The sequence below is a fragment of the Kitasatospora sp. NPDC059973 genome, assembly GCF_042737525.1.
GTDB lineage: Bacteria > Actinomycetota > Actinomycetes > Streptomycetales > Streptomycetaceae > Kitasatospora.
The window spans coordinates 1-51,488 of sequence record NZ_JBHWUI010000046.1 but is presented as its reverse complement, the minus strand read 5'-3'; the positions used below and the strand labels follow the sequence as shown (position 1 = coordinate 51,488).

The 51,488-nt window shown below is 73.8% G+C and carries 46 protein-coding genes; 36 read left to right on the top strand and 10 right to left on the bottom strand.

The annotated features are described in order from the left end of the window. Window positions 1-157: 157 nt before the first annotated feature. The 22 genes from prcB to ACFWA9_RS15380 all read left to right on the top strand — a co-directional run bounded on the left by prcB (window position 158) and on the right by ACFWA9_RS15380 (window position 21,371). Entirely contained in the window at window positions 158-1,000 is an 843-nt protein-coding gene (gene prcB / locus ACFWA9_RS15485; RefSeq protein WP_329486931.1) for a proteasome subunit beta, read from the top strand. 30 nt (window positions 1,001-1,030) lie between these two features. Continuing rightward, entirely contained in the window at window positions 1,031-1,879 is an 849-nt protein-coding gene (gene prcA / locus ACFWA9_RS15480) for a proteasome subunit alpha (protein WP_380387391.1), read from the top strand. 274 nt (window positions 1,880-2,153) lie between these two features. Next, window positions 2,154-3,515, top strand: a complete 1,362-nt coding sequence (gene pafA / locus ACFWA9_RS15475; RefSeq protein ID WP_329486929.1) for a Pup--protein ligase — start codon at window positions 2,154-2,156, stop codon at window positions 3,513-3,515. A gap of 126 nt (window positions 3,516-3,641) precedes the next feature. Then, window positions 3,642-4,628: an FKBP-type peptidyl-prolyl cis-trans isomerase gene (locus tag ACFWA9_RS15470; protein ID WP_329486928.1), complete on the top strand. Its 987-nt coding sequence runs from the start codon at window positions 3,642-3,644 to the stop codon at window positions 4,626-4,628. Between the two features lie 241 nt (window positions 4,629-4,869). Then, window positions 4,870-6,189, top strand: a complete 1,320-nt coding sequence (locus tag ACFWA9_RS15465; protein ID WP_380387388.1) for an FKBP-type peptidyl-prolyl cis-trans isomerase — start codon at window positions 4,870-4,872, stop codon at window positions 6,187-6,189. Between the two features lie 161 nt (window positions 6,190-6,350). After that, window positions 6,351-6,725, top strand: a complete 375-nt coding sequence (locus ACFWA9_RS15460) for an FKBP-type peptidyl-prolyl cis-trans isomerase (protein WP_329486926.1) — start codon at window positions 6,351-6,353, stop codon at window positions 6,723-6,725. Window positions 6,726-6,894: 169 nt separating this feature from the next. Further along, the gene (locus tag ACFWA9_RS15455; protein ID WP_329486925.1) at window positions 6,895-7,911 is read left to right on the top strand and encodes a WYL domain-containing protein; all 1,017 of its coding nucleotides are present in this window, start codon (window positions 6,895-6,897) and stop codon (window positions 7,909-7,911) included. Next, on the top strand, window positions 7,908-8,864 hold the full coding sequence (locus ACFWA9_RS15450) for a WYL domain-containing protein (protein ID WP_329486924.1): 957 nt from the start codon (window positions 7,908-7,910) through the stop codon (window positions 8,862-8,864). Before ACFWA9_RS15455 ends, ACFWA9_RS15450 begins: the two co-directional genes overlap by 4 nt. Window positions 8,865-8,867: 3 nt before the next feature. Then, window positions 8,868-9,158: a hypothetical protein gene (locus ACFWA9_RS15445; RefSeq protein ID WP_380387384.1), complete on the top strand. Its 291-nt coding sequence runs from the start codon at window positions 8,868-8,870 to the stop codon at window positions 9,156-9,158. Window positions 9,159-9,168: 10 nt separating this feature from the next. Next, window positions 9,169-9,345, top strand: coding sequence for a hypothetical protein (locus tag ACFWA9_RS15440; RefSeq protein ID WP_380387381.1), 177 nt, complete (start codon window positions 9,169-9,171; stop codon window positions 9,343-9,345). 233 nt (window positions 9,346-9,578) lie between these two features. Further along, window positions 9,579-9,878 carry a Sec-independent protein translocase subunit TatA gene (tatA, locus tag ACFWA9_RS15435; RefSeq protein ID WP_380387378.1) on the top strand — a complete coding sequence of 100 codons (300 nt, stop codon included), beginning with the start codon at window positions 9,579-9,581 and terminating at the stop codon, window positions 9,876-9,878. 141 nt (window positions 9,879-10,019) lie between these two features. Further along, window positions 10,020-10,910, top strand: coding sequence for a twin-arginine translocase subunit TatC (gene tatC, locus ACFWA9_RS15430; RefSeq protein WP_380387404.1), 891 nt, complete (start codon window positions 10,020-10,022; stop codon window positions 10,908-10,910). Window positions 10,911-11,105: 195 nt separating this feature from the next. Then, window positions 11,106-12,269, top strand: a complete 1,164-nt coding sequence (locus ACFWA9_RS15425) for an NAD(P)/FAD-dependent oxidoreductase (RefSeq protein WP_380387375.1) — start codon at window positions 11,106-11,108, stop codon at window positions 12,267-12,269. 94 nt (window positions 12,270-12,363) lie between these two features. Then, window positions 12,364-12,708 (top strand): (2Fe-2S)-binding protein, encoded by a 345-nt coding sequence (locus ACFWA9_RS15420; RefSeq protein ID WP_329486918.1) that lies wholly within the window; start codon window positions 12,364-12,366, stop codon window positions 12,706-12,708. A gap of 130 nt (window positions 12,709-12,838) precedes the next feature. Beyond that, a complete protein-coding gene (locus ACFWA9_RS15415; RefSeq protein WP_380387372.1) occupies window positions 12,839-14,203 on the top strand; it encodes an NAD(P)/FAD-dependent oxidoreductase in 1,365 nt (454 codons plus the stop codon). 117 nt (window positions 14,204-14,320) lie between these two features. After that, window positions 14,321-15,184 carry a dihydrodipicolinate synthase family protein gene (locus ACFWA9_RS15410; protein ID WP_380387401.1) on the top strand — a complete coding sequence of 288 codons (864 nt, stop codon included), beginning with the start codon at window positions 14,321-14,323 and terminating at the stop codon, window positions 15,182-15,184. Between the two features lie 89 nt (window positions 15,185-15,273). Next, window positions 15,274-16,278: a proline racemase family protein gene (locus tag ACFWA9_RS15405; RefSeq protein ID WP_329486915.1), complete on the top strand. Its 1,005-nt coding sequence runs from the start codon at window positions 15,274-15,276 to the stop codon at window positions 16,276-16,278. A 22-nt stretch (window positions 16,279-16,300) separates the two neighbouring features. Further along, window positions 16,301-17,674, top strand: a complete 1,374-nt coding sequence (locus tag ACFWA9_RS15400) for an aldehyde dehydrogenase family protein (protein ID WP_380387398.1) — start codon at window positions 16,301-16,303, stop codon at window positions 17,672-17,674. Then, complete coding sequence (locus ACFWA9_RS15395) at window positions 17,674-18,702, top strand: proline racemase family protein (RefSeq protein WP_329486914.1); 1,029 nt, start codon at window positions 17,674-17,676, stop codon at window positions 18,700-18,702. The genes ACFWA9_RS15400 and ACFWA9_RS15395 overlap by 1 nt, the downstream gene beginning before the upstream one ends. 185 nt (window positions 18,703-18,887) lie before the next feature. Next, the gene (locus tag ACFWA9_RS15390; RefSeq protein WP_380387395.1) at window positions 18,888-19,754 is read left to right on the top strand and encodes an ornithine cyclodeaminase family protein; all 867 of its coding nucleotides are present in this window, start codon (window positions 18,888-18,890) and stop codon (window positions 19,752-19,754) included. A gap of 183 nt (window positions 19,755-19,937) precedes the next feature. Then, window positions 19,938-20,651, top strand: a complete 714-nt coding sequence (locus ACFWA9_RS15385; RefSeq protein ID WP_352290960.1) for a GntR family transcriptional regulator — start codon at window positions 19,938-19,940, stop codon at window positions 20,649-20,651. A 102-nt stretch (window positions 20,652-20,753) separates the two neighbouring features. Further along, window positions 20,754-21,371, top strand: coding sequence for a Uma2 family endonuclease (locus ACFWA9_RS15380; protein WP_380387369.1), 618 nt, complete (start codon window positions 20,754-20,756; stop codon window positions 21,369-21,371). Here the strand turns inward: ACFWA9_RS15380 and ACFWA9_RS15375 are convergent. Then, window positions 21,349-22,029, bottom strand: coding sequence for an ABC transporter ATP-binding protein (locus tag ACFWA9_RS15375; protein ID WP_380387366.1), 681 nt, complete (start codon window positions 22,027-22,029; stop codon window positions 21,349-21,351). The two genes, ACFWA9_RS15380 and ACFWA9_RS15375, sit on opposite strands and share 23 nt — an antisense overlap. Next, a complete protein-coding gene (locus ACFWA9_RS15370; protein WP_380387363.1) occupies window positions 22,026-23,102 on the bottom strand; it encodes an ABC transporter permease in 1,077 nt (358 codons plus the stop codon). The genes ACFWA9_RS15375 and ACFWA9_RS15370 overlap by 4 nt, the downstream gene beginning before the upstream one ends. A gap of 186 nt (window positions 23,103-23,288) precedes the next feature. Here ACFWA9_RS15370 and ACFWA9_RS15365 point away from each other — a divergent pair, with 186 nt between their 5' ends. The 4 genes from ACFWA9_RS15365 to ACFWA9_RS15350 all read left to right on the top strand — a co-directional run bounded on the left by ACFWA9_RS15365 (window position 23,289) and on the right by ACFWA9_RS15350 (window position 26,704). Continuing rightward, the gene (locus ACFWA9_RS15365; RefSeq protein ID WP_352290964.1) at window positions 23,289-24,497 is read left to right on the top strand and encodes a sensor histidine kinase; all 1,209 of its coding nucleotides are present in this window, start codon (window positions 23,289-23,291) and stop codon (window positions 24,495-24,497) included. Beyond that, entirely contained in the window at window positions 24,494-25,141 is a 648-nt protein-coding gene (locus ACFWA9_RS15360) for a response regulator (protein WP_380387360.1), read from the top strand. Before ACFWA9_RS15365 ends, ACFWA9_RS15360 begins: the two co-directional genes overlap by 4 nt. 61 nt (window positions 25,142-25,202) lie before the next feature. Next, a complete protein-coding gene (locus ACFWA9_RS15355; protein ID WP_380387357.1) occupies window positions 25,203-26,231 on the top strand; it encodes a nitronate monooxygenase in 1,029 nt (342 codons plus the stop codon). Window positions 26,232-26,374: 143 nt separating this feature from the next. Then, entirely contained in the window at window positions 26,375-26,704 is a 330-nt protein-coding gene (locus ACFWA9_RS15350) for a helix-turn-helix domain-containing protein (RefSeq protein ID WP_380387354.1), read from the top strand. Window positions 26,705-26,734: 30 nt separating this feature from the next. On the opposite strand, the gene ACFWA9_RS15345 is transcribed toward ACFWA9_RS15350, so the two are convergent. After that, on the bottom strand, window positions 26,735-28,210 hold the full coding sequence (locus ACFWA9_RS15345; RefSeq protein WP_380387351.1) for an aminopeptidase P family protein: 1,476 nt from the start codon (window positions 28,208-28,210) through the stop codon (window positions 26,735-26,737). 215 nt (window positions 28,211-28,425) lie between these two features. On the opposite strand from ACFWA9_RS15345, the gene ACFWA9_RS15340 reads away from it, so the two are divergent. From ACFWA9_RS15340 to ACFWA9_RS15320, 5 genes are read left to right on the top strand one after another with little or no spacing between them, the layout of a single operon-like run. After that, window positions 28,426-30,177, top strand: a complete 1,752-nt coding sequence (locus tag ACFWA9_RS15340; protein WP_380387348.1) for an ABC transporter substrate-binding protein — start codon at window positions 28,426-28,428, stop codon at window positions 30,175-30,177. Between the two features lie 13 nt (window positions 30,178-30,190). Further along, a complete protein-coding gene (locus ACFWA9_RS15335; RefSeq protein ID WP_380387345.1) occupies window positions 30,191-31,150 on the top strand; it encodes an ABC transporter permease in 960 nt (319 codons plus the stop codon). Then, on the top strand, window positions 31,147-32,133 hold the full coding sequence (locus ACFWA9_RS15330; RefSeq protein WP_380387342.1) for an ABC transporter permease: 987 nt from the start codon (window positions 31,147-31,149) through the stop codon (window positions 32,131-32,133). Before ACFWA9_RS15335 ends, ACFWA9_RS15330 begins: the two co-directional genes overlap by 4 nt. Then, window positions 32,133-33,131, top strand: coding sequence for an ABC transporter ATP-binding protein (locus ACFWA9_RS15325; protein WP_329486899.1), 999 nt, complete (start codon window positions 32,133-32,135; stop codon window positions 33,129-33,131). The genes ACFWA9_RS15330 and ACFWA9_RS15325 overlap by 1 nt, the downstream gene beginning before the upstream one ends. Then, window positions 33,128-34,141 (top strand): oligopeptide/dipeptide ABC transporter ATP-binding protein, encoded by a 1,014-nt coding sequence (locus ACFWA9_RS15320; RefSeq protein ID WP_329486897.1) that lies wholly within the window; start codon window positions 33,128-33,130, stop codon window positions 34,139-34,141. The genes ACFWA9_RS15325 and ACFWA9_RS15320 overlap by 4 nt, the downstream gene beginning before the upstream one ends. Window positions 34,142-34,562: 421 nt before the next feature. Here the strand turns inward: ACFWA9_RS15320 and ACFWA9_RS15315 are convergent, their stop codons facing one another. The 4 genes from ACFWA9_RS15315 to ACFWA9_RS15300 all read right to left on the bottom strand — a co-directional run bounded on the left by ACFWA9_RS15315 (window position 34,563) and on the right by ACFWA9_RS15300 (window position 40,073). Next, window positions 34,563-36,935, bottom strand: coding sequence for an immune inhibitor A domain-containing protein (locus ACFWA9_RS15315; RefSeq protein WP_380387338.1), 2,373 nt, complete (start codon window positions 36,933-36,935; stop codon window positions 34,563-34,565). Window positions 36,936-37,156: 221 nt separating this feature from the next. Then, window positions 37,157-39,223, bottom strand: coding sequence for a prolyl oligopeptidase family serine peptidase (locus ACFWA9_RS15310; RefSeq protein ID WP_380387335.1), 2,067 nt, complete (start codon window positions 39,221-39,223; stop codon window positions 37,157-37,159). A gap of 114 nt (window positions 39,224-39,337) precedes the next feature. Next, the gene (locus ACFWA9_RS15305; RefSeq protein WP_352290973.1) at window positions 39,338-39,670 is read right to left on the bottom strand and encodes a metalloregulator ArsR/SmtB family transcription factor; all 333 of its coding nucleotides are present in this window, start codon (window positions 39,668-39,670) and stop codon (window positions 39,338-39,340) included. Window positions 39,671-39,698: 28 nt separating this feature from the next. After that, window positions 39,699-40,073 (bottom strand): hypothetical protein, encoded by a 375-nt coding sequence (locus ACFWA9_RS15300; protein WP_329486893.1) that lies wholly within the window; start codon window positions 40,071-40,073, stop codon window positions 39,699-39,701. A 258-nt stretch (window positions 40,074-40,331) separates the two neighbouring features. On the opposite strand from ACFWA9_RS15300, the gene ACFWA9_RS15295 reads away from it, so the two are divergent. After that, on the top strand, window positions 40,332-43,187 hold the full coding sequence (locus ACFWA9_RS15295; RefSeq protein WP_380387331.1) for a DEAD/DEAH box helicase: 2,856 nt from the start codon (window positions 40,332-40,334) through the stop codon (window positions 43,185-43,187). Between the two features lie 64 nt (window positions 43,188-43,251). On the opposite strand, the gene ACFWA9_RS15290 is transcribed toward ACFWA9_RS15295, so the two are convergent. The 3 genes from ACFWA9_RS15290 to ACFWA9_RS15280 form a co-directional block, all read right to left on the bottom strand. Next, the gene (locus tag ACFWA9_RS15290; RefSeq protein WP_329492052.1) at window positions 43,252-44,154 is read right to left on the bottom strand and encodes a 5'-3' exonuclease; all 903 of its coding nucleotides are present in this window, start codon (window positions 44,152-44,154) and stop codon (window positions 43,252-43,254) included. Window positions 44,155-44,256: 102 nt separating this feature from the next. Then, window positions 44,257-45,351, bottom strand: a complete 1,095-nt coding sequence (locus ACFWA9_RS15285) for a cation diffusion facilitator family transporter (protein WP_380387328.1) — start codon at window positions 45,349-45,351, stop codon at window positions 44,257-44,259. Window positions 45,352-45,634: 283 nt separating this feature from the next. Next, entirely contained in the window at window positions 45,635-46,375 is a 741-nt protein-coding gene (locus ACFWA9_RS15280; protein ID WP_380387325.1) for a gamma-glutamyl-gamma-aminobutyrate hydrolase family protein, read from the bottom strand. A 155-nt stretch (window positions 46,376-46,530) separates the two neighbouring features. On the opposite strand from ACFWA9_RS15280, the gene ACFWA9_RS15275 reads away from it, so the two are divergent. The 4 genes from ACFWA9_RS15275 (at window position 46,531) to ACFWA9_RS15260 (ending at window position 51,439) form a co-directional block, all read left to right on the top strand. Further along, on the top strand, window positions 46,531-47,925 hold the full coding sequence (locus ACFWA9_RS15275) for a glutamine synthetase family protein (RefSeq protein ID WP_380387322.1): 1,395 nt from the start codon (window positions 46,531-46,533) through the stop codon (window positions 47,923-47,925). Window positions 47,926-47,930: 5 nt separating this feature from the next. Then, window positions 47,931-49,298: an aldehyde dehydrogenase family protein gene (locus ACFWA9_RS15270; RefSeq protein ID WP_380387319.1), complete on the top strand. Its 1,368-nt coding sequence runs from the start codon at window positions 47,931-47,933 to the stop codon at window positions 49,296-49,298. A gap of 9 nt (window positions 49,299-49,307) precedes the next feature. Beyond that, window positions 49,308-50,114: a 3-oxoacyl-ACP reductase gene (locus ACFWA9_RS15265; RefSeq protein WP_380387316.1), complete on the top strand. Its 807-nt coding sequence runs from the start codon at window positions 49,308-49,310 to the stop codon at window positions 50,112-50,114. A gap of 143 nt (window positions 50,115-50,257) precedes the next feature. Beyond that, a complete protein-coding gene (locus ACFWA9_RS15260) occupies window positions 50,258-51,439 on the top strand; it encodes a DUF2510 domain-containing protein (RefSeq protein WP_380387313.1) in 1,182 nt (393 codons plus the stop codon). Window positions 51,440-51,488 lie beyond the last annotated feature (49 nt).

Below are 51,488 nucleotides of genomic sequence, written 5' to 3'. Positions count from 1 at the left end.
TTGGGCCATTCGTGTTTTCCCCGGGCCCCCCCCGGGGGGGGGGGGGGGGCCCCCCCGCCCCCCCCCCCCCCCCGGTCCGGCCCACCACGCATGGACGGTGATCGTCGGCGGGTAGGGTGCGGGCAGCGTGCGCTTCAAGCTACCTGGAAGGAATCGTGTGGAAGCCAACACTCGTGGCACCGGGCGTCTACCGGCTGCCTTCCTGACCCCGGGGTCCTCGTCGTTCCTCGACTTCCTGGCCGACCACCAGCCGGAGCTGATCCCCGGGCGCCGCGAGCTGCCCATGGGAGCGGTCGTCGAGGCCCCGCACGGGACGACGATCGTCGCGGCGGTGTTCGACGGCGGTGTGGTCATCGCCGGTGACCGCCGGGCGACCATGGGCAACGTGATCGCCCAGCGTGACATCGAGAAGGTCTTCCCGGCCGACGAGTACAGCGCGGTGGGCATCGCCGGCACCGCCGGCCTCGCCGTCGAGATGGTCCGGCTGTTCCAGCTGGAGCTGGAGCACTACGAGAAGATCGAGGGCACCGTGCTCTCGCTGGAGGGCAAGGCCAACCGCCTCACCACCATGATCCGGGGCAACCTCGGCATGGCGATGCAGGGCCTCGCGGTCGTTCCGCTCTTCGCCGGTTACGACCTCGACCTCGGTCGCGGCCGGATCTTCACCTACGACGTCACCGGCGGCCGCTCCGAGGAGCGCGGGTTCGCCGCCACCGGCTCCGGTTCGGTGTTCGCCCGCGGCTCGATGAAGAAGCTCTACCGCGCGGACCTGACCGCCGAGCAGGCCGCCACCCTGGTCGTCCAGGCGCTCTACGACGCGGCCGACGACGACTCCGCCACCGGCGGTCCGGACCTCGCCCGGAAGATCTTCCCGATCGTCTCGCTGATCACCGAGGACGGCTTCCGCCGGCTCACCGAGGCCGAGGTCTCCGCGATCGCCGTCTCGATCACCGACGAGCGCCTCATCCGCCCCAACGGCCCGCAGGCCCCGCTGCTCTAGCCACACCTACCAAGGAAGGGACGACCGCCGGTGTCGACACCGTTCTACGTCTCGCCCCAGCAGGCCATGGCGGACCGCGCGGAGTACGCCCGCAAGGGCATCGCGCGTGGTCGCAGCGTGGTCGTGCTCACCTACGCCGACGGCATCGTCTTCGTCGCGGAGAACACCTCCCGGGCGCTCCACAAGGTCTCCGAGATCTACGACAAGATCGCCTTCGCGGCGGTCGGCCGCTACAACGAGTTCGAGAACCTGCGGATCGGCGGCGTCCGCTACGCCGACCTGCGCGGCTACTCCTACGACCGGGCCGACGTCACCGCCCGGGGCCTGGCCAACGTCTACGCCCAGACGCTCGGCACCATCTTCTCCTCGGTCGGCGAGAAGCCGTACGAGGTCGAGCTGATCGTGGCCGAGGTCGGCCGCACCCCGGACGAGGACCAGATCTACCGGCTCACCCCGGACGGCTCGGTCGTCGACGAGAAGAACTACGTGGTGGTCGGCGGCAACGCCGACTCGATCGGCAACTACCTGGGCCAGCGGCACCGCAGCGGGCTGTCCCTGACCGACGCGATCAAGGTCGCGGTGGACTCGCTCGCCCGGGACCCCAACGGCGGCTCCCCGCGGACCATGACCCCCGAGCAGCTGGAGGTGGCGGTCCTGGACCGCCAGCGCTTCCAGCAGCGCAAGTTCAAGCGCATCCTGGGCGGCCAGCTCGCCCGGCTGCTCGACGGCGACGAGTCCGCCGAGGCGGACGAGGACGAGAAGCCGGCGGCCAAGCTGCCGGCCGACCGGTCGGACGTGCCGGACGTGCCGGACGTGTCGGACGTGTCGGACGTGCCGGACGTGTCGGACGTGTCGGACGTGCCGGACCAGTCCGACTAGCAGTGCGGAGGAGTCCCGTACGGCGGCCGTCGCCCGCCGCTGTACGGGCCCCCTCCGGTGGCCCACGCAGAGAACGGACGCCTCGTGACTCCTCCCCAGCGGTCGAGACCGTGGGGCTCCACGCCGACCTGACGGCCGGCGCCCCCGGACGAGCCCTGCCCGTTGCCGAAGCAGGGGATCGGCCTACAAGGCCAGCTGCGGCCCGGTGCCGCAGAGTTCAGGATCCCGATCCGCGCACCGGCCGAAACCGGTGATTCCTTCGAGAGAAGGTGCCATGGACCGTCGAATTTTCGGGCTGGAGAACGAGTACGGCGTCACCTGCACGTTCCGGGGTCAGCGACGGCTGTCACCGGACGAGGTGGCGCGCTACCTCTTCCGCCGCGTTGTCTCCTGGGGCCGCAGCAGCAACGTGTTCCTGCGCAACGGCGCCCGCCTCTACCTCGACGTGGGCTCCCACCCCGAGTACGCCACTCCCGAGTGCGACGACGTCGTCGAGCTGGTGACGCACGACAAGGCGGGCGAGCGCATCCTCGAAGGACTGCTGGTGGACGCCGAGCGGCGGCTCCACGAGGAGGGCATCGCGGGGGACGTCTACCTGTTCAAGAACAACACCGACTCGGCCGGAAACTCCTACGGCTGCCACGAGAACTACCTGGTGGCCCGGCACGGCGAGTTCTCCCGGCTGGCCGACGTACTGATCCCGTTCCTGGTGACCCGCCAGCTGATCTGCGGCGCCGGCAAGGTGCTGCAGACCCCGCGCGGCGCGGTGTTCTGCGTCAGCCAGCGCGCCGAGCACATCTGGGAGGGCGTCAGCTCCGCGACCACCCGCTCCCGCCCGATCATCAACACCCGCGACGAGCCGCACGCCGACGCCGAGCGCTACCGCCGGCTGCACGTCATCGTCGGCGACTCCAACATGTCCGAGACCACCACGCTGCTCAAGGTCGGCGCCACCGACCTGGTGCTCCGGCTGATCGAGGCCGGCGTGGTGATGCGCGACCTCACCCTGGAGAACCCGATCCGGGCGATCCGCGAGGTCAGCCACGACCTCACCGGCACCCACCAGGTCCGGCTCGCCAACGGCCGGGAGGCCAGCGCGCTGGACATCCAGGAGGAGTACTACAGCAAGGCGCTGGAGTTCGCCGACCGCAAGGGCATCAACACCGGCACCATCGCCCTGGTGCTGGACCTCTGGGGCCGCACCCTGGAGGCGATCCGCACCGACCGGCTGGACGGGGTGGCCACCGAGATCGACTGGATCATGAAGTACAAGCTCATCGAGCGCTACCGCGAGAAGCACCAGATGAGCATGTCCAACCCGCGGGTGGCCCAGATCGACCTCGCGTACCACGACATCCACCGCCGGCGCGGCCTGTTCTACCTGCTCCAGGGCAAGGGCCAGGCGAAGCGGATGACCACCGACCTCAAGACCTTCGAGGCCAAGTCCGTGCCGCCGCAGACCACCCGGGCCCGGCTGCGCGGCGACTTCATCCGCCGGGCGCAGGAGCAGCGCCGGGACTTCACGGTCGACTGGGTGCACCTGAAGCTGAACGACCAGGCCCAGCGGACGGTGCTCTGCAAGGACCCGTTCCGTTCGGTGGACGAGCGAGTGGAGAAGCTGATCGCGGGCATGTGAGGGCCCGTCCCGATGTGATCTTTGCGGTGTCCGGCCCCGGTGGTGCCTACCGGGGCCGGACGACGTCGGGGAATACGCTGTCCGTCGAGTCCGGAGAACCGACTTTGACCGACAGTTAGGAACGCCGTGCGCCGCACCGCCGGTTTGCTTCTCACCCTGCCCCTGCTGTTGGCGGTCGCCTGCAGCAGCTCCACCAAGGCGACCAGCCCGGCGACGCCCACGGCGTCCAGCGCGGCCCCCACGGTGCCCGCGCCCGTGAACGAGGCCTCGCCGATGCCGACCCTGTCGGGCGGCGGGTTCGGGAGCAAGGCCACCATCACCATCCCGGACGGCGCGCCGAGCGGTCAGTTCGTGGTGAACACCGTCAGTGAGGGCGACCGCTCCACGGTCAACAAGGGCGACTGGGTGACGGTGAACTACTCGGCGAAGGACTGGACGACGGGCAAGGACCTGCCCAGCTCCTACGACGAGGGCGGCAAGCCGCAGCTGTACCAGGCGGGCAGCGGGCAGCTGGTGCCCGCCTTCGACCAGAGCGTGATCGGCAAGAAGGTCGGCAGCCGGCTGCTGGTGGTGGCCCCGCCGGCCGCGGCGTTCGGCACCCAGGGCAACAACCAGCTCGGGGTGGCGCCGGGCGACACCGTGGTGTTCGTGCTGGACATCATGGAGAGCCTGCCGCAGGACTCCACGCTCTCCGGCACGATGACCCAGCCGCCGGCGAACCTCCCGCAGGTGAAGGACAACGGCAAGGCCGCTGTGACGATCACCATCCCGCCCGGCCAGGCCGCGCCCACCGACCTCCAGCAGGCCGTGCTGATCAAGGGCGAGGGCAAGCCGGTGAAGTCCGGCCAGACCCTGGTCGTGCAGTACACCGGGGTGCTCTGGAGCAACGGCCAGCAGTTCGACTCGTCCTGGAGCCACGGCGGCGCGCAGGCGCTGCAGATCGGCACCGGCAGCGTGATCGAGGGCTGGGACAAGGGGCTGGTCGGCCAGACCGTCGGCAGCCGGGTGGAGCTGGTGGTGCCGCCGGCCCTCGGGTACAAGGACCAGGCGCAGGGCTCCGTCCCGCCGAACTCGACGCTGGTCTTCGTGATCGACATCCTTGAGGCGGTCTGACCGGGCGCCCCGGCCGGCCCTGGGTGCCGGCAGACCCTAGGAAGTGACGGGTGGGGTCCGTACGCTTGGGCGGGCGCTCGCACACGGAAGCGTCCGCCCTCATCCTGACCTGTCATACTGCCCTCGCACTGTGGTAGGCGCCGTCGGCGTCCGGGTTCCGGGCGGCAGTGCGACAGCACTCCGGCGCTCACCACGCCGGCCGAAGACCTCGAAGACCTCGTGGCGAGATGGATGGGGAGTCATGTCTGAGAAAGCGTCGAGCCCGGGCGGGGCCGGCACCGCGAACGGAAACTCCGCCGGTGACCCGGCCGACTCGCGGCCCGGTGGCCCGTTGCCCGGCGACGGTGAGTCGATCGTCGTCCCGCCGTCGATCCTGAAGCACTCGCCCGGCTGGGTGCGGCCGGACGAGGCCCAGGCGAAGCGGGCCGCGGGCGGGACGAAGACCGACGAGGCCCCGCAGATCTTCGCCTCGAACGTGCGCCGCCAGGACACCTCGGAGGCCGGGTACGACGAGAACCCGCCCGGGGTCGGCAGGCTGGGCGTGGTGCTCGGCACCGTGCTGGCCCTGCTGCTGGTCGGCAGCGGCATCACGCTGTACGTGGTGAACCGCGACGGCGGGTCCAAGTCGGGCACCACCACGCAGGCCGACGCGGCCAAGTCCGCGCCGCCGACGCCGTCCGCCGAGCCGGTGCCGCCGATCAAGGACACCGCCAAGGTGCTGCCGACCATCACCGGCGAGTTCGGCAAGAAGGCCGGCATCGAGGTGCCCGGCGACCAGGCCGACGGCAGCTTCGTGGTCAAGGTCCTCTCCGAGGGCACCGGCCCCAAGGTCGAGAAGAACTCCTGGACCTCGGTCGACTACACCGCCAAGGACTGGACGACGGGCAAGGACATCCCGAGCTCGTACGACGACGCGGGCAAGCCGCAGATCTTCCAGGCCGGCACCGACGCGCTGATCCCGGCGCTGGACCAGGCCGTGGTCGGCAAGAAGGCCGGCAGCCGGGTGCTCGTCGTGGCCCCGCCGGCCGCCGCGTTCGGCGCGCAGGGCAACCCGAACATGTCGATCGGGGCCAAGGACAACCTGGTCTTCGTCATCGACATCCGCAACAGCAACGCGCCCGACGCGGTGCTCAGCGGCACCGTGACCCCGCCGCCCGCGGACTTCCCGCAGGTGAAGGACAACGGCAAGAAGCCGGCCGACATCACCCCGGTCCCCGGCGCCGCCGACCCGACCGAGCTGAAGTCGCACGTCCTGATCAAGGGCACCGGCCCGAAGGTGGAGAAGGGCGAGAAGGTCGTCGTCCAGTACACCGGCGCGCTGTTCAAGGACGGCAAGGTCTTCGACTCCTCGCTGAGCAAGGGCCAGGCGTTCTCGTTCCCGGTCGGTGGCGGCCAGGTCATCGCGGGCTGGGACCAGGGTCTGGAGGGCCAGACCGTGGGCAGCCGCGTCGAGCTGGTCATCCCCGCCTCGCTGGGTTACAAGGACCAGGCGCAGGGCGACATCCCGGCCAACTCCACCCTGGTGTTCGTCGTCGACATTCTCGATGCGGGTCAGGGCTGATCCACTTTCGGGTGACAATGGTGGGTGTGTGACCTTCGGGGCCGGCCGCGTGGCCGAGCCCGCACGGGCGGCGGGCGCCCGTACCGTGGTCCGGGTAACGGACCGGGTACGGGTGCCCGCCGCCTGGTCATGAACCGAACCAACCGCGAGAAGAGGCAGATGTGAGCAACAAGACGAAGCCGGAGATCGACTTCCCGGGCGGCGACGCGCCCACCGAGCTGCAGATCCGCGACATCGAGGTCGGCACCGGCGAGGAGGCCAAGCCGGGCCAGGTCGTCGAGGTGCACTACGTCGGCGTCACGTTCGAGTCCGGTGAGGAGTTCGACGCCAGCTGGAACCGCGGCAGCAGCTTCAAGTTCCCGCTCGGCGCCGGCCGCGTCATCAAGGGCTGGGACCAGGGCGTCGTCGGCATGAAGGTCGGCGGCCGCCGCGAGCTGGTCATCCCGGCGCACCTGGCGTACGGCAACCAGTCGCCGTCCCCGCTGATCCCGGCGGGCTCGACCCTGATCTTCGTCGTCGACCTGCTGGGCGTCTGAGCCGGTCGTGACCGAGGGCCGCACCCCCACCCCGGGGGTGCGGCCCTCGCGCGTTCGCGGACTCGGCTTTTGCAGTGCGTACCGCTACCGGTACGGTCGGTCCCGCCGGGTCGACCACCGCCCGGCGGGCGCACCCCGCGCGCGGCGCGGCACACCGGAAGGGTCAGCGATGGCGATCGCCAAGGCAGAGCGGCTGATGAATCTCGCCCTGTGCCTGATGAACACCAGACGTCCGCTCTCCAAGAAGGAGCTGCGGGAATCCATCGAGGCGTACCGCGAGGCCTGGCAGAACAGCAGCGAGGACGCCTTCAACCGGATGTTCGAGCGGGACAAGGACGACCTGCGCGAACTCGGTCTGGTCATCGACGTCGACGAGAACGCCCTGGACGGCGAGCTCGGCTACCTCGCCCGCGCCGACCGCAACCGGCTGCCGGAGATCGCCCTCGACGCCGAGGAGGCCGCCGCGCTCACCCTCGCCGCCCGGGTCTGGCAGCAGGCCAAGATGTCCGGCGCGGCCAGCGGCGCCCTGCAGAAGCTGCGCGCCGCCGGCGTCCCGTTCACCGAGACCGAGAGCCGCAGCGCCCTCGAACCGCGCATCCCCGCCCGGGAGGCCGCGTTCGAACCGCTGCTCACCGCCGCCCGCGACCGCCGCCCGGTCACCTTCGAGTACCGCAAGGCCGGCGCCGCCGCCGCCGAGCAGCGCACCGTGGAGCCCTGGGCGCTGGAGTGCTGGCGCGGCCACTGGTACCTGGCGGGCTGGGACCGCGACCGCTCCGACGCCCGGGTCTTCCGGCTCAGCCGGATCACCGGCAAGGTCCGCACCCGCTCCGGGGCGTTCCTCGGCACCGTCCCCGAGCACGTCGACGTCCGCGCCACGGTCGCCAAGTTCGCCGGTGAGGGCGCCACCGCGACGGCGGTCGTCAGGGTCCGCCGCGGTGCCGGCTTCCCGCTGCGCACCAAGGCGCTGAGCACCCGGCCGCAGTCCGCGGCCGACGAGGGCTGGGACGAGCTGGAGATCCCGTACGGCAACGGGCTCGGCGCCGACCTCGCCGAGTTCGGGCCGGACGTGCTGGTGATCGGCCCCGAGGAACTGCGCGCCGACGTGATCGAGCGGCTGCGCGCGGTGGCCGGGGCGGGTGGCGCCGAGGGCGCCGCGGTGGAGAGTGCTGAAGGAGTGCGGGCATGAGCAACGCGATCGACCAGACCCGGCGGATGCTCTCGCTGGTCACCTACCTGCGCGAGCGGCCCGGCGCCGAGGTCGCCGAGGTGGCCCGGGCCTTCGGGATCACCGAGCGCGAGCTGATCGGCGACCTCAACGTGCTGCCGATGTGCGGCACCAGCTTCCGCGGCGGTGACCTGCTCGACATCGACACCGACGGCGAGCGGATCTGGTGGCACAACGTCGACGACGTCGCCCAGCCGCTGCGGCTGGCCGCGGACGAGGCGACCGCGCTGCTGGTCGCCGCCCGCGCGGTGGCGGGCCTGCCCGGTCTGCGGGCCGGTGACCGGGAGGCGCTCACCCGGGCCGTCGCCAAGATCGAGAACGCTGCCGGGGACAGCGCCGAGGGCAGCGCCCGGGTCGGTGTCACCTTCGAGGCGGAGAGCCACGTCTTCGCGGACATCGACCGTGCGCTGAGCGAGGGCCGGCGGCTCTGGCTGCGGTACTACTCGCACGGGCGCGGCGGCATGACCGAGCGCGAGGTCGACCCGATCCGGCTGCTCACCGAGGGCCACACGTACCTGGAGGCCTGGTGCCGGACCTCCGAGGACCACCGCATGTTCCGGCTCGACCGGGTCGCCGAGATCAAGGTGCTGGACATCCCCTCCGACCCGCCCAAGCGGGAGCCGCGCGACCTCTCGGGCGGGCTGGTCAACCCGTCCGCGACCGACCCCGAGGTGGTGGTCGAGGTGTCCTCCGGCGGGCGCTGGGTGGCCGAGTACTACACCCACGACCGGGCCGAGGAACTGCCCGACGGCGGGCTGCGGATCACCCTGCGCAGCGCCGACCCGTCCCAGCTGCGCCCGCTGGCGCTGCGGCTCGGCCGGGACGGGCGGATCGTCTCGCCGCCGGCGCTCGCCGAGCAGGCGCGGTCGGCGGCGCTGGAGGCGCTGGCCGGCTACGGGGAGGGGCAGGTCTGAGCCGTGGAGCCGGGTACCAGATTCAAGGTCTACTGCTCGGAGTGCCGGGAGAAGGTGGAGCTGCCCGCCGAGGAGTTCCGCCTCACGCTGGGCCGGACGCCGGCCCAGGCGCACTACAGCTTCGGCTGCCCGCTCTGCGGCGCCTCGGTCCGCAAGCAGGCGGGGGAGAAGATCGTGGCGGCGCTGACCGGCGCCGGGGTGCGGACGATGCGCCTCGTCCCGGCCGGGGGGCCGGGTGCGGCGGGGGCCGTCCTGCCGTCGGGCGGGACGGGTCGGGCCGAAGCCGGCGGATAGGGTGGGGGCCATGTCCTGGATGCTCGTCGCCGCCGTCCTGCTCGCCGCCGCCGGTCTGCTGGTCCTCGGTGTCCTCGCGATCCGGCTCTGGCTGGACGTGCGGACGCTGGCCAAGGGAGTGGACACCGCCTCCCGGGCGCTGGCCGAGGCGGCCGGCGACCTCGCCGCGGCGGTTCCGGGCCGCTGAGCGGGCGGCCGGCCCGGGCGGGCGGCCGGTAGCGGTTGACCGTCGCGAGGACTTCGGGGGTACGGGGGCTGCTGCCCGGAGGTTCGGGCGGGTTACGCTCTCAGCAGGCTCCTGAAGTGCGACGGGGGCCGCTGTCCTGTTCGGGCGGCCGTCGTCAGGGCGTCACTCGCAGCGGTTACCATCCCCGCAGCGGTGGCCTGCCGGTGTGCCGCCATGACTGAAGGTGGTCGAACATGCGGATCTCGCCGACCGCGATCCTGGTGATCGTGGTTCTTGCCATTCTGCTCTTCGGCGCCAAGCGGCTGCCCGACCTGGCGCGCTCGCTCGGCCAGTCCATGCGGATCCTGAAGAGCGAGACCAAGGCGATGCGTTCGGACGGTGCGGCGGACGAGAGCGCGCCGGCCCAGCCCGCGCCCGCCGTCGTGGCCGACCCCGCGAAGACGATCCAGGCCGCGCCGGGGGCGTCCGGGACGGCCCGGCCGGTGGCCGAGCAGCCCACCGGGACGGGAACGGACGGTGGCGGCCCGCGTTGAGCGGTCCGCGGCGCACGGGGTGCACGTGACGCAAGCGACTAGTGAGGCCCGTCGACCGGCGGGGCTCGACGCACGAGTTGAGGACCGGGGTTGAGCAAGCTCTCGAAGGCGTCGAAGACGTCCAAGGATCCTGAGGGGCGGATGGCCCTCGCCGACCACCTGCGGGAACTGCGGAACCGGGTGGTCAAGTCGGTCCTGGCGATCGTGGTCATCACGATCGTCGCTGCGATCTACCACAAGCAGCTCGAGGACTTCCTGCTGAAGCCGCTGCCGCACTGCACCGTGGAGACCGCCGACCAGTACCACGGCAAGTGCGCCCAGGTCTCCAACATCGGTCTGACCGCCGGTTTCACCTGGATGCTCAAGGTGTCGCTGACGGCCGGTGTGGTCGCGGCCGTGCCGGTCTGGCTCTACCAGGTCTGGGCCTTCGTCGCGCCGGGTCTGCACCGGCACGAGAAGAAGTACACGATCATCTTCATGGCCTGCGGGGCGCCGCTGTTCCTGGCCGGTGTGACCTGCGCCATCCTGGTCCTGCCGACCACGGTCGACGTGCTGATCTCGTTCACCCCGAACAACACCACGCCGATCCTGCCGCCCGAGGACTACCTCGACATCGCGACCCGGATGGTGCTGGTCTTCGGCCTCGCCTTCGAGTTCCCGCTGCTGCTGGTGATGCTGAACATGGTCGGCATGGTCACCGGCAGGCGGCTGCTCGGCTGGTGGCGCGGCATGGTGCTGGCGATCACCGTTTTCGCCGCCTTCGCGACGCCGAGCGCCGAGCCCGTCAGCATGCTGGTGCTGGCCGCGCCGATCTGGGCGCTGTACTTCGTCGCGGTCGGGATCGCCATCGTGAACGACCGGCGCAAGGCCCGTCGCAACCCGGACCTCGGGCTGGACGACGAGGAGGCCTCGCACCTGGACCTCTCGGTGCAGCCGGTGGGGGGCACGGAGGCCGTCGAGGCCTCCGGCACGCCGGTGATCCCGGCGCCGGTCACAGCCGCCCGGCACGAGCAGATGGACGACATCACGTGATGGGCTGACCCGCCTCGAAAGACCCCGGCCCCGCCGTCTCCCGGCGGGGCCGGGGTCTTTCGCGTGGGCCCCGCCGTCGAGGGAAGCCGCCGGTGGGCGCCGTGCAGGGGGTTCCGGGGCCGGCCTCTCGGTCCGGAGCTGACCGGTCGGCGGGGCGCTCTTGGCAGGCACGATGGCATGTGACATATTACTGCGGTGTCCACGCCTCAGAGACCTCCCCTGGATGTCGTCGTGGTCGGCGCCGGCGTGGTCGGTGCCGCCTGCGCCTACTACGCCGCCCGCGCCGGGCTCGCCGTCGCCGTCATCGACCGGGGCCCGGTCGCCGGTGGTACCACCGGCGCCGGTGAGGGCAATCTGCTGGTCTCCGACAAGGAGCCCGGGCCGGAACTCGACCTCGCGCTGCTGTCCACCCGGCTCTGGCGCGAGCTCGCCGAGGAGCTCGGCGCCGCCGTCGAGTACGAGCCCAAGGGCGGCCTGGTGGTCGCCGACACCCCGGCCCGCCAGGACGCCCTGCGCGCCTTCGCCGCCGAGCAGGGGGCGGTCGGCGTCACCGCCGAGGAGATCCCCGGCGAGCGGCTGCGCGAACTCGAACCGCACCTCGCCCCCGGGCTGGCCGGCGGGTTCCTCTACCCCCAGGACGCCCAGGTCCAGCCCGCCCTGGCCGCCGCGCACCTGCTGCGCGCCGCCCGCCGCGCGGGCGCGGTCCTGCACACCGGCGAGACCGTCCGGGCGGTGACCACCGGGCCGGACGGCGCCGTACGCGGCGTCGTCACCGACCGGCGCCGGCTGGCGGCGACGGCCGTGATCAACGCCGCCGGCACCTGGGGCGGCGAGCTGGCCGCGCTGGCCGGCGTGCACCTGCCGGTGCTGCCCCGGCGGGGCTTCGTCCTGGTGACCGAGCCGCTGCCGCGGATCGTCCGGCGCAAGGTCTACGCGGCCGACTACGTCGCGGACGTGGCCAGCGGTTCGGCCGCACTGCAGACCTCGGCGGTGGTCGAGGGCACCCCCGGCGGTCCGGTGCTGATCGGCGCCAGCCGGGAGCGGGTCGGCTTCGACCGGACCCTCTCGGTGGAGGTGCTGCACCGGCTCGCCGCGCAGGCCGCCGCGCTCTTCCCGGTGCTCGCCGACGTCAGCGTGGTTCGCGCCTACCGGGGGTTCCGCCCGTACCTGCCGGACCACCTGCCCGCGATCGGCGCCGACCCGAGGGTGCCGGGGCTCCATCACGCCTGCGGCCACGAAGGGGCGGGCATCGGGCTCGCCCCGGCGACCGGGCTGCTGATCAGCGAGCAGCTCACCGGCAAGCGGCCGGAGCTGGACCTCGCGCCGTTCCGGGCGGACCGCTTCCCGGTCGGGGCGTGAGCCCGTCCGCGGACGGACGGGCTCGGGGACGGACGGGCCGGGTGGGGCGGCCGCGCGGTGCAGGACCGCGCGGGCGGATCAGAGGAACTTCGGAATGGAGAACGCGCGGATGAACCCGCCGATGCGACGCCGGACCCCGGCCGCGCTGGTCGGGGCGGAGCCGGGGCCCGCCCACACCATCGACTTCGACGGCCGGCCGGTGCCGGCCCTGCCCGGCCAGTCGATCGCCGCCGCGCTCTGGGCGGACGGCGTGCTGGCCTGGCGCACCACCCGGGTCGGCGGCAGGCCGCGCGGGGCGTTCTGCGGGATCGGCGCCTGCTTCGACTGCCTGGCCGTCGTGGACGGCCGCCCCAACCAGCGCACCTGTCTGGTGCCGGCCGAGCCCGGTACCGTCGTCACCACCCAGGAGGGCAACGGCCGTGCCGACCTCGCCGTCTGAACCGTCCGATGCGTCCGATGCGTCCGATGCGTCCGATGCGTCCGATGCGTCCGATGCGTTCGAAGCGTCCGAGCCGTCCGGGCTGTCCGCGGCGTCCGGGCCCGCCGAGCGGGGCGATTACGACCTCGCGGTGATCGGTGCGGGCCCGGCGGGCCTCGCCGCGGCCGTGGCCGCCGCCGACCTCGGCCTGCGCTGCGCCCTGCTCGACGCCGGCCCGCGCACCGGCGGCCAGTACTACCGCCACCCCGCGCCCGGGCTGGGCGCCACCCGGCCCGACCGGCTGCACCACGGCTGGTCCGTCTACACCGGGCTGGCCGACCGGCTCGCGGCGCACCGCCGCACCGGCCGGGTGGACCTCCTGGGCGGTCACCAGGTCTGGGCCCTGGAGCGCCCGGCCGACACCGGCTGGGCGGTGCACGCCACCCTCGGGCCGGCCGCCGACGAGCGGGCCACCGTCCGGGCCGCCGCCGTCCTGCTGGCCACCGGCGCCTATGAGCGGCAGCTGCCGTTCCCCGGCTGGACGCTGCCCGGGGTGGTCACCGCCGGTGGGGCGCAGGCCATGCTCAAGGCGGGCCTGGTGCTGCCGGGCCGGAGGATCGTGGTGGCCGGCAGCGGGCCGCTGCTGCTCGCGGCGGCGTCCTCGCTGGTCACCGCCGGGGCCGAGGTGCCCGAGGTGGTCGAGGCCACCGGCTACCTCGGTTACGCGCGGCGCCCCGACGTGCTGGCCGCCGTCCCGGCCAAGCTCGTCGAGGGCGCCGGCCACGGCGCCGCGCTGCTGCGCCACGGCGTCCGGCTGCGCCGGCGCAGCGCCGTCGTCGAGGCGCACGGCACCGACCGGGTCACGGCCGTCACCGTCGCCCGGCTGGACGCCGACTGGCGGCCGGTGCCCGGTACCGAGCGCCGGATCGCCTGCGACGCGCTCGCCGTCGGCCACGGGCTGCTGCCGCAGATCGAGCTGGCCACCGAGCTGGGCGCCGCGACCAGGACGACGCCCGACGGGGCCCTCGCCCTCGTGGTGGACGCCCGGCTGCGGACCACCCTCCCCGGCCTCTGGGCGGCCGGCGAGACCTGCGGGGTCGGCGGCGCCGACCTGGCGATCGCCGAGGGGGAGCTGGCGGCCCACGCGGTCGCCGGGGCCCCGGCCCGGACGGCGCTGCTGCGCCGCCGTGCCCGGCTGCGCGCCTTCGCCGAGCTGATGGCGGCGGCGCACCGGCCCGGCCCCGGCTGGACGGGGTGGCTGCGCCCGGACACCGACGTCTGCCGCTGCGAGGAGGTGCCGGTGGCCCGGATCACCGAGGCGGTGGAGGAGCTCGGCGCGGGCGACGCGCGGACCGTCAAGCTGCTCACCCGGGCCGGGATGGGCTGGTGCCAGGGTCGGATGTGCGGTCCGGCGGTGGCCTGCCTCTCCGGTGCCGGCGAGTCGCGGGCGGACAGCCGCCCGCTGTCCTGCCCCGTCCCGCTCTCGCAGCTCGCGGCCGGTCCGCCGGCCCCCTGAACACGTGGCGCGGGGCTCTTGTCTCCGCCTGCGACGTCTAATAAAATGTCACACCTCACCAAGGAGTCAGCTGTGTCCCACACCCCGCACGACACCACCCGTCCCTGGCGCGGCATCATGGTCGCCACCACGATCCCGCTGCGCCCGGACCACTCCGTCGACTACGACGCCTACGCCGAGCACGTCCGCTGGCTGATCGACTCGGGCTGCGACGGCGTCGTCCCCAACGGCTCCCTGGGGGAGTACCAGACGCTCACCGCCGAGGAGCGGGCCAAGGTCGTCGAGGTCGCCGTCGAGGCGGCCGGCGACGGCTCCCGGGTGATGCCCGGGGTGGCCGCGTACGGCAGTGCCGAGTCCCGCCGCTGGACCGAGCAGGCCGCCGAGGCGGGCGCCGGCTCCGTCCTGCTGCTGCCGCCGAACGCCTACCGCGCCGACCACGACGCCGTCCGGGCCCACTACGCCGAGGTGGCCAAGGCCGGCCTGCCGGTCGTCGCCTACAACAACCCGTACGACACCAAGGTCGACCTCGTCCCCGCGCTGCTGGCGCGGCTGCACGGCGAGGGCTCGATCGTCGCCGTCAAGGAGTTCAGCGGCGACGTCCGCCGGGCGTACGAGATCGCCGAGCTGGCCCCCGGGCTCGACCTGCTGATCGGCGCCGACGACGTGCTGCTGGAGCTGGCCCTGGCCGGCGCGGTCGGCTGGATCGCCGGGTACCCGAACGCCCTGCCGGCCGCGAGCGTCGCCCTGTACCAGGCCGCCGTCGCCCACGACCTGGACGTCGCGCTGCCGCTCTACAAGGCCCTGCACCCGCTGCTGCGCTGGGACTCCAAGACCGAGTTCGTCCAGGCGATCAAGCTCTCGATGGACATCGTCGGCCGCCCCGGCGGTCCCACCCGCGAGCCGCGGCTGCCGCTCGGCCCGGAGATCGAGGCGGCCGTCCGCGCGGCCACCGAGAAGGCGCTGGCCGAGGGGCTCGGGTAACCGACCCCGCTGCCACCGGGTGCGGCCGGCTGCTGGGGCAGCCGGCCCGGCCCACCACCCCACCCACCCCCGACGGGAGTCGCCACCAGATGCGCAGCCGCCACGTGTTCCACGCCGTCGACTCGCACACCGAGGGCATGCCGACCCGGGTCGTCACCGGCGGCTTCGGTGTCATCCCCGGTGCCACCATGGCCGAGCGCCGGGTGCACTTCCAGCAGCACCTCGACCACTTCCGGACGCTGCTGATGTACGAGCCGCGCGGCCACGCCGCGATGAGCGGCGCCGTCCTCCAGCCGCCGACCCGCCCGGACGCCGACTTCGGGGTGCTCTACATCGAGGTCTCCGGCCTGCTGCCGATGTGCGGCCACGGCACCATCGGCGTGGCCACCGTCCTGGTCGAGACCGGCATGGTGCCGGTGGTCGAGCCGGTCACCACGGTGCGGCTGGACACCCCGGCCGGGCTGGTGACCGCCGACGTGCGGGTCGAGGACGGCGCCGCCACCGCGGTGACCATCCGCAACGTGCCCTCGTACGCGGTCGCCCTGGACCGCAAGATCGAGGTGCCCGGGTACGGCACGGTCGGCTACGACCTCGCGTACGGCGGCAACTTCTACGCGATCCTGCCGCTCGCCGAGTTCGGGCTGCCGTTCGAGCGCGAGCGCAAGCAGGACATCCTGGACGCCGGACTCGCCCTGATGGAGGCCGTCAACGGCGGCCCGGACCGGCCGGTGCACCCCGAGGACCCGTCGATCCACAGCTGCCACCACGTCCAACTGCTCGCGCCCGGCTCCACCGCCGAGCACTCCCGGCACGCGATGGCCATCCACCCCGGCTGGTTCGACCGCTCGCCGTGCGGCACCGGCACCTCCGCGCGGATGGCCCAGCTGCACGCCCGGGGCGAACTCCCGCTCGGGCGGGACTTCCGCAACGACTCCTTCATCGGGACGACCTTCACCGGCCGCCTGGTCGAGGAGACCGAGGTGGCCGGGCGGCCCGCCGTGGTGCCGACCGTCACCGGCCGGGCCTGGATCACCGGCACCGCCCAGTACTTCCTCGACCCGAGCGACCCGTTCCCGGCCGGGTTCCTGCTCTGAACCGCCTGAACACCCCGAAGGGCTGCCTGCTGTGACGATCCTTTCGTACAACCCCGCCGATCCCGAGGACCTCGTGGCCGAGGTCGACGCGCCCGGTGCCGAGGCCGTCCGGGCCGCCGTCGGGCGGGCCCGGGCCGCGCAGCCCGGCTGGCTCGCCGCCGGGGCCGCCGCGCGCTCGGCCGCGCTCACCCGGTTCGCCGGGGCGGTCGAGGAGCGCGCCGAGGAGCTGACGGCGCTGATCGTCCGCGAGGTCGGCAAGCCGGTGGCCGAGGCGCGCGGCGAGGTCGGCCGCACCGCGGCGATCCTGCGCTACTACGCGCAGGCGCCGTACGCGCCCGCCGGCGCCGTCCACGAGACCGCCGCCGGCGAGGGCCTGCTGCTCACCCGCCGCCGCCCGTACGGGGTGGCCGGGCTGATCACGCCGTGGAACTTCCCGCTGGCGATCCCGGTCTGGAAGGCCGCGCCGGCGCTGGCGGTCGGCAACACCGTGGCGCTCAAGCCCGCGCCGGAGGCCACCGCCTGCGCGCTGCGGCTGGCGGAGCTGGCCTCGGCGGCGGGTCTGCCCGAGGGCGTGTTCACCGTGCTGCCGGGCGGGGCGGAGGAGGGCGCGGCGCTGGTCGACACGGCGGACGTGGTGTCGTTCACCGGCTCGACGGGCGTCGGACGGGCCGTGGTGCGGGCCGCCACCGAACGCGGCGTCCCGGTCCAGGCCGAGCTGGGCGGCCTCAACGCCGCCCTGGTGCTGCCGGACGCCGACCCCGAGCAGGCCGCCGCCCACCTGGCGGCCGCCATCGCCGGGTACGCCGGGCAGAAGTGCACCGCCACCAGCCGGGTGATCGCCGTCGGCGCGGCCCACGAGCCGCTGCGCGCCGCCCTGGTGAAGGCGCTCGGCCTGGTCGACGACGCGGCCTGCGGGCCGGTCATCTCGGCCGCCGCCCGGGACCGGCTCACCGGCGCCGTCGAGTCCGCCCGCGCCGCCGGGGCCACCGTGCTCACCGGCGGGGGCGTCCCGGAGCGGCCCGGCTGGTACGTCGAGCCGACCCTGCTCGCCGACGTACCGGCCGAACACCCGCTGCGGCGCGAGGAGTTCTTCGGGCCGGTGGCCGTCCTGCTGGCGGCCGCGGACCTGGACGAGGCGATCGCGCTCGCCAACGACACCCCGCACTCGCTGGCCACCTCGGTGCACAGCCGCAGCCTGGACGTGGCGCTGGCCGCCGCGGACCGGCTGGACGCGGGCATGATCCGGATCAACGCGCCCTCCAGCGGCGTCGACTTCCACCTGCCGTTCGGCGGCGCCAAGGGCGCGAGCCACGGGGAGCGGGAACAGGGCGCGGCCGCGCTCGACTTCTACACCGCGAGCCGTACCGTCAGCGTCCTCCCGGCCGGTGGCGCGTGATGCGGGTCAGCGCCGTGGACTACCACTGCGCCGGCGAGCCGTTCCGGATCGTCGTCGGCGGCGCCCCCGGCGTGCCCGGGGACAGCGTCGCCGAGCGGCGGGCCGTCGCGATCGGCGCGGGCGGCACGGCCACCGCGCCCCGGCCGGGCCCGCTCGACGAGGTGCGGCGACTGCTCGTCCGGGAGCCGCGCGGGCACGCCGGGATGTACGGCGGCTTCCTGGTGCCGCCGGACGACGACGAGGCGCACCTCGGCGTGCTCTTCTGGCACAAGGACGGCTACTCCACCGCCTGCGGCCACGGCACCATCGCGCTCGGCGCCTGGGCGGTGGACTCGGGGCTGGTCCGGGCCCCGGACGACGGGGTGGCCCGGGTGCGGATCGACGTGCCGTCCGGGCGGGTCACCGCCGCCGTGCACCGCGCCGGCGGGCGGACCACCGGGGTGACATTCCGCAACGTACCGGCCGTCGTCAGCGCGCCGAAGCTGGCGGTGCGGACCTCGCGCGGCACCGTGGAGGTGGCCGTCGCGCACGCGGGCGCCTGCTACGCCAGCGTGCCGGCGGCCGCGCTGGGGCTCGCCGTCGAGCCCGGTCTGCTGCCCGAACTCACCGCCGTCGGGCGGGAGATCCGGGCCGCCCTGGCCGACTCGCCGGCCGTCCGGCACCCGACCGACCCGCGGCTCTCGGGGGTCTACGGGGTGATCCTCCACGACGAGCTGCCCGAGGGCCCGGCCGGGCCCGCCCAGCGCAACGTCACCGTCTTCGCGGACGGCCAGATCGACCGCTCGCCGTGCGGCTCCGGGACGTCGGCGCGCCTCGCCGTGCTCGCCGCCGAGGGGCGGCTGGCCCCGGGCGGGGAACTGCGCCACGAGTCGCTGATCGGGACGGTGTTCACCGGCCGGGTGCTGCCCGGCGGCGATCCGCTCGGCGCCGGTGTGGTCACCGAGGTCACGGGCACCGCCCACCGCACCGGCGAGCACACCTTCCTGCTCGACCCGGACGACACGCTGGGGACGGGGTTCCTGCTGTGACCGCCCGCCGTCCCGAACCCCTCCTGCTGCCCGGCGCGGCGGCTGAGCCGCTCCAGCGCGTCGCGCCGGGCTCCGACCGGCCGGGCGCGGCCGGGCCTGTTTCCGAGGCCGGCCCGGTTTCCGAAACCGGGTCTGTCTCCGAGGCCGGGCCGGTCCACGTCGTCGGGCCGGGCGCGGTCGGCTCGTTGGGCCCGGCCCGGGCGGCCGAGGCGATCGAGCGGGTGCTGCTGGCCGGGCTCGACCCGGAGGCCGGGCCCGCCCGGTCGGCGGTACCGGTGCCGGCGGGCGAACTGCTGCTGATGCCGGCGGCCACGGCCGAGTACGCCGGGGTGAAGATCGCCGGGGTGGCCCCCGGGAACGCCGCCCTCGGCCTGCCCCGGATCACCGGCAGCTACCTGCTGCTGGACGGCCCGACCCTGCGGCCCGTCGCCCTGCTCGACGGCGCGGCGCTCACCGCGCTGCGCACGCCCGCCGTCACAGCCGTCGCGCTGCGGCGCCTCGCCACGCCGGACGCCGCGCACCTGGTCCTGTTCGGGGCCGGCCCGCAGGCGTACGGGCACCTGGACGCGCTGCTCGCCGTCCGGCCGCTGACCAGGGTCACCGTGGTGGCCCGCAGCGAGGCGCCCGCCGAGGCGCTGGCCGGGTACGCGCGCCGGCTCGGGCTCGCGGCCTCGGTGGGCACGGCCGCCGCGGTGGCCGAGGCGGACCTGGTGGTCTGCTGCACTACCGCGCGTACGCCGCTGTTCGACGGCGCGCTGGTGCCCGACCACGCGGCGGTGGCCGCGGTCGGCTCGCACGAGCCGGACGCGCGGGAGGTGGACGCGGTGCTGGTCGGCCGGGCCGAGCTCTACGTGGAGGCGCGGGCGGCCGCGCTGCGGGAGGCGGGGGACCTGCTGATGGCGGGGGTCACCGGCGCCGGTCCGCTCTGGAACCTGGCCGAACTGGTGCGCGGCGAGGTGCCGGTGCCGAGCGACCGGCCGCGGTTCTTCAAGAGCGTCGGGATGGCCTGGCAGGACCTCGCCGTCGCGGCGGAGGTCCACCGGCGGGGCTGAGCCGGGCGGCGGCGGAGGTCCACCGCCAGGGTGGCCGCCGACCGTTGCGACGGGCGGCGGCCACTGCCACGATGGGCCCGCCGGGACGGGGCCGCCGCCGGCTGTCCGAATCACGAAATGTTGCACACTCAACGTAACGTGACATTGTACGCTGGTGTTCTGCGACCCATCCGGAGGAACACCATGGCCGACCTCAAAGCCCGCACCCTGATCTCCGTGCAGGAGCGGCTGCGCGACCAGGTCGCCCACGCCCTCCGCGCCGCACTGATCTCCGGCGAGCTGCGCCCCGGCGTGGTGTACTCCGCGCCCGCGCTCGCCGCCGACTTCGGCGTCTCCGCCACCCCCGTCCGCGAGGCGATGCTCGACCTCGCCCGGGAGGGCCTGGTCGAGGCCGTCCGCAACAAGGGCTTCCGGGTCACCGAGCTGACCGAACGCGACCTCGACGACTTCACCGAGATCCGCGCCCTGATCGAGGTCCCGACCGTCGGCCGGGTCACCCGCACCGCCACCGCCGAGCAGCTGGAGGCGCTGCGTCCGCAGGCCGAGGCGATCGTGGCCGCCGCCCGCAAGCACGACCTGATCGGCTACCTGGAGGCGGACCGCCAGTTCCACCTCGACCTGCTCGGCCTGGCCGGCAACGCCCGCCTGGTGGAGGTCGTCGGGGACCTGCGCAAGCGCTCCCGGCTCTACGGCCTGAACCGCCTCGACCAGCGCGGCGAGCTGGTCTCCTCCGCCGAGGAGCACCTGGAGCTGCTCGACCTGATGCTCTCCGGCGACGCGGAGGCCGCCGAGGCCTGCATGTCCCGCCACCTCGGCCACGTCCGCTCGCTCTGGGCGGCCGGCCAGGAGGAGGCGGAGGAGGAGGCCCGCCCGGCCCTGCGGCTGCGGGCCCGGTAACGGCCCCGGACCGCTCGTTCGGGTGAAGACCGACGATCGGGCGGCGGGCGGGGCAGGCGCTCTACGATGATGCTCTCGACATCGGCAGTCGGGAGGACCTCCATGTCCGCTGCAGTGGAAGAGCCCGGTGAGCAGCTGATGCTGCTCGAACCCGCCGAGCTGATCTCGGCCCGGCTCGCCGGCTACCGGATCGAGATCATCGGGAGCGGGATCACCGTGACGCCGCCGTCGGACCTGCAGCACGGGCGATCGCTGACCAGGCTCATGCGTAGGCTCGTCGCGGCCGGGCTGGACGACGGGGAGGCGGAGGTCTTCCAGGGCGTCGCCGTCCGGCTGCCGGACGAGCCGTCGGGTTTCGCCGTACCCGACCTGGCGGTCCTCGACGCGGACAGCGACGACCGACTGGTCGGGTTCAACTGCTACGACCCCGCGGCCTTCCGCCTCGTGCTGGAGGTCACTTCCTCGAACCTCGGCGACGACCTGACGAAGAAGCCCGCCGCCTACGCCTCCGCCGGGCTGCCGGTCTACGTCATCGTGGACCGGACCGATCAGCGGGTGAGGGTGCTGACCGAGCCGTCGGACGGCGAGTACCGCGTGGACGCCGTCCACCACCCCGGGCAGTCGTTCACGTTGCCGGAGTCGATCGGGGCCTCGGTGACGCTCTCGGTGGACGACGTCCTCACCACGAAGAAGCGGCTCACACCGCCGCCGGCGCCGTGAGCCGGCCGTCGTGGACCTCGGCGACGCGGTCGACGGCCGTGAGGTGGGCCCGGTCGTGGGTGACCAGCACGGTGGCGGTGGCGCGGCGGTGGGTGAGTTCGGTGATCAGGTCGATCACGGCGGCGCCGCGCTCGTGGTCCAGCGCGCTGGTGGGCTCGTCGATCAGCAGCACCGTCGGGTCGTTCATCAGGGCGCGGGCGATGTTGACGCGCTGGCGCTGACCGCCGGAGAGCTGGTGCGGCCGGCGCGCCGCCTGGTCGCGCAGTCCGACGGCGGCCAGGAGCTCCAGCGCGCGGGGGAGGGCGCTGCGCGGGGAGCGGCCGTCGAGGTGGGCCATCACCTGGAGCTGTTCGGCGGCGGTGAGCGAGGGCAGCAGGTTGGCCTGCTGGAAGACGATGCCGATCCGGCCGCGACGCAGCGCCGTCAGCTCGGCGCGGTGCAGTCCGGTGGTCTCGACGCCGTCCACCACCACCCGGCCGGTGTCCGGGGCGGTCAGGGTGGCGGCGACCGCCAGCAGGCTGGACTTGCCGGAGCCGGACGGGCCGACCACCGCGGTGATCGAGCCCTTCGGCACGGTCAGCGAGACGTCGTCCAGCGCGGTCAGCCGGCCCTCGCCGTCCGGGTAGGTGAGGGTCACGCGGTCGAGGTGCAGGCTCATCGGGCACTCCCCAGGGCGGTCAGCGGGTCGACGGAGGTGATCCGGCGGATGGACAGGGCCGCGCCGACCGCGCCGAGCGCGATCATCACGACGGCCGGGACGAGGACGGTCGGGGCGTCCAGGACGAACGGCACCGCCGAGCCGAGCAGGGTGCCGGCGCCGACCGCGATCGCGGTGCCGGCGGCCGTGCCCAGCACCAGCAGCAGGACCGCCTGGCCGAGCGCGTCCGTGAGCAGGTAGCGGGTGGAGGCGCCGAGTGCCTTCAGCACCGCGACGTCGCCGCTGCGCTGGATCGTCCAGACGGTGAAGAAGGCGCCGATCACCAGCGCCGAGATGGCGAACAGGAAGCCGCGCATCAGTTGCAGCGAGCCGTTCTCCGAGGTGTAGGAGCCGATCGCGGCGAGTGCGTCCGCCCGGCTCCGGGTCTCGGTGCCGTACCGGGTGTCCGCCGTGCCGAGGTCCGCGCCGGGGGCCGTGGTCAGGGCGATCACCGTGGCGTGCCCGGCGCCGCCCGGGGCGACCGCCTGCCAGTCGGTGAGGCTGGTCCAGACGACCGGGGTGTGGCTGAAGGAGGCGTCGCCGGCCACCGCCGCGACCTGGAGCGGGCGGCCGGCCAGGGTGAAGGCCGCGCCAGGACGCAGCCCGCCGAGCTCCTCGGCGGCGGCCTGCGACAGCACGGCCCGGCCGGGGCCGACCGCCTCGCCCCGCGGGGCCAGCGGCGAGCCGTCCGGCACGCCGAAGGCGGAGAGCGCGGTGGTGCGCTGCCCGGCGGCGGCCTTGGTGGTGGTGATCCCGAGTGGCTGCGCGGCCGTGACCCCGGGGGCCCGCGCCCAGCCCTGCCACTGCTCGGGGGTGACCTGGGAGTCGGTGAAGGAGAGCCGCTGCCCGTCGGCGGGGACGGCGAAGGCGAGGTGGTCGGCGGGCAGGCCGGTGATCGCCGAGACGTTCTGCCGGCCGAGCCCGGCCGTGAGGCCGGACAACAGGCCGACCAGTACGGTGATCAGCACGACGACGGTTCCCATCAGGGCGAACCGCCCCTTCGCGAACCGCAGGTCCCTCCAGGCGACGAACACGTCCGGGCTCTCCTCTTCCTCGGGTCCCGCCGCGGCTCGCGCAGCGGCGGCGACGCTCACCACCGTCCCGCGGAAGGGGGCCGTCGGGCATCGCGCGCGGGATTGGAACCTCGGCATCGAAGGGGAGAGGCGGAGTTCAACCTTTCGATTGATCCGTCCGGGCGGTACGGACCCTAGGCTGGACGGATGGCGACCGAACGACCTCGAACCACCCCCGTCGCCCGCGTGCTCCAGGTCTGCCTGCACCTGCTGGTGGCGGGCCTGCTCGCACTCGCCGTGGCCCGTGCCGTGGTCGGCCGCGGCGCCGAGGCGGCGGCCGTCGTCGCCGCCGGTACCGCGATGGCCGCGGTGTACGCGGCCGGGCCGCTGGTCGGGGCCGTTCGGCGGTCGCGGTGGTCCACCGTCCTCTGGCTGGCCGTGCTCGGTGTGTCCTGGGTGGGAGTGCTGACCACCACCCAGGACGGCGTCTGGCTCGCCTTCCCGCTGTACTTCCTGGAGCTGCACCTGCTCGGCCGCCGGGGCGGGCTGGTGGCCGTCGCCGTCACCGCCGTCACCGCGGTGGTCGCGTGGTCCTGGCACCAGCACACCGTCGGCTTCGCCGCGGCGATCGGGCCCACCCTCGGTGCGGCCGTCGCCGTCGTCACCGTCTTCGGCTACCAGGCGCTCTACCGGGAGAGCGAGGAGCGCCGCCGGCTGATCGACGAGCTCACCGCCGCCCGGGCCGGCCTCGACGCCGCCCACCACACCGCCGGTGTGCTGGCCGAGCGCGAACGGCTCGCCCGGGAGATCCACGACACCCTCGCCCAGAGCCTGTCCAGCATCCAGCTGCTGCTGCGGGCCGCCCAGCGGGCCCTGCCCGACCGGACCGAGGCCGCCGCCGACTACGTCGAACAGGCCCGTCGGGCCGCCCAGGACAACCTCGCCGAGGCCCGCCGCTTCGTCCGCGCGCTGACCCCGCCCGATCTGGAGAGCGGCTCGCTGGCCGGCGCCCTCGAACGGCTCTGCGCCACCACGACCGCGCACGCCGGCCTGCCCGTCCGGCTGCACGTCTCGGGCGACCCGGTGCGGCTGCCGGTGCCGCACGAGGTCGCGCTGCTGCGGATCGCGCAGTCCGCCCTGGGCAACACGGTGCGGCACGCGAAGGCCTCGCACGCCGAGGTGACACTCAGCTACATGGAGGGCGAGGTCGCGCTGGACGTGTTCGACGACGGAGCGGGCTTCGACCCGGCGCGGGCGGCCGCCGACGCCGGCGGGGACGGCGGCTTCGGCCTGCCGTCCATGCGGGCCAGGGCGCGGGCGCTGGGCGGTACGTTCGCCGTGGAGTCCGCCCCGGGAGAGGGGACGGCGCTCGCCGTACTGCTGCCCGTCGCCCCCACCACCGAGGAATCCCCGTGACCGACGCCGTGATCCGCCTGCTGCTCGCCGACGACCACCCGGTGGTCCGGGCCGGGCTGCGGGCCGTCCTGGAGAGCGAGCGGGACTTCGTCGTCGTCGCCGAGGCCGCCACCGCCGAACGGGCCGTGCAGCTGGCGGCGGAGGTCGAGGTGGACGTCGTGCTGATGGACCTGCAGTTCGGGCCGGGCTCGGCGATGAACGGCGCCCAGGCCACCGCCGCGATCACGGCCCGGGCGGTGGCGCCCCGGGTGCTGATCGTCACGACCTACGACAGCGACGCGGACACCCTGCCCGCGCTGGAGGCCGGGGCCACCGGGTACCTGCTGAAGGACGCGCCGCCGGAGGAGCTGGCCCGGGCCGTCCGCTCGGCCGCGCAGGGGCGGACGGCGCTGGCGGCGGCGGTGGCGGACCGGCTCCTGGAGCGGATGCGGACGCCGTCGGCGGCGCTGAGCGCGCGGGAGACGGAGGTGCTGGGACTGGTCGCGGACGGGCTGACCAACCAGGGGATCAGCCAGCGGCTGCATCTGAGCCAGGCCACGGTGAAGTCCCACCTGGTGCACGTCTACGCCAAGTTGGGGGTGGACTCGCGGACGGCGGCGGTCCGCGAGGCACGGGCGCGGGGGCTGATCCGCCGGGGGGCCTGAGGGCCGCGGGCGTAGGGTTGGGCGGAGCCCGAAGCCGTCACGCGCAGTGGAGGAACCCGGAATGGCCGTCCGCCTCGACGAACTCGCCGTGCCCGTCATCGCCGCGCCCATGGCGGGCGGGGCGACCACCCCGGAGCTGGTCGCCGCGGTGAACGCGGCCGGGGGCCTGGGGTTCCTCGCCGCCGGGTACCGGAGCGCCACCGCGATGGTCGAACAGATCGACCGGGTCCGCGAGTTGACCGACCGGCCGTTCGGCGTGAACCTCTTCGTGCCCGCCGCGCCCGGCGATCCGCGGGCCGTCGCCGCCTACCGCGCGCGGCTGCTGCCGGAGGCGCGGCGCCTGGATGTCCGCCTGCCGGAGGAGATCGCGCCGGACCGCGACGACTGGGACGCCAAGATCGCCGCACTGCTGGCCGGGGCGCCGGCCGTCCCCGTGGTGTCGTACACCTTCGGGCTGCCCTCGCCCGAGGAGGCGGGGGCGCTGCGGGCGGCCGGGATCCAGCAGATCGCCACCGTGACCACGCCGCAGGAGGCGCGCCGCGCCGAGGCGGTCGGGGTGGACGCCCTCTGCGTGCAGGGCCCGGAGGCGGGCGGCCACCGGGCCACGCACGGCGTGGCGGACCGGCCGGGGAACGTCCCGCTGCTCCGACTGCTGCCCGCCGTGGGCGCGGTGACGGCGCTGCCGCTGATCGCGGCGGGCGGGCTCGCCGACGGGCCGGCGGTCGCGGCCGCGCTGCGGGCCGGGGCGGTGGCCGTCCAGGTGGGGACGGCGCTGCTGCGCGCGGACGAGTCCGGGGCGAACGCGGCGCACCGGGCCGCGCTGACCGAACTCCCGGAGACGGTGGTGACGCGCGCGTTCACCGGCCGCCCGGCGCGCGGGCTGCGCAACGCGTTCATCGACCGGTACGAGCCGTACGTCCCGGCCGCCTACCCGGAGGTGCACCACCTCACCCAGCCGCTGCGGGCGGCGGCGGCCGCCCGGGCGGACACCGCGGCGATGCACCTGTGGGCCGGCACCGGCCACCGCGCGGCCCGCGGCGGCCCGGCCGCGGAGATCGTTGGCGAGCTGTGGCGGGCGGCCCGGAGCTGAGGCGGACGGCCACCCCGCCCACCGGGCGCACACCGGGGGCGCGAGGGATCGGCCGGGTCGTCCCCCGAGAGGGTGGCGGGACGGCGGAGCCGCGCTACGGCCGGGCCGGTGTGGGGGGAAAGGGCCGGTGAGGGAGCGCGCGCATGAAGGGTCGTCGTTGGACCGAGGTGTGGGCCGAGGCGCAGCGGCGCAATCCCGCGCTGGCGACGCCGGAGGCGGAGGCGGAGCGGGCGCGGATGCGGCAGGAGTCGTTGGCGCGGATCCGTGGTCACGAGCTGGCGGAGCTGCGGCGGAAGGTGGGGCTGACGCAGAAGGAGGTGGCGGGGCTGCTCGGGGTGAGCCAGGCGCGGGTGTCGCAGATCGAGCACGGGCAGGTGGACAGCCTGGACAACCTGCGGGCCTACGCGGCGGCGATCGGCGGCGAGGTGGAGGTCACCGTGCGGCAGGGGGACCGGACGATCAAGGTGGCCTGAGCCGGCCCCCTGCCCGTGGCGCGGTGGTGGTCAGGCGAGCAGTTCGGCCATCCAGGCTTCGACGGCGGCGGCGGTGCGGGGGAGTGCGTCGGACATCAGCCGGGCGCCGTCGGCGGTGATCACGAGGTCGTCCTCCAGGCGGATGCCGAGCCCGCGCAGTTCCAGCGGGAGGGTCTCGTCGTCGGGCTGGAGGTAGAGGCCGGGCTCCACGGTGAGGACGTGGCCCTCCTCCAGGACGCCGTCGAGGTAGGTGTCGGCGCGGGCCTTGGCGCAGTCGTGCACGTCCAGGCCGAGCATGTGGCCGCTGCTGCAGAGGGTGTAGCGGCGGTAGAGGCCGCTGTCCTCGGCGAGGGCCTGCTCGGCGGGGATCCGCAGCACGCCCCAGTCGGCGAGGCCCTCGGCGAAGACCCGCATCGCGGCGAGGTGGAAGTCGCGGAACCGCGCGCCGGGGCGCAGCGCGGCGATGCCGGCGTCCTGGGCGGCCAGCACCAGGTCGTAGGCCTGGCGCTGGGCGGGGCTGAAGGTGCCGCTCAGCGGAAGGGTGCGGGTGATGTCGGCGGTGTACAGGGTGTCGGTCTCGACGCCGGCGTCGAGCAGCAGCAGGGCGTTCGGGTCGAGCGCGCCGTCGTTGCGGATCCAGTGCAGGACGCAGGCGTGGGCGCCCGAGGCGGCGATGGTGTCGTAGCCGGTGCCGTTGCCCTCGGCGCGGGCGCGCAGGTTGAAGATCCCCTCGATCCAGCGCTCGCCGCGCGGGTGGCGCAGGGCGGCGGGGAGGGCGCGGACGACGTCCTGGAAGCCGAGCACGGTGTGGTTGACGGAGAGCTGGAGCTGTTCGACCTCCCAGGCGTCCTTGACCAGGCGCAGCTCGGACAGCACCGAGGCGAGGGCGGCGTCGTCCGCGCGCCGGGCGGGTGAGCCGGGCCGGTCGGTGGCGGCGTCCAGGGCGGTGTCGACGCCGGCCAGCACGCGGGTGGCGGGCTGCGGTCCGGTGAGCAGCTTGTCGAGGTCGTCGAGGTGCTCGGTGCGCAGGCCGGTGAGGCGGGTGGCCTCGGCGAGGTCGGGGCGGCGGCCGACCCAGAACTCGCCGTAGCGGCGGTCGCGGTAGAACTCGCCGCCGCGGGCGGAGTCGCCGCCGCGCGGTGAGCGGGGGCGCAGGTAGAGGACGGGCTCGTGGCCCTCGGGGCCGGCGGGCTCCAGGACGAGGACGTGGCCGGGCTGGTCCTCGCCGGTGAGGCCGGTGAGCCAGGCGTAGGCGCTGTGCGGGCGGAACCGGTAGTCGTCGTCGTTGCTGCGCACCTTGAGCTCGCCGGCCGGGACGATCAGGCGTTCGCCGGGGAAGGCGGCGGAGAGCCGGTCGCGGCGGCCGGGCATGGCGGCGTACCCGGGGACGCGCCGGTCGTCGGTGAGCGGGGTGGGGGCCCAGGCGGTGGCCATGTAGGCCTCCAGGGCGGGGGAGGTCGGCAGGTCGTGGCTGCTGGTGTTGAGACCGGTCTGACGGAAGGTCACCGGGGGGGACTCCTATGCGGGGCGGCGGGGTGGCACGGACACAGCTCGATAACGGGACGCGTCATCTCTTGTGCAGTGCAATTTCACATTACTATGTTACGGGTCACACCGCGGAGCGGCCAGACCTGTCGAGGCGCCCTCCCGGTCGATCCCCGGATCACCTCCGGGGTCGGACGACGGGCCATCAACGGCGGCCCCCCACTGCGGAGTTGCACATGAACAGGCGCACCCACGCCGCCCTCGCGGCGGCCCTCGCGGCGACACTCACCCTCGGCCTCGGGGCCTGCAAGAACGACAAGAGCGACACCGCCGGTGACACCACGGCCGCCGGAACCAAGGGCCCGGGCGCGGCGGCCGGCTCCATCGTCGGCGGCTCCCCGGTCAAGGGCGGCACGCTCACCGTGCTGACCAACCAGGACTTCGCGCACCTCGACCCGGCCCGCAACTGGGTGCTGCCGCACATGGACTTCGGCACCCGGCTGATCTACCGCACGCTGGTCACCTTCAAGTCCGAGCCGGGCAGCGCCGGCAGCGAGATCGTCCCGGACCTCGCCACCGACCTCGGCAAGTCCTCCGACGGGGGCAAGACCTGGACCTTCACCCTGCGCGACGGCCTCACGTACGAGGACGGCAGCCCGATCAAGTCCGCCGACGTCAAGTACAACGTCGAGCGGTCCTTCGCCCCGGACCTCACCGGTGGCCCCGACTACGCCATCCAGTACCTGGCCGGCGGCGAGAACTACAAGGGCCCGCTGAACGGCGAGCACCTGCCCAGCATCGAGACGCCGGACGACAAGACCATCGTCTTCCACCTGAAGCGCCCGGTCGCCGAGTTCTCGTACACCGCCACCCTGCCGACCTTCTCGCCCGTGCCGCAGTCGCAGGACAAGGGCACCCAGTACGACTCGCGGCCGTTCTCCTCCGGCCCGTACAAGATCGCCTCCTACGACCGCGGAAAGCAGCTCGTGCTGGTCCGCAACACCAACTGGGACCAGGCCTCCGACACGGTCCGCAAGGCGTACCCGGACAAGATCGTGGTCACCCAGGGCCTCAAGGGCGGTCAGGCCGACGACCGGGTCATCGCGAGTGACGGCGCCGACGCCTCCACCATCGAGATGCCGTGGATGCAGCACGAGTCCGTCTCGAAGGTGCTGCCCAAGGCGGACGTCAAGGCCCGCATGGTGGCCGAGCAGACCGGCTGCACCGACATGCTGTACCTGAACACCGCCAAGGCGCCCTTCGACGACCCGAAGGTGCGCGAGGCGATGATGTACGCCGTCGACCGCGAGGCCCAGGTCACCGCCTTCGGCGGCCCGGCGATGGCGGACGTCGCGACCTCCTTCCTGCCGCCCTCGCTGACCGCCGGGGCCAAGGCCGATCCGCTGAAGATCCCGGCCGCCGGTGACCCGGAGAAGGCCAAGGACCTGCTCAAGGCGGCGGGCAAGACCGACCTCAAGGTCTCGCTCCTCGTGTCCATCGGTGACAAGAGCCGCGGCGAGGCGCTCCAGCAGTCGCTGGCCAAGGCCGGCGTCCAGGTCACCGTCAACACCGTGGACGCGTCGGCCTTCTCCGACACCGTCGGCGACACCAGGAACGCCCCCGAGCTGACCATCAACGGCTGGTGCCCGGACTACCCGTCCGCCGCGACCTTCCTGCCCTTCCTCTTCGACGGCCGCACCATCAAGGAGAAGGGCAACCAGGGCAACTACAGCCAGTTCCGGGACCAGGCCACGATGGACCGGATGGACCAGATCGCGGCCATGACCGACCTGGCCGAGGCCAACGCCGCCTGGAAGCAACTGGACGAGGACCTGGTGAAGAAGGCCCCCGCCGTGCCGCTGATGTGGCAGCGCCGCCCGCTGCTGGTCGGCACCAACGTGGCCGGCGCGTTCGGCAACTCCGGCTACGCCGGCATGATCGACATGGCTGTGGTCGGCCTCAAGGACCCCGCGAAGAGCCAGGACTGAGGGAACGTCAGCGATGAGTACTACCACTGACCCCGCCGCCGTGGAGGACACGGCGGCGGGCCCCGCGAAGGCCGCCGGGCGCGGGCCCTGGCGGCTCGTCGGGGAGCGGCTGTGGGCCCAGGGCTCGGCCCGGTTCGGCCTGATCACCGTCGCCGTGCTGGTCCTGGCGGCGGCCCTGGCCGGCCCGTTGAGCTCGCTCGGCGGCTGGACCCCCGAGGAGTTCGACAAGCGCGCCATCGACCCCTACATGGGCGGCACGCCGATCGGCGCCTTCGGCGGGATCGGCACCCGGCACTGGTTCGGCGTCGAACCCGGCTCGGGCCGCGACCTGTTCGCCCGCGTGCTGCACGGCGGGCAGGTCTCCCTGCTGATCGCGTTCACCGCCACGGCGCTGGTCGTGATCGCCGGCACCCTGGCCGGGATCGTGGCAGGCTACTTCGGCGGCCGCGTCGACGCGGCGCTCTCCCGGCTGATGGACCTCACGATGTCCTTCCCCTCGCTGATCTTCATGATCGCCATGATGTCGGTGGCCAAGGACGTCAACCGGATCCTGCTGATGACCCTGGTGATCGGCCTGTTCGGCTGGCCCGGCATCGCCCGGGTGGTCCGCGGCCAGACCCTCTCGCTCAAGCACCGCGAGTACGTCGAGGCCGCCAAGGTCGGCGGAGCGCGCTCCTGGCGCATCCTCACCCGGGAGATCCTGCCCAACGTCTCCGGCCCGATCATCGCCTACACCACGCTGCTGATCCCCGGCATGATCGCCACCGAGGCCGCCCTCAGCTACCTCGGCGTCGGCGTCCGGCCGCCCACCGCGTCCTGGGGCCAGATGATCGCCGAGAGCATCCTCCACTACGAGACCGATCCGACCTACTTCCTCATCCCGACGGTCTTCCTCTTCATCGCGGTGCTCGCCTTCACCCTGCTCGGTGACGCGCTGCGCGACATCCTCGACCCCCGGGGAGGCCGGTCGTGATCATCTACCTCGGCCGCCGGCTGATCGGCGTCGCGGGCATCATGGTCGCCATCTGCGCCATCACCTTCACCATCTTCTACCTGCTGCCCAACGACCCGGCCGCGGCCGCCTGCGGCAAGACCTGCAGCCCCGAGCGGCTCGCCGCCGTCAAGGCGGCGATGGGCCTGGACGCGCCGGTCTGGGACCAGTTCGGCAGCTACCTGGGCGGCATCTTCGCCGGCCGCGACTACGGCAGCGGCCCCAGCGCCGTGCACTGCGGCTTCCCCTGCCTGGGCTACTCCTACGAGTACGGGCTGCCGGTCTGGGACCTGCTCACCGACCGCCTGCCGGTCTCCGTCTCGCTCGCCTTCGGCGCGGCGGCGCTCTGGCTGGTCCTCGGCCTCGGCGCCGGCATCACCTCGGCCCTGCGCAAGGGCGGCCTCACCGACCGCACCCTGATGGTGCTGTCGGTCGGAACCGCCTCGCTGCCGGTCTACTTCACCTCGATCATGCTGATCTGGGGCGTCGTGCGGACCGCCGGCCTGCTGCCCTACCCGTCCTACCACGCGCTCACCGAGGACCCGTTCGGCTGGGCCTCCAACCTGCTGCTCCCCTGGATCGCGCTGGCCCTGCTCTACGCGGCCATGTACGCCCGGCAGAGCCGCAACTCGATGATCGAGACGATGGCCGAGCCGTACATCCGCACCGCCCGCGCCAAGGGCCTGCCCGCGTTCACCGTGACGGTCAAGCACGGGCTGCGCTCCGGGATGACGCCCATCCTCACCATCTTCGGGATGGACCTCGGCGGACTGCTCGCGGGCGCCGTCATCACGGAGTCGATCTTCGGTCTGCCCGGGGTCGGCCGGCTCTTCTACGACGGGCTGATCCGCTCCGACCAGCCCGTCATCCTCGGCGTCACCCTGCTCGCGGCCTTCTTCATCGTCGCGGCGAACCTGCTGGTCGACCTGCTCTACGCCTACGTCGACCCGAGAGTGAGGTACTGATGGCACTGTTGGAGGTCGAGGATCTCGCCGTCTCCTTCGACACCCCGCGCGGCACCGTCCGGGCCGTCGACGGCATCTCCTTCACCGTCGCGTCCGGGCAGACCCTCGGCCTGGTCGGGGAGTCCGGCAGCGGCAAGTCCGTCACCTCGCTGGCCGTGATGGGCCTGCACCGCGGCGCCGCCGTCACCGGCTCGATCCGGCTGGCCGGACAGGAGCTGAACGGCCTGGGGGAGCGGCAGCTGGGCACCGTCCGGGGGCGGCGGATCGCCATGATCTTCCAGGACCCGCTGTCCAGCCTGCACCCCTTCTACACCGTCGGCGAGCAGATCGCCGAGCACTACCGGGTGCACTTCAGAGCCGACCGCAGGGCCGGTCGCGCCCGGGCCGTGGAGATGCTGGGCGAGGTCGGCATCCCCGAGCCGGCCCGCCGGGTCGACGAGTACCCGCACCAGTTCTCCGGCGGCATGCGCCAGCGCGTGATGATCGCCATGGCGCTCGCCTGCGAACCCGACCTGCTGATCGCCGACGAGCCCACCACCGCCCTGGACGTCACCGTCCAGGCCCAGATCCTCGACCTGATCGCCCGCATCCAACAGGACCGCGGCCTCGGCGTCGTCATGATCACCCACGACCTCGGCGTGGTCGCCCGGGTCGCCCACGAGGTGCTGGTGATGTACGGCGGCCGGGCCGCCGAACAGGCCCCGGTCGACCGGCTGTTCGGCGCCCCCGCGCACCCGTACACCCGCGGGCTGCTCGACTCGCTGCCCCGCCTCGACGACACCGACGACGCCCCGCTGCGGGCCATCCCCGGCAGCCCGCCGTCGCTGATCGCCCCCGCCCCCGGCTGCACCTTCGCCCCGCGCTGCGCCCGCACCAGCGCCGCCACCGCCGAGGAGCACGCCCGCTGCCTGGCCGAGCGCCCCGCGTTCGGCCCGCTCGCCCCCGGCCACCAGGCCGCCTGCCACCTGCCGCTGGTGCCGCTGGGAGCCCGCTCATGAACGACCGACCGCTGACGGCCGACCGGCCGCGCTCCGCCGAGCCGCTGCTGTCCGTCCGGGACCTGGTGAAGACCTTCCCCGGCCGGCGCAGCCGCACCGGCCGGGCCGGCGCCCCGATCCGGGCCGTCGACGGCGTGAGCTTCGACGTCGCCCAGGGCGAGACGCTCGGCCTGGTCGGGGAGTCCGGTTGCGGCAAGTCGACCACCGGCCGGATGATCGTCCGGCTGCTCGACCCCACCGCGGGCACCGTCACCTTCGACGGCACCGAGATCGGCGGCCTGTCGCAGGCCGCGCTGCGCCCGCACCGGCGGCACCTCCAGATGGTGTTCCAGGACCCGTACTCCTCGCTCAACCCCCGCCAGACGGTGGCCCGGATCATCTCCGAGCCGCTGCTGGTCCAGGGCGCCGGCGCGGCCGGGGCGCGCAAGCGGGCCGCCGAGCTGATGGAGCTGGTCGGGCTGATCCCCGAACACCTGGACCGCTACCCGCACGAGTTCTCCGGCGGCCAGGCCCAGCGGATCGGCATCGCCCGCTCGCTGGCCACCTCGCCCCGGCTGGTCATCGCCGACGAGCCGGTCTCCGCGCTGGACGTCTCCATCCAGGCCCAGGTGGTCAATCTGATGGAGCGGCTCCAGGACGAGCTCGGCCTGGCGTACGTCTTCATCGCGCACGACCTCTCGGTGGTCAAGCGGGTCTGCGACCGGGTCGCCGTGATGTACCTCGGCCGGATCGTCGAGATCGGCGACAAGGCGGAGGTCTACGGCAACGCCGCGCACCCCTACACCCGGGCGCTGCTCTCCGCGGTGCCGCTGCCGGACCCGGCCGCCGAGCGGGCGCGCGAGCGGATCGTGCTGCTCGGCGACCCGCCGAGCCCGGCCAACCCGCCGTCCGGGTGCAGCTTCCACCCGCGGTGCCCGAAGGCCCAGGAGCTCTGCCGGACGGAGCGTCCGCTGCTGCGGATCGCCGGACCGGGCACCCGGCAGGCGGCCTGCCACTTCCCGGAGGCCTGACGCCCCGGCCGCCGGACCACCCCTGCCCGCCTGTGGGCCGGGCCGTCCGGCGGCACCCCGAGGCCCGTCCGCGGGCCCTCCTCCCGACCCCCGGTCGGGCGCGGCGGGGAACCTCTTGAGGGCCGCGTCCGACCGGGTTCCAACGTCTCGAAGGCCCGTACCCGCTGGTGGGTACGGGCCTTCTGCGGTCGGGGCGCGGGGGGTCTCGCGGGCCGGTCGGGAGCGTCGGGGGCCGGCCGGCCGGTGGGGGCGGGTGCGGACGCGGTGCCCGGCGTGGTCGGTGCGGACCGGGCCGGGCGGCCGGCGGGTCGCGGAGCCCGGCCGCCCCCGCGGTCGCGCCCGGCCCCGGACGACGCGAGGCCGTGGCCCCCGGACGGATCCGGGGGCCACGGCCGTGGTGCGGTACGTGCGGGGGAGGGTCTCAGGAGGCCGGGCCCACCCGGACGGTGGTGATCCGGCCGTCCTGGGCTTCGCGGACGACCTCGATCTTCGTGTTGGTGTCCGGCACCTTCACGCCGAGCTGCGGCGTGGCGGGGTCGGAGTAGACCCCGGTGCGGTCGTTGAAGGCGGCGACGGCCGGCTCGGCGCCGATCCGCACCGGGACGCCGGCCTTGTGCAGGGTGAAGCCGGTGGTCCGCTTCAGCGAGAAGGTCGCGTCGAAGGTCTGCGCGCGGGCGTTGACCAGCGTGCCGTCGGCGAACCGGATCGGCGCCGGGTGGGCGTCGACCGGCAGGATCAGCCCGCCGCCGGGGTGGTCCTTGGTGTTGTTGTCGCCGTACCCGGTGTCCCAGAGCCAGACCAGCACGCCCTCCTGGTAGGGGTAGGTGTCGACGATGTCCTTCTTGCCGTCGACGCCCGTGTACCCGAAGTTGTACGGGCCGGTCTTCAGGAAGGCGCCGTAGCCCGCGTACCGGCGGTTCTCCACCAGGTAGGCGCGCGGGTGCGAGGTGACCGCGGTGCGGCCGGTGACCACCGAGAACCCGGTCGCGGTCCAGCCGTTGGCCCCGTTCTCGGCGCCGTCGGCGAAGAGCTCGGTGGCGCCGGCGGCGACCCGGACGGTGTCGACCAGGACACCGCGGCCGTGGGTGTTGTTGTCCGAGGTGACGTGGAAGCGCAGCCGGACCTGCTGCCCCGCGTAGCCGTCCAGCGGGACGGACAGCTGCCGGTAGGCGCCGGACGTGCCGGTCAGACCGGGGGTGTTGGCGGTGGTGTTGCCGATCGGCGTGCCGTCGACGGTGCCGCCGAGCGCCTTCCAGGTCTTCCCCTCGTCGGTGGAGGCCTCGACCGCGAGGAAGTCGTAGTCCTGCTCGATGTCGTACCAGGTGGCGGCGGTCAGCGTGACCGGTCCGCTCACCGGGCGCAGGTCGACCGTCCGGGCCAGCGAGTTGTCCAGGTTGTCGCCCGTCCCGCTCCACCAGTGGTTGGCGCCCTGGTTCGGGTCGGCCAGGTCGGTGCTGGTGGTGCCGTCGGGCAGGTGCACCAGCACCGCCTGGGCCTGGTCGGTGTTGTAGCCGCTGACGCCGAGCGCGTGGCTGGAGCGGGTGGCGGCCTGCGCCTCGTCGTAGTCGAGCCAGCCGAACTGCAGCTTGCTCCAGGCGTCGAGGTCACCGGGGTAGCCGCCGGTGGTGTTCTTGCCCTTGCCGAGGTACGAGCCGGAGGACATCAGCGACCAGAAGTTGACGCTGTTGTCGCCGCCGGTGGTGCTGTACAGGTCGGGCAGGCCGAGGTTGTGGCCGAACTCGTGGGCGAACAGGCCGACGCCGCTGTTCTCGCCGCCCTGCACGTAGTCGTAGACGTACAGGCCGGTGTCGCCGACCGGGGCGCCGCCGATCCGGTTGCCCACCGGGCCGGTCTGGCCGGCCGGGTCCGGGAAGGCCCAACTGCGGTGCGCCCAGAGGGCGTCGGCGCCCTGCGCCCCGCCGCCCCAGGTCTCGTCGACGCCCGCGTGCACCACGATGACGTTGTCCAGGTAGCCGTCCGGCTGGCTGAACTCGCCGTCCTTGTCGTGGTCGTAGCGGTCGTAGACGTCGTACTGGGCCAGCTCGGCCTTGACGTCCGCGGCGGAGCGGCCCTTGCGGACCTGGCCGTCGTACCAGGCCTTGACCGCGTCCCGGACGAACTCCTGCCCCTGCGTCCAGGCGCCGGACCCCTGGGGGCCCTTGTTGCTGCCGTACCGGGCCTCGTTGTACGGCACGGTGACCCAGTCGCTGACCGTGCCCTCGACGTCGTAGCGGCCGGAGGACTGGGTGCGGTAGTAGTTGCGCATCGAGACCGCGCCGGGCGCGTCGTCGAAGAACAACTGCTGGTAGTAGTCGCGGTCGAAGTCCTTGGACCAGAGCGTGTGGTTGTCGCTCCTGCCCGGCTTGGGGATCGCGTTGTGCTGCGGGCCGGGCGTGCCGCCGTAGCGGGGCTGCCCGTTGTACTCGGTGGTGTTGTCCACCTGGTCGCCGAACTGGGCGAGGATCACGAAGACCTTGTCCGTGCGCTGCTGCGCGAGCTGGACGTAGTCGTTGCCGATCTTCACCCTGGCGGGCGCCCGCTTCTGCGAAGTCTTGGCCACGGAGCCCTTGTTGACCTGTTCCAGGGCCTTGGTGCGAAGCGACTGGCGCTCGCGTTCCTGGGGGGCGAGCGGGCCGGGCGGGGCCTCGGCGCCGCCCTCCTCGGCGCCTTGGGCGGCGGCGGCCGCGGTGAGGGCGGGGGAGGGGGGAGCGGCCTGGGCGGGGGTGCCGAGGAGGGAGGCCGCTATCGCGCTCGTGGTGAGCGCGGCCGCGAGTGCCGCGGACAGTCTGCGCAACTGACCGGTCCTTTCCGGACGGTGGGTGGATTGGGGAGTCTGGGGAGTCGGGAAACAGTCGGTGGAGCGCAGGTAATATTTCACATGTCATGGGTCACACGGAAGGGATGGGACGGGGCGACGGGCCGGACGCGCGACCGGCCGCCCCCGTGGGAGCGGCCGGTCGTGGTCCTGCGGTGGCGGGCATCCGGGCGTCGACGCCCCGGCGTGCCCCGCCGCCGCTACCCCAGGGCGCCCCGCAGGAAGGCGAGTTCGGCCGCCGTGACCTGCTCGCCGACCCCGTCCGGGGTCATGTGGGTGACGCCCGGCAGCGGCAGCACGCTGTGCGGGCGGCCCGCCCGGGTGAGCGCCCGGGAGAGCAGCAGGGTGTGCGAGGGGTGCACGTTGTCGTCGGCCAGGCCGTGGATCAGCAGCAGCGGCCGGGTGAGCGACGGCGCGTCGTCGATCAGGCAGTCCGCCGCGTAGCCCTCGGGGTTGTGCTGCGGCAGGTCGAGGTAGCGCTCGGTGTACGCGGTGTCGTACCGGCGGAAGTCGGTGGGCGGCGCGCCCGCGCAGGCGGCGTGGAAGACGTCCGGGCGGCGCAGCACGGCGAGTGCGGCGAAGTACCCGCCGTAGGACCAGCCGCGCACGCCCACCCGGCCCAGGTCGAGGTCGGGGTGGTCCGCGGCGAGCGCGTGCAGCGCGGCGACCTGGTCCTCCAGCGCGGCCGCGGAGAAGCGGCGGAAGATCGCCCGGGTGAAGGCGGGGGAGACGAACGGCGTGCCCCGGTTGTCGGTGGTGACCACCGCGAAGCCCTGGTCGGCCCACCACTGGCGGAGCTGCCAGCGGCGCGGTTCGTTGGCCACCGCCTGGTAGCCCGGGCCGCCGTAGACGTCGAGCAGGACGGGCAGCCGCCGGCCGGGCAGGTGGCCGCGCGGGTACACCACGGCGGTGGGCAGGCCGTGTTCGGTGACCCGGGCGAGCCGCGGTTCGACCCGGTACGGCAGGGCGGCGGACAGGTCGGTGGGCGCCGCCTCGCCCCAGGGGCCGGTCAGCCGGCGGCGGACGCCGTCGGGGCCGGCCGAGACGAGCAGCAGGGTGTCGGCGGCGGCCAGCGCGGAGTGCACGCCGGGGCCGGAGCTGACCGGCTCGGGGGCGCCGCCGTCCGGGTCGACCAGGTGGACGTACTGGTCGGCGGGGTCGCCCTGGCCGGTCTCGCAGAGCAGCCTGCCGCGCAGCCGCCCGACCACCCGGCGGATCTGCAGGCCGGTGGTGTCCAGCGGCTTGCCGTCCACGGCCAGGCCGCGTGCGGCGGGGGTGTCGTGGGCGGTGAGCAGCCGGCCGCCGTCCAGCCGGGCGGGGGTGCCGGGCAGGTCGTCCACCCAGAACTCGTCGGTGGTGCGAGAGAGTTCACGGGTGGTGCCGGTGGCCGGGTCGGCGGTGAGCAGCAGCACGTTCTGCTGGAGGCGGTCGGCGACGGTGAGCAGGACCTCCCCGGTGCCGGCCCAATCGGCCGCGCAGAGGTAGGGGAACGCCTCGGCGTCCCAGCGCAGCCGGGTCCGGGCGCCGTCCAGGTCGAGGACCCAGAGCTGGACGTCCGCGTTGGGCCCGCCGGCCTGCGGGTAGGCGAAGTCCTCGGGCCGCTCGTCCGGGTGGGCCGGGTCGGCGAAGTAGCGCCGGGGCAGGGCGGCTTCGTCCACCCGGGTGGCCAGCAGCGCGCCGCCGTCCGGGCGCCACCAGTGGCCCCGGGCGCGGCCCAGCTCCTCGGCGGCGGCGAACTCGGCGACGCCCCAGCGGGCGCCGTCGGCGGGGCTCAGCGGGGCGGGCGCCGGGGTGACGTGGAGGGCGTCGTCGGCGACGTAGGCGACGCGGTGGCCGGCCGGGTCGGGGCGCGGGTCGAAGGCCGCTCCGGCCACCGGGAGTTCGGCGCAGGTGCCGGCGGTGGTGTCGGCGCGGAAGAGTCGGCCGTCCAGGGTGAACACGGCGACCGCGAGGTCGGCGGTGGCGGCGAAGGTGCCGATACCGGCGGCGGTCAGCCTGGTCCGTTCGCGCAGCCGCCGCTCGACGGCGGGCAGGTCGTCGCGGTCGCCGCCGCGGCCCGGGGCGAGCACGGCGGGGTCGGCGACCAGGCGTTCCTCGCCGGTGGCGAGGTCGAGGAGGTGGAGCCGGTCGACCCGGTCCTGCGGGCCGGCCGAGCGGAGCAGCAGCAGTCGGGTGCCGTCCTCGCTGAGGGTGAGCGCGCGCGGGGCGCCGTGGCCGAAGCGGCCGGTGCGGGCGCTGAGGTCGAGGAAGGGATCGGTGAGGGTCACGGCCCGATGGTCGCCGGGAGGTGCCTTCCCGGACCAGTAGGGCGTCATGTGAAATGTCACACATCACCTGCGGATGTGAGGTGATGCGGCGTCCTGGGGCCGTCGGGCCGGGCGTCAGTCGGCGTCGGCGCGGAGTTCGGCGAGCAGGACGCTCTGCTCGGCGATCAGCCCGGTGAGGATCCGCCGGGCGGTGAGCAGCAGGTCGGCGACCTCGGTCCCGGACAGCGCGTACACCACCGTGCTGCCCTCCCGGGTGGCGGTGACGATGCCGGACCGGCGCAGCACGGCGAGTTGCTGGGAGAGGCTGGAGGGTTCGATCGCCAGCTCGGCCAGCAGGTCGCGGACGGGCGTCGGTCCGGCCTGCAGCAACTCCAGCACCCGGATCCGGACGGGGTGGCCGAGCATCCGGAAGAACTCGGCCTTGGCCTGGTACAGCGCGACCGCCACAGCGCTCCTTTCCTGGTGCCCGGCCCGGTCAGATCTCCAGTCCGACCTCGATCCGCTTGAGGTGGTGGCGGGCCATCGCCAGGTTGGCGCGGCTGCGGTTGAGCGCCAGGAACAGGAAGAGCCCCCGGCCGTTCGGCATGGTGAGCGGCCGGAGCAGGTGGTACTGGCTGGTGAGGCTGACCAGGATGTCCTCGATCTCGTTGTCATGGAGGTTGAGCAGCTCCATGGCCCGCATCTTGGCCCGGACCACGTCGGTGTTGCCGGCGGCGGCGACGTTGAGGTCCAGCTCGCCGCCCTCGCCGAGGGTGCCGAGCGCCATGCCGCTGCCGTAGTCGACCAGGGCCACGCCGATCGCGCCCTCGATCGCCATGGCCTCCTTGAGCGAGGTCTCCAGGTTCGCCATCGTCTTCTCCTCCTGTGAGCGGGGGACTCCCCTGCGTGGTGGCTGTGGGACCGAATGTAGGGAGAGGGGACGGCGTGGCACCGGGAATGACCGGAGACGTTCGAAGATGGCCGCTTCGTCGCTGCTTGAAGACATTTGCAACTATGGATGTGAGAGAGAACCGATCCGGTAGCGCGAAAAATCGGTGCTATCGATGTCAGTCCTCCCGGGTAACCTCTCGCTGAGATGCGAGATCACACCAATCACACCCGGACGGCGATGAACACCCCTGAGCCCGAGCAGCCCGAAGACCGGGAGCTCAGCCCCGCCGAGGCGTACGCGGCCTTCCGCCGCCGGGCCAAGGAGCAGGCCAGCGCCCTGTACGGCTTCCAGCAGCTCTACGACTTCCCGCTGGACGACTTCCAGCTGGAGGCCTGCCGGGCGCTGGAGGGCGGCGACGGCGTCCTGGTCGCCGCGCCCACCGGCTCCGGCAAGACGATCGTCGGCGAGTTCGCCGTGCACCTCGCCCTCCAGTCCGGGCGCAAGTGCTTCTACACCACGCCCATCAAGGCGCTCTCGAACCAGAAGTACGGGGACCTGGTCAAGCGCTACGGCGCGGCCAAGGTCGGCCTGCTGACCGGTGACAACAGCGTCAACGGGGACGCCCCCGTGGTGGTCATGACCACCGAAGTGCTGCGCAACATGCTCTACGCCGGCTCCTCCTCGCTCAACGGCCTCGGCTACGTGGTGATGGACGAGGTGCACTACCTCGCCGACCGCTTCCGCGGCGCCGTCTGGGAGGAGGTCATCATCCACCTCCCCGAGTCGGTGGTGCTGGCCTCGCTCTCCGCGACCGTCTCCAACGCCGAGGAGTTCGGCGACTGGCTGGACACCGTGCGCGGCGGCACCAAGGTGATCGTCTCCGAACACCGCCCGGTGCCGCTGTGGCAGCACGTCATGGCCGGCAACCGGATGTACGACCTGTTCGCCAACCCGGACCGCGACGGCCGCCCCAAGGACGCCCCGCGCAACCCGGCCAAGGCCGTCAACCCCGAGCTGGTCCGGCTCGCCCGCTCCGAGCTGGACCGCAACCCGCGCGACCGGTTCGGCCGCGGCCGGGGCCGCTCGATGCCCAACGGCCGCCCGGGCAAGGTCTGGACGCCCGGCCGGGTCGACGTCATCGACCGGCTCGACGCCGAGGGCCTGCTCCCCGCGATCACCTTCATCTTCAGCCGGGCCGGCTGCGAGGCCGCCGTCCAGCAGTGCCTCAGCTCCGGGCTGCGCCTCAACAAGGAGGAGGACCGGGGCCGGGTGCGGGCCATCGTCGAGGAGCGCTGCGCCGACATCCCCGACGAGGACCTGCACGTCCTCGGCTACTTCGAGTGGCTCGACGGGCTGGAGCGCGGCATCGCCGCCCACCACGCGGGGATGCTGCCGCGGTTCAAGGAGGTGGTCGAGGAGCTCTTCGTGAAGGGTCTGGTCAAGGCCGTCTTCGCGACCGAGACGCTGGCCCTCGGCATCAACATGCCCGCCCGCTCGGTGGTCATGGAGAAGCTGGTCAAGTGGAACGGCGAGACGCACGCCGACATCACCCCCGGCGAGTACACCCAGCTCACCGGCCGGGCCGGCCGCCGCGGGATCGACATCGAGGGCCACGCCGTGGTGCTCTGGCAGCGCGGGCTCGACCCGGAGGCGCTGGCCGGCCTGGCCGGCACCCGCACCTACCCGCTGAAGTCGTCCTTCCGGCCCTCGTACAACATGGCCGTCAACCTGGTCTCGCAGTTCGGCCGGCACCGCTCCCGCGAGCTGCTGGAGACGTCCTTCGCGCAGTTCCAGGCGGACCGCTCGGTGGTCGGCATCGCCCGCCAGGTCCAGCGCAACGAGGAGGGCCTGGACGGCTACCGCGCGTCCATGACCTGCCACCTGGGCGACTTCGACGAGTACATGGGCCTGCGCCACCAGCTCAAGGACCGCGAGAACGAGCTGGCCCGCGAGGGCAGCAGCCAGCGCCGCGCGGCCGCCGTCGAGTCCATCGAGCAGCTCAAGCCGGGCGACGTCATCCACGTCCCCACCGGCAAGTTCGCCGGTCTCGCGCTCGTCCTCGACCCGGGCCTGCCGCCGGTCAGCCGCAACGGCCGGGTCGGCGCGCGCCACCCCGACTTCCAGGACGGCCCGCGCCCGGTGGTGCTCACCGCCGAGCGGCAGGTCAAGCGGCTCGCCATGATCGACTTCCCGCACCCGGTCGCCGCCCTGGAGCGGGTGCGCATCCCCAAGTCCTTCAACCCGCGCAGCCCGCAGTCCCGGCGTGACCTCGCCTCCGCGCTGCGCACCAAGGCCGGTCACCTGGAGCCCGAGCGGTTCCGCAAGGGCCGCGCGGCCGCCGCCGACGACGCGGAGATCAGCCGGCTGCGCGCCGCCCTGCGCCAGCACCCGTGCCACGGCTGCGACGAGCGCGAGGACCACGCGCGCTGGGCCGAGCGCTACCACCGGCTGCACCGCGACACCGAGCAGCTGGAGCGCCGGATGCGCTCCCGCACCCACACCATCGCCCGCACCTTCGACCGGGTCTGCGGCCTGCTCACCGACCTCGGCTACCTCCGGGGCGACACCGTCACCGACGACGGCAAGCGGCTCGGCCGGCTCTACGGCGAGCTGGACCTGCTCGCCTCCGAGTGCATCCGCGAGGGCGTCTGGAGCGGCCTGGCCGCCGCCGAGCTGGCGGCCTGCGCCTCGGCGCTGGTCTACGAGTCCCGGCAGTCCGACGACGCCGCCGCCCCCCGGGTGCCCGAGGGCGGCACCAAGGAGGCACTCGGCCAGATGATCCGGATCTGGGGCCACCTGGACGCCCTGGAGGAGCAGCACCGGATCAACACCGCCGAGGGCGTCGGGCAGCGCGAGCCGGACGTCGGCTTCGCCTGGGCCGCGTACCGCTGGGCCCTCGGCCACAACCTGGACTCGGTGCTGCGCGACGCCGACATGCCGGCCGGTGACTTCGTCCGCTGGACCAAGCAGCTGATCGACGTGCTCGGCCAGATCCAGGACGCCGCCGGCGAGGACGCCGAGCTCCGCCGGACGGCCCGCAAGGCCGTCGACGGCCTCCGCCGCGGCATCATCGCCTACTCCTCGGTGGGCTGAGGGGCGTACGCCGAAGCGGGCCCGTCGTCATCGACGACGGGCCCGCTTCGTGCTTGCCGGGGTGTCAGCGCGCCGCGAGGACGGCCAGGACGCGCTCCAGGGAGGTGCCGAGGCCCCAGCGGGCGGAGAGCTCCTCCAGGGTCATCGGGTCCAGCGGCTCGCGCGGGAGGGCCGGGTCGAAGGGCGGCAGCGGTGCGTCGGCGGCGACCCGGACCACGGTCGGGGCGACGTCCAGGTAGGCCGCGCCCTCGACGATGTTGCGCCGGCGGGCCGGGGTGAGCTTCGAGCGGATGTCGAGGGCGGCGGCCCGGATCGCCGGGAGGTCGCCGTACTCGTTGATCAGCTGGGCGGCCGTCTTCTCGCCGATCCCCTTGACGCCGGGCAGGCCGTCGCTGGGGTCGCCGCGCAGGGCGGCCATGTCGGCGTACCGCGCGCCGCGCACGCCGTACTTCTCCAGCAGCAGCGCGTCATCGGTGACCTGGAGGTTCCCCATCCCCTTGACCGGGTAGAGCACGGTGATCCCGCGGGCGTCGTCGACCAGCTGGAAGAGGTCCCGGTCGCCGGTGACGATCTGCACCGGGCCCTCGGCCCGGGCGGTGAGGGTGCCGATCACGTCGTCCGCCTCGTAGCCGGGGGAGCCGACCCGGGCGATGCCGAGCGCGTCCAGCACCTGCTCGATCACCGGTACCTGCGGGGCGAGGGTGTCCGGCACCTCCTCCTCGCCGTCCACGGCCGCCTCGGCGACCCGGTGCGTCTTGTAGGAGGGCACGAGGTCGACCCGCCACTGGGGGCGCCAGTCGGCGTCCATGCAGGCGACCAGCTGGTCGGGCCGGTGGTCCTGGACCAGTCGGGCGATGAAGTCCAGCAGGCCCCGGACGGCGTTGACCGGTTCGCCCTGCGGGGAGCGCAGGGAGTCCGGCACGCCGTAGTAGGCCCGGAAGTACAGGCTGGCGGAGTCGAGCAGCATCAGTCGCGGTGCGGTCACGTCTCAGATCATGCCGTACCCGGCCGACAGCCCGCCGGTTCCGGCGCTCCCGGGGGCCGCTGTCCCGGCTTCGGCGCCCCGGGCTCAGTGCTCGTGCGGTCCGGCGCGGTGGACCGGGCCGTGCGAGTCGGCGCAGTGCTCGGGGAGGTCACCGGCCGGGGTGGTGATCTGCAGCAGCGCGCCCGCCTCGTCCTCGCCGACGTGGTCGACCTGGAGGGTGCTGTGGGTGATCCCGTACTCGCCCGCCAGCCGGCGCTGCAGCTCCCGGCGGACGGCGTGGCAGTCGCCGCCCGGGGTGACCAGGATGTGCGCCGACAGGGCCGGCTGGCCGGAGGTGATCTCCCAGATGTGCAGGTCGTGGATCTCCTCCACCAGCGGCTGGGCGACCAGCCGGTCCGCCACCGCGTCCGGGTCGACGCCGGCCGGGGCGGCCTCCAGGAAGATCCGCCCGGAGGCGCGGACCAGGCCGATGCCGGCCTTCAGCATCAGCGCCACCACGATCAGCGAGGCGATCGCGTCCGCCCGGGCGAACCCGGTGGTCAGCATCACCGCGCCGGCGACGGCGGTGGCGATGAACGCGTAGAGGTCGGTGACCACGTGCTGGAAGGCGCCCTCGACGTTGAGCGAGCTGCGGTTGGCCTTGGACATGCACCAGGCGGCGGCCAGGTTGACCACGATCCCGATCAGCGCGGTGACCAGCACCAGCGAGCCGGTCACGTCCGGCGGGTCGATCAGCCGGGTGACGGCCTCGTAGCCCAGCCACGCCGAGAGGACCAGCAGGGTGACGCCGTTGGCCTGGGCGGAGAGGATCTCGGCGCGCTTGAGCCCGTAGGTGTAGCCGCCGCGGGCCGGGCGGGCGGACAGCCGCATCGCCACCAGGGCCAGCACGATCGAGGCGGCGTCGGTGAGCATGTGCGCCGCGTCGGAGATCAGCGCCAGCGACTCGGCGGCGAAGCCGACCACCACCTCGCCGGCCATGAACACCACGATCAGCGCGAGGGCGCTCACCAGCCAGCGGCGGTCGGCGTCGGCGGCCACGCCGTGACCGTGCCCGCCGTGACCGTGCCCGCCGTGACCGTGCCCGCCGTGACCGTGCCCGCCGTGCCCGCTCCGCGCGGGCCCGTCGCCGTGCCGGTGGTCATGCGCATGATCATCGTGGGAGTGGTCGTGCCCGGCCATCGAAGTCCTCTTCCTGGACGTGCGGGGGTGGAGGCAGGGAGGCGAACGCCCCGCAGTCGAAGTGAACCGCAGATCGAGGGAAGATCCAAAGACTGCACTGGAGACCGTTGTCATTGCCGCGGCGCGACCCCCGCCCGGTGCCGCCGCGCCACCGCTGAGCAGTGAAAACGGGAATTGGGCAGGTCGGACGGCTCGGCCCCGCCCGGGCCGCCGTGGCGGCCGACGCCGTGACCGCGGGGCCCGCCGGACCGGTGGCCGTGACCGCCCGGCGGGCCGGGTGGGTCTAACCGAGCGCGCCGGCCGGCTCCAGCGGGACCGTCCGGGCCGCCGTCGCCGCCCGGACCAGGGCCTGCATCACCCGCAGGTCGTCCCCCTGCTCGGGGTGCCACTGCACCCCGAGGGTGAACCCGGGCCCCTCCACCGCCTCCACGGTGCCGTCCGGCGCGTGCGCGCTCACCCGCAGCCCCGCGCCGAGCCGGTCCACCGCCTGGTGGTGGAAGGTCGGCACGGTCAGTTCGCTCTCCGGCAGCAGTCCGCCGAGGAGCGTCCCGGGCACCGGCCGCACCGTGTGCGCCCCGTACCTGCCGGGCGTCCCGGCGTGCACGTCGGGGTGCACCACGTCCGGGAGGTGCTGGACGAGCGAGCCGCCGCAGACCACGTTCAGCACCTGCATGCCCCGGCAGATGCCCAGCAGCGGCATGCCCGCCGCCAGGGCCGCCCGCAGCAGCGCCGACTCCCACTGGTCCCGCTCCGGCGAGTCCGCCTCGGTCAGCGGGTGCGGCGGCTGCCCGTAGTACGCCGGGTCGATGTCCGGTCCGCCCGTGATGACCAGGGCGTCCAGCCGGGCGAGCACCTCCGGCGCGCGCTCCGGGGAGTCCGGCGGCAGCAGGAGCGCGATCCCGCCCGAATCCCGCACGTACGCGGTGTACCGCTCGGGCACCAGTGCCACCGGGCGGTTCCGCCAGTCGCTCCAACTCACGTCCACCTGGTAGGTGCTGACGCCGATGAAAGGCCTGCGATCCATGGCGGGCATTCTCCTCCAGCCCCGCCTGATACCCCGTCAACCACGCGTATCGGCGCGCCACACCCGTCCGCCCTCTTCCGCGCTGTCCGTGGCAGGCCGTACGGTTCGCTGTGACCGTGTGATCTCGCTGAGTGAGCGAAGGGGAGGGTCCCGTCATGCCCGACAACACCGCCGCGGACGCGCGGCCGCGCGCGCCGCTCACCCTCGGCGAGCTGCGCACGCTGGTCGACGCCGGCGAGATCCACACCGTCGCGCTCGCCTTCACCGACATGCAGGGCCGGCTCCAGGGCAAGCGCTTCGCCGCCCGGTTCTTCCTCGACGAGGTCGCCGAGCACGGCGCCGAGGCGTGCGACTACCTGCTCGCCGTCGACATCGACCTCAACACCGTCGACGGCTACGCCCAGTCCTCCTGGGAGACGGGCTACGGCGACTTCGCCATGCGCCCCGACCTCGGCACGCTCCGGCTCACCCCCTGGCAGCCCGGCACCGCCCAGGTCACCGCCGACCTCGCCCGGCACGGCGGCCACCCCGTCGACACCGCGCCCCGGCAGGTGCTGCGGCGCCAGATCGAGCGCCTCGCCGAGTACGGCCTGGCCGCCGACATCGGCACCGAGCTGGAGTTCCTGGTCTTCCGCGACACCTACGAACAGGCCTGGCTCGGCGGCTACCGCGGCCTCACCCCGGCCAACCAGTACAACGTCGACTACTCGCTGCTCGGCACCGCCCGGGTCGAGCCGCTGCTCGCCCGGATCCGCAACGAGATGGCCGGCGCCGGCCTCGTCGTCGAGTCGGCCAAGGGCGAGTGCAACCTCGGCCAGCACGAGATCGCCTTCCGCTACGCCGACGCCCTCACCACCTGCGACCAGCACAGCGTCTACAAGACCGGTGCCAAGGAGATCGCCGCCCAGCAGGGCTGCGCACTCACCTTCATGGCCAAGTACGACGAGCGCGAGGGCAACAGCTGCCACATCCACCTCTCGCTGCGGGACCTCCGCGTCCCGGGCGGCGCCCCGGCCTTCGCCGACCGCGACGGCCGGATGACCGACACCATGCGGCACTTCCTGGCCGGCCAGCTCGTCGCCCTGCGCGAGTTCAGCGTGCTCTACGCGCCCAACATCAACTCCTACAAGCGCTACCGGCCCGGCTCCTTCGCCCCGACCGCCGTCGCCTGGGGCCGCGACAACCGGACGTGCGCCTACCGGGTGGTCGGCCGCGGTCCGAGCCTGCGGATGGAGAACCGCGTCCCCGGCGGCGACGTCAACCCGTACCTCGCCGTGGCGGGCATGATCGCCGCCGGTCTGCACGGCCTCCAGCAGAAGCTCGAACTGCCCACGCCCTGCCTGGGCAACGCCTACGCCGCCGACGAGTACACCCGGGTGCCCGGCTCGCTGCGCGAGGCCGCCGACCGCTGGTCGCAGAGCGAGCTCGCCCGCGCCGCCTTCGGCAGCGACGTCGTGGAGCACTACCTGCACATGGCCCGGGTCGAGCAGTCCGCGTACGACAGCGCCGTCACCGACTGGGAGCGCTACCGCTCCTTCGAGCGGATGTGAGCCGCGTGGGGAGTCCCGCCGTCAGCACCGTCCTCAACCCGGCCACCGGGGAGGTGCTCGGCACCGTCCCGGACACCACCCCGGCGCGGCTGGACGCCGCCGTCCAGCTCGCCCTCAAGGCCCAGCAGGGCTGGGCCGCGCTCGCCCCCGGCGAACGCGCCCGGCTGCTGCGCCGCTTCGCCGACCAGGTCGAGGTGCACATCCCCGAGCTGGCCGCCCTGGAGGTGAGCGAGGCCGGGCACACCGTGGGCAACGCCCGCCGGGAGGCCGGCAACGTCCGCGACCTGCTGGAGTACGCCGCCGGCGGGGTGGAGCGGTTGACCGGCCGCCAGATCCCGGTGGCCGGCGGCCTGGACGTCACCTTCCACGAGCCGATCGGCGTGGTCGGGGTGATCGCCCCGTGGAACTTCCCGATGCCGATCGCCGCCTGGGGCTTCGCCCCGGCCCTGGCCGCGGGCAACGCCGTCCTCCTCAAACCCGCCGAGGCCACCCCGCTCACCGCGCTGCGGCTGGCCGAACTCGCCCTCGCCGCCGGGCTCCCGGAGGGCCTGTTCCAGGTCGTCCCCGGGGCCGGCGCCACCACCGGCCGGGCACTGGTCGACCACCCCGCCGTCCGCAAGATCGTCTTCACCGGCTCGACCCTGGTCGGCAAGGAGGTCGCCGCCCGGTGCGCCGCCCAGGCCAAGCGGGTCACCCTCGAACTCGGCGGCAAGAGCCCCAACATCGTCTTCGCGGACGCCGACCTCGCCCGCGCCGCCGACCCGATGTCCTTCCTCGACAACAGCGGTCAGGACTGCTGCGCGCGCAGCCGCATCCTGGTCCAGCGCGAGGCCCTCGACGACTTCCTCGCCCTGCTGCTGCCCGCTGTCGAGGCCGTCCGCACCGGGGACCCGGCCGACCCGGCCACCGAGCTCGGCCCGCTGATCTCCGCCGCCCAGGTCCGCCGGGTCGCCTCCTACGTCACCCCCGAGCTGCCGGTGCTGGCCCGCGGCGCGGTCCCCGACGGCCCCGGCTTCTGGTACCCGCCGACCGTGCTCGCGCCCACCGACCCGACCGTGCCCGCGGCGACGGAGGAGATCTTCGGCCCGGTCGCGGTGGTGCTCCCCTTCGACGGCGAGGCGGACGCCCTGCGGCTGGCCAACGGGACTCGCTACGGACTCTCCGGGTCCATCTGGACGCGGGACGTCGGCCGCGCGCTGCGCCTGGCCCGGGGCGTCGCGGCGGGCAGCCTCTCGGTCAACTCGCACTCCTCGGTGCGGTACTGGACGCCCTTCGGCGGGTTCGGCGAGTCCGGCATCGGCCGGGAGCTCGGGCCGGACGCGCTGGTCCCCTTCACCGAGACCAAGAACGTGTTCATCCGGAGCGAGGAGTAGGAGCCAGCCATGAGCGAGAAGCCTGCCGCGGCCGGGAAGGACGGCCCGGTCTGCCGGCGCCTGGTCGGCCGTACCGCCGTGATCACCGGCGCGGGCAGCGGCATCGGCCTGGCCGCCGCCCGCCGGCTCGCCTCCGAGGGGGCGAAGGTCGTGTGCGCCGACGTCGACGAGGCGACCGGCAAGGCGGCCGCCCAGGAGGTCGGCGGCCTCTTCGTGCACACCGACGTGACCGACCCGTACATGGTCGAGGCGCTCTTCGACCAGGCCTACGAGACGTACGGCAGCGTGGACGTCGCCTTCAACAACGCGGGCATCTCGCCGCCCGAGGACGGCTCCATCCTGACCACGGAGCCGGCCGCCTGGCACAGGGTCCAGGAGGTCAACCTGACCTCGGTCTACCTCTGCTGCAAGGCGGCGCTGCCGTACATGCGGCGGCACGGGCGCGGTTCGATCATCAACACCGCCAGCTTCGTGGCCCGGATGGGCGCGGCCACCTCGCAGATCTCCTACACCGCTTCCAAGGGCGGGGTGCTGGCGATGTCCCGCGAGCTGGGCGTGCAGTTCGCCCGCGAGGGCATCCGGGTCAACGCGCTCTCGCCGGGGCCGGTGGACACCCCGCTGCTGCGCGAGCTGTTCGCCGCGGACCCGGAGCGGGCGGCCCGCCGGCTGGTGCACGTTCCGCTCGGCCGCTTCGCCCGGCCCGAGGAGATCGCGGCCGCGGTCGCCTTCCTCGCCAGCGACGATTCGTCCTTCATCACGGCGAGCGAGTTCCTGGTCGACGGAGGAATCGCCGGTGCCTATGTGACCCCGGTCTAGAGTCGGTCCGGGGCCGACCGGGGGCTGATCCGGGGCCGATCGGGGCCTTCGTTCGGCCTTCTCACCGTAATCTCATGGAGAATGCCGGGAATCGGCGGTCGCGCTGATATCGCGTTTATCCGGCTGCCTTTAGATTCTCTGACGTGAGCGAGCAGATTCCCGCCGGGTGGTACCCGGACCCGAAGGACACCACCAGCGATCCGCGACCGCAGCGCTGGTGGGACGGTAAGGGCTGGACGGCCGACACCCGGCCCGCACCCTCGGACGCCCCGCCGGAGCCGGTGGCTCCCGCGGCCCCGGGGCCGGACGAGACCGCCGAGACCCGGGTGCTGGAGGGGGAGGTGCTGGGGAGCGGGCCGACGGTCCGCTATCCGGAGCCGCCCCCCTTCGGCGCCGCCTACGGCGCCATCGCACCCCCGGCGCCCAAGACCAGGCGCAGGCCGTCCAAGCTGGTGATCGCGGCCACCGTCGCGGCCCTGCTGGGCCTCGGCGCCGGCTCCGGGATCACCTACCTGGCGATGGACGGCCACGGCGAGCCGCGTGCCACGCACCGCACCCCGCGGCAGGCCCCGCCGATCGGCGAGGAAGGCCCGTGGGGCGGTCTGCCCGACCTGGGCGGCCCCGGTAACGACGGTGGCCAGGGCGGCAACGGCGGCGACGGTCAGGGCAACGGCAACGGCAACGGCAACGGCGGCAAGGGCAACGGCCAGGGCCGGGGCAACGGCGGCAACGGTCAGGGCAACGGCGGCCAGGGCAACGGCGGGAACGGCGGCACCTCCCAGGGCAGTGACACCGCCGCCGACCTGGTGAACCGGATCACCCTGCCCGTCCCCTCCGGCTGGCAGGGCGGTACCACCCCGGACGGCTTCGCCGCGCTGAGCGTCGGCGCCTACACCTGCGACGGGGGCGGCAGCTGCTCGCTGGGCGGCGCCAACACGGGTGTGGTCACCGGCGGCACCGACGTCCAGGCGGCGGCCAAGGCCGACATCGAGAAGGCCGCCAAGGACTCGTACAACGACCTCAACTCGCACCAGGAGCTGAAGTCCGAGGCGGTCAAGGTCGACGGCCGGGACGGCTACCTGGTCCGCTGGAAGGTCGACGCGGCGAAGGGCAACGACGGCTACGTGCAGACCGTGGTGTTCCCGTCCGCCGACGGCAAGTCGCTGATCTCCGTCCACCTCGGCTTCGACATCGCCGACAAGGCGCCCGACGTCGCCGTGATGGACACCATCGTCAAGGGCATCGCCGCCTACACCGGCAAGCTGCCCGCCTTCCCGGGCGGCGGCGCCGGCCCCGGCGGGGGCACCGGTACCGCCACCACCTGATCGCACCGCTCCGCTCACGTACGGCGGCCCACCCGGACACGTCCGGGTG

Coding starts and splice junctions, on each gene's coding strand:
- pafA (WP_329486929.1), top strand. CDS start 2,154: ATGGACCGTCGAATTTTCGGGCTGGAGAACGAGTACGGCGTCACCTGC.
- ACFWA9_RS15465 (WP_380387388.1), top strand. CDS start 4,870: ATGTCTGAGAAAGCGTCGAGCCCGGGCGGGGCCGGCACCGCGAACGGA.
- ACFWA9_RS15455 (WP_329486925.1), top strand. CDS start 6,895: ATGGCGATCGCCAAGGCAGAGCGGCTGATGAATCTCGCCCTGTGCCTG.
- ACFWA9_RS15450 (WP_329486924.1), top strand. CDS start 7,908: ATGAGCAACGCGATCGACCAGACCCGGCGGATGCTCTCGCTGGTCACC.
- ACFWA9_RS15440 (WP_380387381.1), top strand. CDS start 9,169: ATGTCCTGGATGCTCGTCGCCGCCGTCCTGCTCGCCGCCGCCGGTCTG.
- tatA (WP_380387378.1), top strand. CDS start 9,579: ATGCGGATCTCGCCGACCGCGATCCTGGTGATCGTGGTTCTTGCCATT.
- tatC (WP_380387404.1), top strand. CDS start 10,020: ATGGCCCTCGCCGACCACCTGCGGGAACTGCGGAACCGGGTGGTCAAG.
- ACFWA9_RS15420 (WP_329486918.1), top strand. CDS start 12,364: ATGGAGAACGCGCGGATGAACCCGCCGATGCGACGCCGGACCCCGGCC.
- ACFWA9_RS15410 (WP_380387401.1), top strand. CDS start 14,321: ATGGTCGCCACCACGATCCCGCTGCGCCCGGACCACTCCGTCGACTAC.
- ACFWA9_RS15405 (WP_329486915.1), top strand. CDS start 15,274: ATGCGCAGCCGCCACGTGTTCCACGCCGTCGACTCGCACACCGAGGGC.
- ACFWA9_RS15395 (WP_329486914.1), top strand. CDS start 17,674: ATGCGGGTCAGCGCCGTGGACTACCACTGCGCCGGCGAGCCGTTCCGG.
- ACFWA9_RS15385 (WP_352290960.1), top strand. CDS start 19,938: ATGGCCGACCTCAAAGCCCGCACCCTGATCTCCGTGCAGGAGCGGCTG.
- ACFWA9_RS15380 (WP_380387369.1), top strand. CDS start 20,754: ATGTCCGCTGCAGTGGAAGAGCCCGGTGAGCAGCTGATGCTGCTCGAA.
- ACFWA9_RS15375 (WP_380387366.1), bottom strand. CDS start 22,029: ATGAGCCTGCACCTCGACCGCGTGACCCTCACCTACCCGGACGGCGAG.
- ACFWA9_RS15365 (WP_352290964.1), top strand. CDS start 23,289: ATGGCGACCGAACGACCTCGAACCACCCCCGTCGCCCGCGTGCTCCAG.
- ACFWA9_RS15355 (WP_380387357.1), top strand. CDS start 25,203: ATGGCCGTCCGCCTCGACGAACTCGCCGTGCCCGTCATCGCCGCGCCC.
- ACFWA9_RS15350 (WP_380387354.1), top strand. CDS start 26,375: ATGAAGGGTCGTCGTTGGACCGAGGTGTGGGCCGAGGCGCAGCGGCGC.
- ACFWA9_RS15340 (WP_380387348.1), top strand. CDS start 28,426: ATGAACAGGCGCACCCACGCCGCCCTCGCGGCGGCCCTCGCGGCGACA.
- ACFWA9_RS15335 (WP_380387345.1), top strand. CDS start 30,191: ATGAGTACTACCACTGACCCCGCCGCCGTGGAGGACACGGCGGCGGGC.
- ACFWA9_RS15325 (WP_329486899.1), top strand. CDS start 32,133: ATGGCACTGTTGGAGGTCGAGGATCTCGCCGTCTCCTTCGACACCCCG.
- ACFWA9_RS15320 (WP_329486897.1), top strand. CDS start 33,128: ATGAACGACCGACCGCTGACGGCCGACCGGCCGCGCTCCGCCGAGCCG.
- ACFWA9_RS15300 (WP_329486893.1), bottom strand. CDS start 40,073: ATGGCGAACCTGGAGACCTCGCTCAAGGAGGCCATGGCGATCGAGGGC.
- ACFWA9_RS15295 (WP_380387331.1), top strand. CDS start 40,332: ATGAACACCCCTGAGCCCGAGCAGCCCGAAGACCGGGAGCTCAGCCCC.
- ACFWA9_RS15290 (WP_329492052.1), bottom strand. CDS start 44,154: ATGCTGCTCGACTCCGCCAGCCTGTACTTCCGGGCCTACTACGGCGTG.
- ACFWA9_RS15285 (WP_380387328.1), bottom strand. CDS start 45,351: ATGGCCGGGCACGACCACTCCCACGATGATCATGCGCATGACCACCGG.
- ACFWA9_RS15280 (WP_380387325.1), bottom strand. CDS start 46,375: ATGGATCGCAGGCCTTTCATCGGCGTCAGCACCTACCAGGTGGACGTG.
- ACFWA9_RS15275 (WP_380387322.1), top strand. CDS start 46,531: ATGCCCGACAACACCGCCGCGGACGCGCGGCCGCGCGCGCCGCTCACC.
- ACFWA9_RS15265 (WP_380387316.1), top strand. CDS start 49,308: ATGAGCGAGAAGCCTGCCGCGGCCGGGAAGGACGGCCCGGTCTGCCGG.